The sequence below is a fragment of the Actinoplanes sp. KI2 genome (assembly GCF_025630775.1).
Lineage (GTDB): Bacteria > Actinomycetota > Actinomycetes > Mycobacteriales > Micromonosporaceae > Actinoplanes.
The window spans coordinates 112,591-167,702 of record NZ_JAOSZE010000022.1; the positions used below are offsets into that span (position 1 = coordinate 112,591).

The following is a 55,112-nucleotide window of genomic DNA, read 5'->3' on the forward strand; positions in this document are numbered from 1 at the left end:
AGGCCGCGCACCCGGACGCCGACCGTGTCGGCCGCGGTCGGGTGCTCGCCGACCGCCCGGGTACGCAGGCCCCACCGGGTGTTCTTGAGCCCGAAGTGGATCACCGGGACCAGGATCAGGGCGAGCCAGACCAGCAGGTTGGCGTGGAACAGCACCGGGCCGATGACCGGGATGTCACCGAGGCCGGGGATCTTCCACTCGGGCATCTTCGGCGGCTGGTTGTACTTGAGCGCGTTCGGCTGCATCAGCCGCTCGTAGAGGAAGCCGGTGATGCCGAGCGCGAGCAGGTTGAGCACGATGCCGACCACGACCTGGTCGACCAGGTAGCGGATGGCCAGCACGGCCAGCATCGCGGCGATGATGAGACCGCCGACCATGGCGCTGACCAGGCCGGCCCAGACGCTGGTGGCGAGGGTGCCGACCAGGGCCGCGCCGAACGCGCCCATCAGGAACTGGCCCTCGATCGCCACGTTGACCACGCCGGAGCGCTCGCCGAGCACGCCGGCCAGGGCGCCCAGGATGAGCGGCAGAGCGTACTCGAGGCTGCCGTCCAGGGTGTCGACCAGCGGCATGAACTTGCCGGCCACCTGCCAGCACAGGAACGACAGCACGAAGGACAGGATGCCGAGGCTGAGCAGCAGCGTCTGCCAGCGGCGGGACTTGCCGATCAGCATGACCACGCCGAGTGCCAGGGTGATCAGGCCGAACACGATCGTGCCGACCTGCCCGTTGATCGAGATGGCGGCGCCGCCGGCGTCCGCGCTGATCGTGAACCGGGCGGTCTTCGACTCGGCGAGCGAGCCGAAGACGAACGTCGCGATCAGGCCGATGATCGTGATGCCGGCGCCGAGCCGCCGGTCCCGGTTCCAGAAGGGCTCCGGGGCGTCGACCACGGTCGCGTCTTCCAAGGTTGCCGTCGACACGCGGCTCACCAGCCCTTAGCCATCGAGGTACCGAGCCGTGCGGAGCGAGCGGCGCGGAGGTGGAAGATCGCCTTCACCAGGGCGGGGGCGGCGATGAAGATGACGATCAGTGCCTGGAGCACGGTGACCAGTTGGAGCGAGATGCCCAGGTCGACCTGCATCAGGTTGCCGCCGGCCCGCAGCGCGCCGTACAGGATCGCGGCGAGCAGCGTGCCCCACGGTTTGTTGCGGCCGAGCAGCGCGACCAGCAGGCCGTCGAAGCCGATGGTGCCGGCCACCTGGTCGGTGAGCTTGTCGGCGGTGCCCAGCACCTGAACCGCGCCACCGAGGCCGGCCAGGCCGCCGGCGACGACCATGAGCAGGGTGTACGTCTTGGCCACGCTCATGCCCGCGGTCTTGGCGGCCGGCGGGTTGACGCCCACCGCGCGCAGTTCGAAGCCGAACGACGACCGGTTGATCAGCCAGGCGACCCCGGCCGTGACCAGCACCGCGAGCACGATGCCCAGGTGCACCCGCAGCGGCGCGGGCAGTGCCGGCAGCACGGCCGAGTCGTGGATCGCCTTGCTGATCGCGTCGCTGCGTTTCGGGTCGTGGACGCCCTTCTGCTCGATCAGCCAGCTCAGCAGCAGCGCGGCGGTGTAGTTGAGCATGATCGTCGTGATCACCTCGTGCGCGCCGGTCCGCGCCTTGAGCAGGCCGGGCAGGAAACCCCAGAGCGCGCCGCCGAGCGCGCCGAACAGCAGCGCCACGATCAGGTGGATGCCCGGCGGCAGGCTGAACGCGAAGCCCGCCACCGCGCCGAGGATGCAGCCGATCACCGCCTGGCCCTGGCCGCCGATGTTGAACAGGCCGCCGCGGAAGGCGATCGCCACCGAGAGGCCGGTGAAGACCAGCGGGGTTGCGTAGGTCAGGGTCTCGGAGATCGGCCCGAGTGCGGCCTGCCAGGTCCCGGTGCCGTTGAGCCACGCCTCGACCGCGGCCGGGTCGAAGATCGAGCCCTTGAACAGGTCGGCGTACGCCTGACTGACCAGGTCCCAGCTGGCGTTGAGCGCGTCGCCGGGCCGGGCGGTGAAGTAGGAGAACTTCGCCAGCACCTCGGAGTCCGAGATGACGATCAGCACGGCGCCGATGACCAGGGCCAGGAAGATCGACAGGAATGTGACCGTGAAGGTGTTCGCCGACCAGAGGTTCTTGAGGAAGAGACTCAGGAACGAGTCCTTCTTCTCGGGCGGCGCCGGCTTGGCGGGCGTCTCCGCGACGTCGGTGCTCACTCGGCTCCCTCTTCCTGTGCGGCCCCCGAAGGACCGGGCGACGGCGCAGCTCCGTCGGTGATGCCGGCCATCAGCAAGCCGATCTCCTCGCGCGGCATGTCCGGCGAGACCGTGGCCAGGATCCGGCCGCGGTACATCACCGCGATGCGGTCGGCCAGGCCGACCACCTCGTCGAGCTCGCTGGAGACCACGAGCACCGCGGTTCCGTTGTCCCGCTCGTGAATGATCTGGTTGTGGATGAACTCGATCGAGCCGACGTCCACGCCGCGGGTCGGCTGACTGGCGATCATCAGCCGCAGCGGGCGGGACATCTCCCGGGCCACCACGACCTTCTGCTGGTTGCCGCCGGAGAGCGTGCTGACCGTGTGCTCGGCCGATGAGGTGCGGATGTCGAACTGCTCGACCCGGGCGCGGGCGGAGTCGCTGATCGCCTTGGGGTTGAGCTTGAACGCGTTGCCGAACGGCGGCCGGTCGTACATGTCGAGCACCAGGTTCTCGGCGACCGTGAACTCCTTGACCACGCCGTCCAGGCTGCGGTCCTCGGGGATGTAGCCGACGCCGGACCGCAGGATCTTCTTGGTGCCCATCGCGGCCAGGTCCTCGTTGTCGAGCTCCATCGAGCCGGCCCGGATGGCGCGCAGGCCCATGATCGCCTCGACCAGCTCGGTCTGGCCGTTGCCCTGCACCCCCGCGATGCCCAGCACCTCGCCGGCCCGGACCTCCACGTCGACGCCGTCGACCGCCCGGACGCCGCGGTCGTCGTCGACCACCAGGCCGGAGATCTTGAGCACCTCGCGGCCGGGCTCGGCCGGGGTCTTGCTGACCTCGAGGTTGACGTCCCGGCCGACCATGAGCGCGGCCAGTTCCTCCTCGGAGGTGTCCGGGGTGGCGGTCCCCACCGTGCGGCCACGGCGGATCACCGTGATCCGGTCGGCGATCGCCTTGACCTCGCGCAGCTTGTGCGTGATGAAGACGATCGACTTGCCGGTCTCGGCCAGGCCGCGCATCACCGCGAGCAGCTCGTCGGTCTCCTGCGGGGTGAGCACCGCGGTCGGCTCGTCCAGGATGAGCAGGTCGACGTCGCGGGTCAGGGCCTTGACGATCTCGACCCGCTGCTGCGCGCCGACCGGCAGGTTCTCCACCAGCGCGTCCGGGTCGACCGGCAGGCCGTACTTCCTCGAGGTCTCCAGCACGTCGCGGCGGTTGCGCCGCCGGTCGAGGATGCCCAGCGGGCCGCCGCGCACGTCCTCGGCGCCGAGCGCGATGTTCTCCGCGACGGTGAAGACCGGCACCAGCATGAAGTGCTGGTGGACCATGCCGATGCCGGCCGCGATGGCGTCCCGGGGGCTACGGAAGACCTTGGCCGCGCCGTCCACCAGGATCTCGCCCTCGTCCGGCTGCAACAGGCCGTAGAGCTGGTTCATCAGCGTCGACTTGCCGGCGCCGTTCTCGCCCAGCAGGGCGTGCACCTCGCCGGGCTCGACGGTGATGTCGATGTGGTCGTTGGCCACCAGGTCGCCGAAGCGCTTGGTGATGCCGCGCAGTTCGAGTCTCAGCGGAATCTCCTGCCCTCTTACTCCTGGTGGTGCAACGGGAACCGCCGCGCGGCTGCGAGGGATTCTCGCAGCCGAGCGGCGGCCTGGATGTTACCTACTGCCGACTCACTTGGGGGCGTTCGGCGACTCGACCTTGACCTTGCCCGAGATGATGTCCGCCTTCAGCTTCTCGACCTCGGACTTGAGCCCGGCGTCGACCTTGCTGTCGAACTGGTTGTACGGCGCCAGCTGGACGCCGTTGTTCTCCAGCGTGCCCAGGTAGCCCGGGGTCGCGGCGAGCGGCTGGCCGCTGGCGCCGGTGACGACCGCCTTCTGCACGGCGTCGGTGATGTTCTTGACGACGGTGCTCAGGAAGACGTTGCAGTACTGCGCGGCGCTCTTGCAGCCGTCCTGGTCGACCCAGATGATCGAGACCTTGCCGCCGGAGCCCTGGGCCACCTCGGCCGCGCCGAGGCCGGTGCCGCCGGCGACCGGCAGAATGACGTCAGCGCCCTGGCCGACCTGCGTGTTGGCCAGCGCCTTGCCCTTGGCCGGGTTGGCGAAGTCGTCGGTGAAGCTGCCGGTCTGCTTGGCCTTGTCCCAGCCGAGGACCTTGACGCTCTTGCCCTTGGCCTGGTTGTAGTACGCCACGCCGTCGACGAACCCGTCCATGAAGACGGTGACCGGCGGGATCTTCTTGCCGCCGAAGGTCGCGACGGTGCCCGACTTCGAGTAGCCCGCGGCCAGGTAGCCGGCGAGGAACGCGGCCTGGTCGGTGGCGAACTGCATCGGGTAGACGTTCGGACCGGTGCTGCCCGAGTCGACGATCGCGAACTGCGAGCTCGTGTTCTCGTCCGACACCTTCTTGGTGGCGTCGCCCATGAGGCCGCCGACCGAGAGGATGAAGTTGCACTTCTTGGTGACGAAGCCGCGCAGGTTGGGCTCGTAGTCGGCCTCGGCGGTCGACGCCACGTAGCTCGGGTCGACGTTGGCGGCCTGGGTCTTGGCGGCCTGCATACCGGCCCACGCGGAAGCGTTGAACGACTTGTCGTCGATGCCGCCGGTGTCGGTCACCATGCAGGCCTTATATGCGGCGGCGGCGGCCGTGCTGGCGCCACCGCTGGGGGTCTCGTCCGGGGCCTTGCCACAAGCGGCGGCAGTGAGCGTCAGCCCACCCACCGCGAGAACCGCAAGGATCCGCTTCCCACGTACTGGGCGCAAGACGCCCTCCTTCCCACGCACACCGACACGCGTCGGTGAGTCTTCAAGTTGGGGAGCGTAGCCGCAGGCCAGAATGGTGGCGGAGGTTTGCCCCGGACTGTTGGCGCACCGTTATATGGCCGCAACCGTAGATCACTTTGAACGGCAGTTTAGGTCGATCTGACCAGCAATTTGCCGGTCAATTGCGTAACATGCCGTTAATCTTGCGGCCCGGAAACGCCCGTGACCACGGATTCTTCGGCCGTCCGGCGAGTCGCCAGCCAGGCGCGGACGCCCAGCACGCCGACCGTCGTGCCGATCGCCAGCGACGCCGCGATCAGCACCGCGTGCACGATCAGGAACGAGGTCGGCCGCCCGTCGGCGAACGAGCGGTCGTCCTTGTAGATCGCCAGCCCGAACCGGGGCCAGATCACCCAGGTCCAGACCCCGACCGCCGTCAGGAAGACCGCCCACCGCCGCGAAAGCACCATCCGTCCACTATCTCAATGCGCGCCGGCCAGCTCCGGGGCGGCCTCGACCGGCACCACCTCGGTCCGGCCCGCGATCCGGTCGCGGCCGATCAACACCAGGATCAAACCCCCGATGGCGTACGCGCTGAGCACGGTCACCGCGAGGCGCCCACCGTGCCCGTCGAAGTAGGCCGCCGACCGCAACAGCGTCCCGCCGGCCCCGATCGGCAGCCACTGCCCGACCGCGCCCCACGGCTGGGGCAGCAGTTCGGGAGCCGCGGCGATGCCGGAGAGCGCGTTGCCGACCAGGAACATCACCACCGCCCCGAGCGCCAGACCGGCCCGGCCGGCCAGCGCGGCGAGCCCGGTCATCGCCGCCGAGACGGCCAGCGCGAACAGCCCGAGCGAACCGGCCACGGCGAGGTAGTGGTCGGGCAGGATGCCCAGCCACTCGACCTGCACGGCGGCCCCGGCCAGGCCGGCCAGCGCGCCGAAGGTGACCAGCGCGGCGAGCCGGGCGCCCCGGCGCGGCACCAGGAAGTAGACCAGCACGCCGGCGAGCAGGCTGGTGATGGCCAGCGGCAGGAAGCCGGCCCCGAACCCGGCGCCGAGCGGGTCGTCCGGATCGACCGGAACGACGTCGCGCACAGGCACTGTGCCGCCGCCCGAGCCTGGACTACCGGTCGGCGGGGCCGTCGCGCCGAGGCCGGCCGCGGCCTGGGTGAGCAGCCGCGCCACGGTCGGGCTGGCGGCGGAGGCGACGTGCACCTCGGGCCCGGAGGCGGTGACCACGATCGCCCCGTACACCGCCCGGTCTTTGATCTTGAGGTCGGCGGCCGCCGGATCGGCCACCTGGGTGATCTCGAAGGCCCCCGGGTGCTGGGCCTCGAGCTGAGCGGCCAGCTGCGGCGGACCGGCCACCGCGAGCGGCAGGTCGCGCGGCGCCAGATTGGCGGCGGGCGCGGCGAACAGCGGAATGAGCAGGGCCTGCCCGGCGACCACCGCGATCGCGATGAGCACGCCCAGGGTCAGCGGCTTGGGACGCATCTCGACTCTCCTAAAACGAATGCTCGTTCTTTATGCGCCCAGCATGAACCCACCCACGAGATCGAGTCAAGAACGAGCGTTCGTTTTACAATGAGGGGCGTGCCACGCGTCTCCGAGGAACACCTCACCGCCCGCCGCGAGCAGATCCTGGCCGCCGCCCGGGTCTGCTTCCTGAGCAAGGGCCTGCACACCACGTCCATGCAGGATCTGATCCAGGAGGCCGGCCTGTCGGTGGGCGCGGTCTACCGGTACTTCAAGTCGAAAAACGAGATCATCGCGGCCATCGCGGAAACCGTGGTGGGCGGCGTCCAGCAGCACATCGACGAGGTCGCGGGCCGCCGACTGCCGCTGCTCGACTCGCTGTCGCTGATCCTCGGGTTCGTCGAGGCCGAGTTGGGCCCGGGCGGCATGCTGCCGATCGCGCTGCAGGTCTGGGCAGAGGCCACGCTCGACCCGGCGATCGGCGCGATCGTCAAGGAGCGGTACGAGTCGCTGCGCGCGAGCATGCGGGTGCTGGTCGCGCACGCGGTCGAGAGCGGCGAGCTCCCGCCGGCGACGGACGTCGACGCCACCACCGCGGTCTGCTACGGGTTCCTGCCGGGCTATGCGCTGCAACGCCTGCTCACCGGCGTCCCCGACAAGGAGACCTACCTGATCGGCGTGCGCACGCTGCTCGACCGCCGCTAACCGACCAGCCTCGCGGCGATCCGGGCCCAGCCGGCCCGGACCTCGGCCTCGGTCGGGGCGCGCCCGCGACGTACCCGGCGGGTCTCGTAGTCGTCGTCGCCGGCGCCGGACGGCGCGCCCACCGGCTCGTCCGCCGCGGCCCGGGCCAGTTCGATCTCGTCGCGGATCGCCTCGGCGTCCGGCCGGGGCAGCAGCGGCTCGACCACCGCCATCAGGTCCTCGTCGGCCACCACGGCCTGGGCAAGCGCGAGGGCGTGCGCCCGCTCGTAGGGCCCGCAGACGATCGGCTCCCAGTCCTCCTCGTCGCCCAGCGAGCCGATCGTGATGACCCAGGGGAGGTCGGCCACCGGCGAGTCGGCCGGCAGGTCGAGTGTGAGGAGTGTGCCCACGGGGACATCATTCCGGGCGGCTGTGCCGAATCCAGGTATTTTGTCCCACGGGGGCAGTTTTATCGTCAGCTGACAGGTCGACCACGCGGCCGTGCGGGCTGGTCGCCGCCCAGGCCGCGCCGAACAACAGCAGCTGGTTGAAGACGTAAAGGTAGACGAGCACCCCGACGGCCGAGCCGACCAGGCCGTACGCGGGGTTGCGCTGCACCAGGGCGACGAACGACCTGCCGACGGTGTTGAGCAGCGTGATGCCGATGCCGACCTGCAGCACCGGCGGGATCAGTCGGCGCACCGTCATCCGCAGCCGGGGCACCGCCACCAGCAGGGCGGCCGCGAACACCATGTTGACCGCGACGGTGAGGATCCACTCGACCATGGACTGGACGAACCCGTCGGCGAGCCAGTTGGTCACCTTCTCCAGCCCGTAGACGGCGAGCTGGGAGAGGGCGAGCAGCACCAGGATGCCGATCAGCACGAGCAGGTCGAGCGCCTGCCGTACGCCGATGTAGCCGGGCTGCTCGGGAATCCGCCAGATGAGCCGCTGCGAGGAGCGGATCGCCTCGACCCAGCCGATGCCGGTGAAGGTCAGGCCGATGATGCCGATGATGCCCACGGTCTTGCCGCTGGACAGGATCGCCTGCACGTCAAGAAAGGGCAGGTTCTGGGCGAGGAAGTCGTGCACGACGTCGTAGAGCTCGGTGTTGTTGGTGAGCAGGATGCCGAAGATCGAGTAGCCGATCAGCAGCAGCGCGAAGATCGCGAAGAACCCGTAGTACGCGATCGCCGCGGCCAGCCGTCCGCCCTGCACGTCCCAGTAGCGCAGCAGCGCCCGACTGAAGTGGTCGAAGTACCGGGACCGGACCCGCAACCGCATGATGCGCGCCTCGGTAGCGTCGTACGCGCGATCGATCGGGTTCACGGCCGCACCCTACTGGCCGGCTCCGCTTCGCTCCGCTGGGCGATCGCCCCTTTCAGGTCGATGAGGAGGAAGTCGATTTCCGTCACCGCAAACCCCGCGGCGGCGAAAATCGGCTGCCTCCTCATCGGCGGGGCAATCGCGGGCAGTACCCGATTCACGGGCGCACAGTAACCCGAATCGTCACGCGGGAAACTCAGCCCAGCGGGAAGTCGCGGCGCGGGCGCCAGGGGCCCTCGCCGCCGTGCGAGAACAGCGTGAACGAGGTGACGTCGAACTTCACCGAGAAGCCGGCCAGGTCCTCGAAGACGGCGTCGAGCTGCTCGGCCGGCACGTCCTGGGCGACGGTGACGTGCGGGTGGTAGGGGAACCGGGCGTCCCGGTCGATGTCGTCGGAGCTCGTGATCGCCTCGGCCAGCAGCTCGCACTCGCTGATGCCGACCGCGAGGGTCACGAACACCACCTCGGTGACCGGCCGGAACGTGCCGGTGCCGCGCAGGTGGATGATGAACGGCTGCTGGGCGGCCGCGACCTTCTCCAGGTGGCGCTCGATCGCGGGCAGCGCGGCGGTGGCGACCTCGGTGGGACCGAGCAGCGTGACGTGGGCCGGCGTGTAGGCGGCCTGCGGGTCGCCGGCCTCGGCGCGCCGGGCGGTGAGCCGGGCGCCCCAGGGCTCCGGAATGTCGATCGCGACGCCGATCCGCGTGGTGTCCGCGGCCACGTCGAGTCAGGCCTCGCGGGCCGGACGGAGGAAACCCACGTTCTCGTACGCCGCGGCCAGCGTCACCGCGGAGACCGCGCGAGCCTTCTCGGCGCCGACCGCGAGCACCTTGTCGAGGTAGCCCGGGTCCTCCAGGTAGGCACGGGTGCGCTCCTGAATCGGCTGCACGAAGTCGACGACGATCTCGGCGAGATCCTTCTTCAGGTCGCCGTAGCCCTGGCCCTCGTACATCTCGAGCAGCTCGTCGATGGCCCGGTTGGTCAGCGCGGCATAGATGGTGAGCAGGTTGCTCACGCCGGGCTTGTTCTCCTCGTCGTAGAGGATCTCGCGACCGGTGTCGGTGACCGCGGACCTGATCTTCTTGGCCGAGCGGGCCGGGTCTTCCAGCAGCTCGATGATGCCGTTCGGCGAGGACGCCGACTTGGACATCTTGGCCGTCGGGTCCTGCAGGTCGGTGATCTTGGCAGTGTCCCGCACGATGTGCGCCGACGGGACCGTGAACGTACGCCCGAACCTGGTGTTGAACCGCTGGGCGAGGTCGCGGGTGAGCTCGAGATGCTGCCGCTGGTCCTCGCCCACCGGGACCTGGTCGGCCTGGTAGAGCAGGATGTCGGCGGCCTGCAGGATCGGATAGGTGAACAGGCCGACGGTGGTCGAGTCGGCGGCCTTGGCCGACTTGTCCTTGAACTGGACCATGCGGCCGGCCTCGCCGAAGCCGGTGATGCAGCTGAGCACCCAGCCGAGCTGGGCGTGCTCGGGCACGTGCGACTGGACGAACAGCGTGCAGCGCTCGGGGTCGAGGCCGACGGCGAGCAGCTGGGCAGCCGAGATGCGGGTGCGGTTGCGCAGGGTGGCCGGGTCGTGCCCCATGGTGATCGCGTGCAGATCGACCACGCAGTAGAAGGCGTCGTGGGTGTCCTGCATCGCCACCCAGTTGCGGACCGCGCCCAGATAATTGCCGAGGTGGAACGAGTCGGCGGTCGGCTGGATGCCGGAGAGCACGCGGGGTCGGCGGGCGACGTCGGACATGAGCGCCATTCTGTCAGTCGGGGTTACGCGATGGCCAACGCCCCCACCGCTCGCCACGTGACGGCTGCCCAGCGCGATCACATGAAAGTCTATGTTCATTCTTGTTGACTCGTGATCGATTCCGAGCAAGACTTCTGGAAAGACAGCCTACTGCGCAATTCTTGATAAACGATCTCGAGAGGCCTGAGACCACGTGAAACTGCTCGTCACCGGGGGCGCCGGCTACGTCGGCAGCGTCACCAGCCGTCTTCTGCTGGACGCCGGGCACGAGGTCGTCGTGCTCGACAATCTCGTCACCGGCTTCCGCGAGGCCGTCGCCCCGGATGCCACCTTCGTGGAGAAGGACATCCGCGACGCCGCCGACGTGCTCACCCCGGAGGCCGGGTTCGACGCGGTGCTGCACTTCGCCGGCCTGATCGCGGCCGGCGAGTCGATGGTCAAGCCGGAACTGTACTGGCACGAGAACGTGGTGAAGTCGCTGGCGCTGCTGGACGCGGTGCGCGCCGCCCGGGTGCCACGGCTGATCTTCTCGTCCACGGCGGCGGTCTACGGCAACCCGGTCGAGCTGCCGATCACCGAGTCGGCCGCGAAGGCACCGACCAACACGTACGGCGCGACGAAGCTGACCTTCGACCACGCCATCACCTCGGAGGCGTACGCGCACAAGCTGGCCGCGGTGTCGCTGCGCTACTTCAACGTGGCCGGCGCGTACATCCGCGACGGCTACGAGATCGGCGAGCGGCACGACCCGGAGACTCACCTGATCCCGATCGCGTTGCAGGCGGCGGCGGGCAAGCGGGCCAAGCTCCAGCTGTTCGGCGACGACTACCCGACCGCGGACGGCACCTGCGTACGCGACTACATCCACGTGGAAGACCTGGCTCGCGCGCACCTGCTGGCGCTGGACGCGGCCACCCCGGGCGAGCACCGCATCTACAACCTGGGCAACGGCAACGGCTTCTCGAACAAAGAGGTCGTCGAGGTGGCCCGCGAGGTGACCGGCGCCGAGCTGCCGGCCGAGATCGCGCCGCGCCGCGAGGGCGACCCGGCCACCCTCGTCGCCTCGTCCGCGAAGGCCCGCGCCGAGCTCGGCTGGGTCCCGCAGAAGCCGACGCTGCAGGCCATGATCGGCGACGCTTGGACCTTCTACCGCGCGCACGTGGCATGAACGCCGCTGCCCTGTTCCGCAAGGAGTTCGGCGCCGAACCGGCCGGCCTGTGGGCGGCGCCCGGGCGGGTCAACCTGATCGGCGAGCACACCGACTACAACGAGGGCTTCGTGCTGCCCTTCGCGCTGCCGCAGCGCACGATCGCCGCGGTCGGCCCCGCCCCTACGGGGGAATGGACGGTCTGCTCCACCTTCGAGGGCGAGTGCGTCTCGTTCGGGGCGACCGAGCCCGGCGAGGTGACCGGCTGGGCGGCGTACGTGGCCGGCATCGTCTGGGCGCTGCGGGACGCGGGCTTCGACGTGCCGGGCGCGCGCATCGCGCTCGACTCCGAAGTGCCGGTCGGCTCCGGCCTGTCCTCCTCGGCCGCCCTGGAGTCGTCGGTGCTCACCGCGTTGGTCGAGCTGGGCGGCCTGGACCTGCCGCTGGACCGGCGCCCGGCGCTGGCCCAGCGCGCCGAGAACGTCTACGTCGGCGCGCCCACCGGCATCCTCGACCAGTCCGCGTCGATCCGCTGCCAGGCCGGCCGCGCGCTGTTCCTGGACTGCCGCTCGTACGAGATCAAGCAGATCCCGTTCGATCTGGCCGCCGCCGGCCTGGCGATCCTGGTGATCAACAGCAACGCCCCGCACCAGCACGTCGACGGCGAGTACGGCGCCCGCCGCAAGTCCTGCGAGGAGGCGGCGCACCTGCTGGGCGTGCCCGCCCTGCGCGACGTGCCGCTCGACGGGCTGGCCGACGCGCTGGCCCGGCTGGACGACGAGGTGATGCGCCGCCGGGTGCGGCACATCGTCACCGAGAACCAGCGGGTGCTCGACACGGTCGCGCTGCTCGAGGCGGGCCGGGTCCGCGAGATCGGGCCGCTGCTGACCGCGTCGCACGCGTCCATGCGGGACGACTTCGAGATCACCGTGCCGCAGATCGACGTGGCGGTGGAGGCGGCGCTCGCGGCGGGCGCCTACGGGGCGCGGATGACCGGGGGCGGCTTCGGCGGCTGCGTGCTGGCCCTGATCGACGCGGACCGGGCGGCGGCCGTCACCGAGGCGGTGGCGCACGCGTACGCGAAACCGGGTTTTACCGCCCCCACCTGCTGGATCGCCACCGCGGGCCCGGGTGCGACCAGGCTTTGAAAACCCCCGCCGCGGGTAATCACGCAGCATGACGAGCGAGCGGGAAACCGACCAGCCCAACGAGTTCGGCTTCTCCGGCGGGGCCACCGCGCCCCAGCCGGAGCCGGATCACCGCAAGGCGGAGGACGTCGACGGCGAGAGCATCGCGGTCCCGTCCGGCGACCTGACCGGCGCGATCACGCACGCTATCGAAGACGCCACCGAACACCGCCACGACGAGGACGAATAGGACTGGCGGCGTGGGGATGGCTCCCCACGACCCTCTAGGCGCGCGCTACTCCTACTGGGCCTCGATGATCATGCCGGCGCCGACCGTGCGGTTGGTGCTCTCGTCGACCAGGATGAAGCCGCCGGTGGTGCGGTTGCGGCGGTACTCGTCGGCGAGCAGCGGCACGGTGGTGCGCAGCCGGATCCGGCCGATCTCGTTGAGCTGAAGCTCCCCGGCGTTCTCGTCCCGGTGCAGCGTGTTCACGTCGAGCCGGTACTGCAGGCCGCGGACCACCGTGCGGGCGGTCCGGGTGGTGTGCTTGATGGCGTACTTCCCGCCGATCCGCAGCGGCGCCGTCTCGTCCATCCAGCAGACCATCGCCTCGATGTCCTGCGCCACCGCCGGCGCGTTGTGCGGCCGGCAGATCATGTCGCCGCGGGAGATGTCGATCTCGTCGGCCAACCGGACGGTGACCGACATCGGCGGAAACGCCTCGGCAACCGGGCCGTCGGCGGTGTCGATGCCGGCGATCGTGCTGTGCAGGCCGGACGGCAGGACCATCACCTCGTCGCCGGGCTTGAGCACGCCGGAGGCGACCTGGCCGGCGTAGCCGCGGTAGTCGGTGACCGTGGTGGACTGCGGGCGGATCACGTACTGCACCGGGAAGCGCACGTCGACCAGGTTGCGGTCGGAGGCGATGTGCACGTGCTCGAGGTGGTGCAGCAGCGACGGGCCCTCGTACCAGGGGCTGTTCTCCGAGCGGGAGGCGATGTTGTCGCCGTTGAGCGCGGAGACCGGGATGATCGTCAGGTCGGTGATCTCGAGCTTCGCCGCGAACGAGGTGAACTCGTCGGCGATCCGGTCGTAGACCGCCTTGTCCCAGTCGACCAGGTCCATCTTGTTGACACAGAGCACCAGGTGCGGCACCCGCAGCAGGCTGGTCAGGAAGGCGTGCCGGCGGGACTGCTCGACCAGGCCCTTGCGCGCGTCGACCAGGATCAGCGCCAGGTCGGCGGTGGAGGCGCCGGTGACCATGTTCCGGGTGTACTGAATGTGCCCCGGGGTGTCGGCGATGATGAACTTGCGCCGCGGCGTGGCGAAGTACCGGTACGCGACGTCGATCGTGATGCCCTGCTCGCGCTCGGCGCGCAGGCCGTCGGTGAGCAGCGCGAGGTTGGTGTACTCGTCGCCGCGCGCGGCGCTGACCGCCTCGACCGCGTCGAGCTGGTCCGCGAAGATCGACTTGGTGTCGTAGAGGAGCCGCCCGATCAGCGTGGACTTGCCGTCGTCGACGCTGCCCGCAGTCGCGAACCGCAGCAGGTCCATCCGCTGCGAAGGCGCGGTCTCGGTCTCCAGCACGGCCTGGCTCATCAGAAGTAGCCCTCTCGCTTGCGGTCTTCCATCGCTGCCTCGCTGACCTTGTCGTCGCCCCGGGTGGCGCCGCGCTCGGTGATCCGGGTGGCCGCGACCTCGGCGATCACCTTCTCCACGGTGTCCGCCTCGGAGAGCACCGCGGCGGTCTGCGACGCGTCGCCGACCGTCCGGTAGCGCACGGTCTTGACAGAACTGGTCTCGCCGTCGCGCAGCCGGATGAACTCGTTGATCGCGTAGAACATGCCATCGCGCTCGACGACCTCCCGGTCGTGCGCGTAGTAGATGCTGGGCAGCGGAATCTGCTCGCGGGCGATGTAGTGCCACACGTCCAGCTCGGTCCAGTTGGACAGCGGGAAGACCCGGATCGACTCGCCCGCGTGGTGCCGGCCGTTGTACAGCGCCCACAGCTCGGGCCGCTGGTTCTTCGGGTCCCACTGGCCGAACTCGTCGCGGAAGCTGAACATCCGCTCCTTGGCCCGAGCCTTCTCCTCGTCCCGCCGGGCGCCGCCGAAGAGCGCGTCGAAGCGGTACTTCTCGACCGCGTTGAGCAGCACCGGGGTCTGGATCCGGTTGCGGGTGCCGTCCGGCAGCTCGCGCACCAGACCGGTGTCGATCGCCTCCTGCACGCTGGCGACCACCAGGTTGAGCCCGAGCGCGGCCACCCGGCTGTCCCGGAACTCCAGCACCTCGGCGAAGTTGTGCCCGGTGTCGACGTGCATCACCGGGAACGGGATGCGGGCCGGGGCGAACGCCTTCTCGGCCAGCCGGAGCATCACGATCGAGTCCTTGCCGCCGGAGAAGAGCAGGACCGGGCGCTCGAACTCGGCCATCACCTCGCGCATGACGAAGATGCTCTCGGCTTCGAGAGCATCCAGATGCGAAACGCGGTAGTGCCCTGTCTGGCTCATACGGTTTCCCGACCTTTCCGGGGTTTGCGGCCGTGTTGCACTGCTTGAACCGTCATTGTGACGGAAGGTGGCGCTGCAACGCTGCAAGCAACCGAGGAGCGAGATCCTTACGGCACACCACAAGGTCCGGCAACTTGGGATCGGCCTCGTTGTATTTCAGCGCAGAACCGTCGATTCGGCTAGCGTGCAGACCGGTGGCCAGCGCCACAGCTACCGGCGCGGCGGAGTCCCACTCGTACTGGCCGCCCGCGTGCACGTACGCGTCGGCCTCCCCGCTGATCACCGCGGCGATCTTCACACCGGCCGAGCCCATCGGCACCAGCTCGGCGCCGAGCTCCTCGGCGAGCGCCACCACGAACCCCGGCGGGCGGGTGCGGCTGGCCGCGATCCGCAGCGCCTGCCCGTCGCCGAGCGGCATCGGCGGGTACGCCGGGGGCTGGTCGGTGGCGATCGTCCGGTGCTGGGCCGGCATCGCCACGGCGCCCGCGGCCAGGCGGCCCGGGCTCGACGAGTCCGCGGTCCAGAGCGCCACGTGCACGGCCCAGTCGGTACGGCCCTCCTCGGAGAACTCGCGGGTGCCGTCCAGCGGGTCGACGATCCAGACCCGGCTCGACTCGAGTCGCTCCGGGCGGGCGGCCGGCTCGCCTTCCTCCCAGGCCACGCGGGCGTGGTCGTCCTCCTCGGAGAGGACCGCGTCGGCCGGCCGCCAGCGGGCGAGCTCGGTGCGCAGCAGATCGTGCGCGGCGCGGTCACCGGCGGTCTTGAGGGCCTTCGCGTCCGCGTACCCGACCTCCGCCCGCACCGAGAGCAAAAGGTGGCCGGCCCGCTCGGCCAGCCAGCGGGCGAAGGCCGCGTCGATCACCGGGGGCGTCCCGGCCTCGTCACGCTGGGTCACGAGGCTCGCCGGCGTCGATGTCCGCTCGCTGGTCATGTAGGAGCTCCCTCACTCAATACGCTCCCGACGAGCGCACCACGGCCGTCATCGTCCGTAAAAGGATCACCAGGTCCAAACTGAGGGACCAGTTCTCCACATAGCGCAGGTCCAACCGCACGGCTTCCTCCCACGGCAGGTCCGCTCGTCCGGAAACCTGCCATAAGCCCGTCATGCCGGGTTTCACGGCTAGGCGACGCCGCACGTCGCCGGCGTACGCGGCCACCTCCGACGGCAACGGCGGTCGGGGCCCGACCAGCGACATCTGGCCCAGCAGTACGTTCAGCAGCTGCGGCAGCTCATCCAGCGAGAACCGGCGCAACCACCGGCCGACCCGGGTCACCCGCGGATCGTCACGGATCTTGAAGAGCACCCCGTCCTGCTCGTTGAGATGCCGGAGCTCGGCAAGCCGGGCCTCAGCGTCCAGATACATGCTCCGGAACTTGAAGATACGGAAGTGACTGCCGTCCCGGCCGACCCGTACCTGACGAAAGAGTACCGGCCCGCGCGAGGTCAAGCGCACACACAGTGCGACAGTCAGGAGCAACGGCCCGAAAACGGCTAGCAGGGCCAGCGCGCCGACCCGATCGAACGCCTCCTTGACCAGGCGCGAGCCGCCGTGCAGCCGGGGATGCTCGACGTGCAGCATGGGCAGCCCGTCGACCGGCCGGATCGTGGTCCGTCCGCCCGCGACGTCGACCAGCGCGCTCGCCACTATCAGGTCGACGTCGTCGCGCTCCAGCCGCCAGGCCAGCCGGCGCAACTGGACCCCGTCGAGCTCCGGGCAGCTGAGCACCACCACGGTGTCCGCCTCGGCCAGGTCGACCGCGTTCGCCACGTCGTCGAACGTGCCATAGACCGGCAGCACACCCACCCCGACGCCGTCGTGCCCCGGCGGCAGGCACGCGCCCACCACCTCGAGCCCGTGATATCGCTCCCGGCACAGCTGGCGGGTCATCCCGATCACCGACAGCTCGTGCCCGACGAGCAGCACCCGGCGCAGGTTCTCGCCCTTCGACCGGGCCAGATGCAGCCGCTTGCGCAGCACGAACCGGCACACCACCGAGGTGACGATCGCGGTGGGCACGGCGGCGAGGACATAGCCTCGGGCCAGATCAAGATCGAGCGCGTACGAGACGAGCGCCGCGCCCGCGATCAGCCCGACCCCGCCCCGCAGCACCCGCTGATACTCGTCGGTGCCGACGAACAGGAACCTTCGCTCGTACGCCCGGCAGAACCCGAGCACGGCCAGCAGCAACAACGGCAGCAACCCGGTGAGGAACATGTAGCCCCGGTTGTACGCGGTCACCTCGTCGCCGAACCGCAGCCCGAAGGTCACCCCGCCGGCCGCGCCACCGGCCAGCAGGTCGCAGAGCACCAGGACGCGGACGTACCGGTGCTCCCAGCGCTGCCGCCGGGACATCGCCGCGTGCCGGCCCCGCACCCGCACGAACGGGCGGGCGGGCGAGCGCTCGGCCGCCGTCCGGTTCCGCCGGTCCGACCAGTGCCGGTCGACCGCCCGGTTCCGCTCGCGCTGCCCGGCACCCCGCGCCGCCCGCGGCGGCGCGTTGTCCGGCTTCGGCTTCGGCGGCGCCGGGCTGGGCTTCGGGGGCGGCCCCGGGCTCAGCTTCGGAGACGGCCCTGGGCTCGGCTTCGGCGACGGCCCCGGGCTCAGCTTCGGCGGCGCCGGGCTCAACGGAACCAGGATCTTGCTGTTCCGGGACGAGCGGCCGGCCGGGGCCCCCGGACCGGCCTCCGGCAGAGGGACGGTCGTCTCGGTCAGCAACGAGTCCTCGACGGCCTCCTGCCGCGCCGCCTCCTGCTGCACCCCGAAGACCTCCCCCCGCCTCGCCGGCCCGACACACCCAACGGTGCATACGTGTGACCAACGCACGGACAGCGGCCTCCGTCACGGGACTATCGGACGGACAAAACCCCTCAAATGATCTATCCGTTTCGGCCCGCGAGATCAACCGCCGTGGTATTTGTTCTGCGCCCACTCCACGCCTTCGAGCGCGATCGCCTCGACGACGTCCGCCGCTCGGTCGACGAGAAACTCCAGCTCCTTACGCTCCGCGCCGGAAAAGTCGGACAGCACGTAGTCCGCCGGATCCTGCCGGCCGGGCGGCCGCCCGATCCCGAAACGGACCCGCGCGAACTCCTTGCTCGACAGCGACTTCGACATCGAGCGCAGCCCGTTGTGGCCACCCTCACCGCCGCCTCGCTTCGCACGTACCTGCCCGAACGGCACGTCAAGCTCATCATGCACGGCAATCACGTTCGCCACCGGCACCTTGAAAAACTGGGCCAGCGACACGACCGGCGCACCGGACAGGTTCATGTAGGTCAGCGGCTTCACCAGGACGAGCTTCGGCCCGCCGAAGGTCGTCCGCCCCTCGGCCACGTCGGCGTGCGCGCGCTTCGCGCGGCCGAACTTGGCGCCCATCCGGGACGCCAGCAGGTCGGCCACCATGAAGCCCACGTTGTGCCGGTTACCGGCGTATTCCTTGCCCGGGTTGCCCAGGCCGACCACCAGCCACGGCGACTCGTCGCTCACTGCCCCTCCAGATACACGTCAGGGAAAGCGCCCGGCTCGGACGCTTTCCCTGATCACAGCCATGTACCGCCGGCGGCGGATTTACTCCTCCGACGCACCCTCGGCGGCAGCCTCGTCGCCCTCGCCCTCGGCGGCCGGCTCGGTGCCCTCGAGCTGCTCGGCGGTCTGCGCCTGCGACACGATCGCCAGCACGAACTCGGGGTCGACGGCCAGCTCCACGCCGCTCGGCAGGGTCACGCTGGCGGCGGTCACCTGGGTGCCCGCCTCGAGGCCGTCGATCGAGACCTCGAAGCCGGACGGCAGGTGCATCGCCTCGGCCACCACGGCCAGCGTGGTCGACTCGTGCACGACCAGCGTGTTCCGGGCGGCCTCGCCGGTCAGCGTCACCGGGACGTCGACCTGGACCTTCTCGCCGCGCTTCACGATCAGCAGGTCCACGTGCTCGTACGTGTCCTTGACCGGGTCGCGCTGGATGGCCTTCGGCAGCGCCAGCGTGGTGCCCGACGCGCCGTTGATGTCGATCGTGAAGACCTGGTTGAGCCCGCCGTGCCGGATGGCAGCCGCGAACTCTCGGGCCGGCAGCGCGATGTGCTGCGGCTTCTCGCCGTGGCCGTAAAGCACGGCGGGCACCAAACCGGCCCGGCGCGTGCGGCGGGCACCACCCTTGCCGAACTCGGTGCGGGGCTCGGCGCTGATCTTTACCTCGGACACGGGGAAACTCCTGAAACTCTTCGATCGGGCTGCGTCGTAAGTCGGCGGGCTGCTGGGTCCGGCAGTGGCGATCGGCTTGCGGCCGTTCGTCGGCGCTGCCGGGCAAGGGAAGGCGCGCTGGGCACAGGCCCGGAGCACCGCGTCGATCACGGTGCCTCCGAGCGGCTGCGAACCTCAGCAGACCGCGGGGCACCCTCGCCGTGGCAACCGCTCTATCTTACCCACGACGTTTTGCGGCTGTTCAGCGGGTCGGGCGGATGCAATTGCCGAGCTTGCTGGTCCCGTTTTGGGGAGTCCCGTGCGGCTGGGCTGGCCGGTCCCGATTTGGGGAGTCCCGTGCGGCTGAGCTGGCTGGCTTCGCTTCGCTCCGCGGGCGATCGCCCCTTTGATGCTCGTGAGGAGGCAGGCGATTCCCGGCGCCGCAAACCCCGCGGCGACGGGAATCGACTGCCTCCTCACGAGCGGGGCGATCGCGGGCCGTTCCGTGGTACGGGGCCCTTGGGAAATGATGGTGGCCTCGGCGCGGGTCACGCCGTGGGTGGCGTTGGCGCTGGTCACGCCGTGGGTGGCGTTGGCGCTGGTCACGCCGTGGGTGGCGTTGGCGCGGGTCACGCCGTGGGTGGCGTTGGCGCGGGTCACGCCGTGGGGTGGCGTTGGCGCGGGGGTTGGCGGTGGGTTAGCTCAGGCCGCCGAATAGGGTGGTTACTGAGCCGTCGTCGAAGACTTCGCGGATTGCGCGGGCCAGGAGCGGGGCGATCGACAGCACCGTGATCTTGTCGAGTCGCTTTTCCGGGGGCAGCGGCAGCGTGTTCGTCACCACCAGCTCCGAGATGCGGCTGTTCTTCAGCCGCTCGGTCGCCGGGTCGGACAGCAACGCGTGCGTCGAGGCGACAATCACGTCCGCGGCGCCCTCGTCGAACAGGATGTCCGCGGCCTTCGTGATCGTCCCGCCGGTGTCGATCATGTCGTCGACGATCAGGCACACCCGGCCCTCGACCTCGCCGACCACCCGGTTCGCGACCACCTGGTTGGGCTTCAGCGGGTCCCGGGTCTTGTGGATGAACGCCAGCGGGCAGCCGCCCAGCCGGTCGGTCCACCGCTCCGCCACCCGCACCCGGCCGGAATCCGGCGCCACCACGGTCAGCGGCCGGCCCGCGAACTTCCGCTCCACGTGCTCGGCCAGGATGTCCATCGCGAACAGGTGGTCCACCGGCCCGTCGAAGAAGCCCTGGATCTGCGCCGTGTGCAGGTCCACCGTCAGGATCCGGTTGGCACCCGCCGTCTTCAGCAGGTCGGCCACCAGCCGGGCCGAGATCGGCTCCCGGCCGCGGTGCTTCTTGTCCTGCCGGGCGTACGGGTAGAACGGCAGCACCACGGTGATCCGCTTCGCCGACCCACGCTTCAACGCGTCGATCATGATGAGCGTCTCCATGACCCACCGGTTCACGCCCTCCGTCATCGACTGCACGACGAAGGCGTCCGACCCGCGTACCGAATCCTTGAAACGCACGAAGATCTCGCCGTTCGCGAACTCGTACGAGTCCGACGGCGTCGGCGCCACGCCGAGCACCTGGCCGATCTCCTCCGCCAGCTCCGGGAAGCCCCGGCCGGAGAAAAGCATCAGACTCTTACGGTTCTCCGCGACGATGCTGCCCATCGGCTCGCTGCTCCCGTTGGATCGAGGGGGTGTAGTCACCAGAAGTATCCCCCGAGGCCACCCACATGCCATGCCCTCGAGCGCGCCGGGTGGGATGCCTCACCCCGCCGGTAGCCCCAGCCTTCCCTACGGCACGCCCGGACGCGAGATCATCCGGCTCGGTGGACGCCGCGGTTCGGCCTCGGACGCCTCGTCATTCGGCCTCGGACGCCTCGCCGGCCGCCGCGTCCCGCTCGGCCGCCGCACCCCGCTCGGCCGCCGCCGCACCCCGCTCGGCGGCCGCCGCCGAGGTGGTGCCCGGCCGGCGCCGGGCCGTCCAGCCCTCCACGTTCCGCTGCTTCGCGCGCGACACACCCAGGTTTCCGGCCGGCACGTCGGTCGCAATGGCCGAGCCCGCCGCCACGTACGCCCCCGGCCCGACCTCCACCGGCGCGATCAGCACGGTGTCCGACCCCACGAACGCGGCCTCGCCGATGGTCGTACGGCTCTTTCGCACCCCGTCGTAGTTCGCCACGATGGTGCCGGCGCCGACATTCGCCCGCGCGCCGACCGTGGCGTCGCCCACGTACGACAGGTGCGGCACCTTCGCGCCCTCGCCGAGCTCGGAGTTCTTCGCCTCGACGAACCCGCCGATCTTCGACTTCCGGCCCAGCCTGGTCCCCGGCCGCAGGTACGAGAACGGACCCACCGCCGCCTCCGGCCCGATCTCGGCGCCCACCGCGTGCGCCCTCAGCACCGTCGCGCCGACCCCCACGGACGTGTCGACCAGCGTCGTGTCCGGCCCGATCACCGCGTGCGCCGCCACCGACGAGGCGCCCTTCAGCTGCGTGTTCTGATCGATCACCGCGTCCGGCTCCAGGGTGACCGTGACATCGATCCACGCCGTCGCCGGGTCCAGGATCGACACGCCCGACCGCATCCACGCCGTGTTCACCCGGTCGCGCATCAGCGCCCGCAGGTCGGCCAGCTGCGCCCGGTCGTTCGCGCCCAGGGTCTCGTCGGCATCCGGCGCCACGAACACGCCCACCGGGCTGCCCACCTCGACCAGCAGCGCGAACACGTCGGTCAGGTACTCCTCGCCCTGGTCGTTGTCGGTGGACAGCTTCCCGAGCGCGGCCCGCAGCGCCGCCACGTCGAACGCGTAGATACCGGCGTTGATCTCCCGGATCTCCCGCTCCGCGGCCGACGCGTCCCGCTCCTCCACGATCCGCGCCAGGTCACCGCTCGCGTCCCGCACGATCCGGCCCAGCCCGCTCGGGTCGTCCACCGCCGCCGCCAGCACGGTGGCCGAATGCGCGGCCGACTCATGCGCCGCGATCAGGCCGGCCACCGTCTCCGGTCGCAGCAGCGGCACATCCCCGTTGAGCACCACGACCGTCCCGGTCGCCTCCGGCACCGCCTCCAGGGCGATCCGCACGGCGTGGCCGGTCCCGTTCTGCACCGCCTGCAGCACCGGCACCGCGGCCGGCGCCACCTCGGCCAGGTGCTCGCGCACCTGCTCGGCCTGGTGCCCGACCACGACCACCGTCTGCTCGGCCTCGGCCGCTCCCGCCGCCACCAGCACGTGCCCGAGCAGCGTGCGCCCGAGCAGCGTGTGCAACACCTTGGGGGTGGCGGACTTCATCCGCTTGCCCTCCCCGGCGGCAAGAACGATCACGGTACGACGGGGGGCCTGGCTCACGCGGGACTCCATTGTTCGCTGAGGCACTTTCAACGGCGGTGACGATACAACCGCAGGGCGCATTGCTCCCGGAAGAGGATTCGAACCCCTATAAATGGCACCAAAAGCCACGGTCCTACCATTAGACGATCCGGGACCTAATTCGGACATTTCCCCGTTGGGCCATGACCTTCAATCACATCCTAGCGGTACGCCACTCATCGCCTACCGCGGCAATCCCGCCCATCACTCCCTCCACTTCCCGCCGGAGGCGGCCTGACTTGGGCACGTAGCGAATCCGGCGGCCGCACGTTCCGTCTAACGATGGACGGCTCGAGTGCCTTCCGGGCACGCGGTCGCCGCGACGCCTCGGCCCGCCCGGTGCCGCGCAACCCATCGGTCAGCGTGCTGTTTCCCACCCGCAAATACCTCATGAGCTGCGCCCGGGACACACCCGGACCGACGCGCAAATTTGGTTCGGCGATCCCCTTGGAGTCGGGACATCCTCCGGCTACGGTGGCGTAAGTTACGGTGACGTAGGCGTAAGTAATTGATCTCCTCCGGCGCCGAGCTCCCCCCAGATCGACCAGCCGCCCCCCAAGTTCAGTGAGGTGCCATGACAACCACCGCCGAGGCCGCACCCAACGCCGGTCCCAAGCCGCTCACCGAGGGCCCGCAGGCCCGGGGTGTCCTCATCGCCCTGTACGCGTTCGTGGTCATCCCGTTCCTGGCCGTCCTGGCTGCCGTCCCGGTCGCCTGGGGTGGCTGGCTGTCCTGGACCGACATCGCCATCGGCGCCGTCTTCTACGTGGTGTCCGGCCTGGGCATCACGGTCGGCTTCCACCGGTACTTCACGCACGGCTCGTTCAAGGCGAAGCGCTGGCTGCGGGTCGCCCTGGCGGTGGCCGGCTCACTGGCGATCGAGGGGAACATCATCCAGTGGGTGGCCGACCACCGGCGGCACCACATGTTCAGCGACCAGGAGGGTGACCCGCACTCGCCGTGGCGGTACGGCACGGGTTACTGGGCGCTCACCAAGGGCCTCTGGTTCGCGCACATGGGGTGGATGTTCAGCCGCGAGCTGTCGAACCGGGAGCGGTTCGCGCCGGACCTGCTGGCCGACGAGGACATCGACCGGGTGGACAAGGCCTTCCCGGCGCTCGTGATCTTCTCGACCCTCGGGCCGGCCCTGATCGGTGGCCTGGTGACCTGGTCCTGGCAGGGCGCGCTGACCGCGTTCTTCTGGGCCGGCATCGTGCGGATCGGCCTGCTGCACCACATCACGTGGTCGATCAACTCGGTGTGTCACGTGTACGGCGAGCGCCCCTTCGAGGTGCGCAACGGGGACAAGGCCTCGAACTTCTGGCCGCTCGCGCTGGTGTCGTTCGGGGAGAGCTGGCACAACCTGCACCACGCGGATCCGACCTGCGCCCGGCACGGTGTGCTGCGCGGTCAGATCGACATCTCGGCCCGGGTGATCTGGCTTTTCGAGAAGACGGGCGCGGCCTGGGCGGTCAAGTGGCCGAACCACGAACGGCTCGCCGCGAAGATGACCAAGGCGTGACGGCGGCCACGGGGGAGATGGACAAAGGGCACACCTGGCAGGATGTCCAGGTGACCGATTCCGGCGACAGCAGCGGCGACCAGCCTCGTGTGCGGCGGCAGCGGCCGGCGGCGACCCCTCCCCGGGTCCGCATGTCGGCCGCGCAGCGGCGGGAACAGCTGATCGCGATCGGCCGGCAGCTGTTTGCCGAGCGTGGCTTCGACGCGACCAGCGTCGAGGAGGTCGCGGCCCGGGCGAAGGTGTCGAAGCCGGTGGTGTACGAGCACTTCGGCGGCAAGGAGGGGCTGTACGCGGTCGTCGTCGACCGCGAGGTGCGCTCCCTGCTCGACCGGATCGCCGCGGCGCTGACCGCGGGGCATCCACGGGAGTTGCTGGAGCAGGCGGCGCTGGCCCTGCTCGACTACATCGAGGACGAGCCGCACGGTTTCCGGGTGCTGGTCCGCGAGTCACCGGTGCTGTCCCCGGCGGGAAACTTCTCCAGCGTCATGAACGACGTGGCGCACCAGGTGGAGCACATCCTGGGCGACGAGTTCAAGCGCCGCGGCCTGGACCCGAAGTTCGCGGAGCTGTATTCGCAGGCGCTGGTCGGGATGGTGGCGCTGGTCGGCCAGTGGTGGCGGGAGGCGCGGAAGCCGAAGAAGGAGATGGTGGCCGCCCACCTGGTGAACCTGGCGTGGAACGGCCTGTCCCATCTCGAGCCGAAGCCCACCCTGCTGACCCGCAAGACGCGTTGACGGCCGCAGTCAGCGGCGCCTGAGTCAGCGGGGGTTGTGCGCCGCCGCTGCCTCGGCGTCGGCGGCGTCGCGGCTGCCGACCTTCGCGTACAGGCCGGCGGTGAGCGTGACCAGCCCGAGGACGATGGTCACGATCACGTTGATCATCGAGGCGTGCAGGACGTTGGCGTCGGTCTGGATGAACGCCATCACCAGCACGCTGACGCCGCACAGCCCCCAGCCGAGGACGATCGCGACCCGGTGCAGCAGGTTGCCGCCGAGCAGCACGACGCCGAGCAGCACGAGGCCGACGATCGCGTAGAGCCAGGCGGAGGCGGGGTTGACCCGCAGCCCGAGCGACCAGTCGCCGCCCTCCCGGTAGAAGAACGGGTCACCCCACGTCTTCGCGATGCCGATGATGCCGACCAGCGCGAAGTAGAGGCCGGCGAGGCCCGCCAGGAGGCGGTAGACCTGACGCAGGTGGTGATTGACCGGGTAGTGCGCCATCAGGCCGCGCGCCCCTCCCGGACCTGACGCGGCGCGCCGGCCTCCCCGGCGGGCGCGACCTTGCTGTAGAGGCTCGAGGTGATCAGCGCCAGGCCCACGATGTAGGTGACGACCACCGTGTGGATGTCCTGCCCGAAGATGTTGGCGTCGGTGCGGCTGAACGCGAGGCCGAAGGTGCCGAGGACGAGCAGGCCCCAGCCGAAGTACTTGTTCACGGCGGTGTCGACGTTGCGGCCGATCGCGGTGGCGATGAGCACGATGACGCCGACGGCCAGCATGATGATCGACAGCAGCGTGTTGGTGCCCTGGCCGAGGACGGTCTTGTCGTTGGCGCCGGTGAGCTCCTCGCCGGAGGTCCGGATCAGGCCGACGATCCCGAACACGACCAGGTAGGCGCCGGCGAGGAAGCCGACGACGCGGTACAGCGGCCGCAGCGGGTGGTTGACGGGGTTGTGCGCCATGGTGTCCGTCTCCAAGCTCAGGTGTTGTCCAGGCCGATTCTGGCGTATCCCGCTGAAGCGGCGCAGCCACACCCCCCGGATCAGTTTTCGGGCACAATCTCCGCGAGCTCGAGCCAGGCCTCCTCGACCTGGCCACGCTCCTCCTGGACCGCCTTGAGCTGCGCTTCCAGCTCGACGATCTTGGAGTAGTCGCTGCCGTGCTCGGCCAGCTGCTCATTGATCTTGAGGATTCGCTCCTCGAGCTTGCCCAGCTGCCGCTCCAACCGGGCAAGATCCTTGCGAGCCTGGCGAACCTCACCCGCGGAGAGGCCGGCCGCGCTGGGCGTCACTTGCGCTGGCGACTGCGTTTCCCGTACGCCCGGGGCCAGGCGGGCCGCCGCACGCGTCAGGTACTCGTCCACGCCGCCGGGCAGGTGCACGAGGCGGCCGTCGCCGAACATCCCGTACGCGGTGTCGGTGACCCGCTCGACCAGGTAGCGGTCGTGGCTGGCCACGATCATCGTGCCCGGCCAGGAGTCGAGCAGGTCCTCGAGCGCGGCGAGCGTATCGGTGTCCAGGTCGTTGGTGGGCTCGTCGAGCAGCAGCACGTTCGGCTCGGTCGCCAGCAGGCGCAGCAGTTGCAGCCGGCGCCGCTCGCCGCCGGACAGGTCGCTCACCGGCGTCCAGATCCGCTTGTCGGTGAAGCCGAACACCTCGGCCAGCTGCCCCGCGGACAACTCCCGGTCACCGAGCTTGACCCGCTTGGCGACCTCTTCGACGGCTTCGAGCAGGCGCAGGTCGCCGGGCAGCTCCTTGAGCTCCTGGGAGAGGAACGCGGCCCGCACCGTCGAGCCGGTGACCAGCCGCCCACCGGCCGGCGTGCTGATGCCCGCGAGCAGGCGAAGCAGGGTGGTCTTTCCGGCCCCGTTGGCGCCCAGCACGGCGATCCGGTCGCCCGGCCCGACCTGCCAGGTGAGGCCGTCCAGGATCGGCTTGCTGCCCGCGGTCAGCGTCACGTTCTCGAGGTCGTAGACCTGCTTGCCGAGCCGGGTGACGGCCAGCCGCTGCAGGCTCACCGTGTCGCGGACCGGGGGCACGTCGGCGATCAGCGCGTTGGCCGCGTCGATCCGGAACTGGGGCTTGGAGGTGCGGGCCGGCGGGCCACGGCGCAGCCAGGCGATTTCCTTGCGGAGCAGGTTCTGCCGGCGGGCCTCGATCGCGGCGGCTACCCGCTGCCGTTCGGCGCGGGAGAGGATCCAGGCCGCGTAGCCGCCCTCGTACGCGTACACCTGCTCGTCGACGACCTCCCAGGTCGCGGTGCAGACAGCGTCGAGGAACCAGCGGTCGTGGGTGACCACGCACAGCGCCCCGCGGCGGGTGAGCAGATAGCGGGCGAGCCAGTCGACGCCGGCCACGTCCAGGTGGTTGGTGGGCTCGTCGAGGATGAGCAGATCGCTGTCGCGGACCAGCAGCGCGGCCAGCGCGACCCGGCGGCGCTCGCCACCGGACATCGGCCCGACCGGCGTGTCCAGCCCGAGGTGGCCCATGCCGAGGCCGTCGAGGATGGCCCGCACGCCCGCGTCGCCGGCCCACTCGTGCTCGGCGCCCATGCCCTGCGCGAGCCAGCCGGTGCCGAGCACGACGTCCCGCACGGTCGCTTCGGCGGCGAGGTCGAGCGTCTGCGGCAGAGTGGCGACGCGCAGGTCACGGCGGTGGGTGACGCGCCCGGAGTCGGGTTCCTCGGCCTTGGCGAGCAGCCGCAGCAGGGTCGACTTGCCGGCCCCGTTGAGCCCGACGATGCCGACGCGGGCGTCGTCGTCCAGCCCGAGCGACACGTCGGTGAGCAGCTGACCGGCGGCGCCGTACCCCTTGCTCACCCGGTCCAGGTTGATGATGTTGGCCACGATGGAACTACGTTACCCGCGCCGCCGTCGCCGCCCCGCGCCCGGTCGCGCTCAGGGGGGAGCCACGGCCAAACGACCCGCGCCGCCGACACCGAGCCGGCTGGATTGCGGCTAAGTGACCCGGGCTCCGGGCATGGGGCCGCGGGCGGCCAGCGCCTCGCGGCAGACGCCGGCGGCGTTGATGTCGGCGGCCAACCGCTCGGCGTGCGCAGCGTCGGACGCCAGGAACACGCACGTCGGCCCGGACCCGGAGACCAGGCCGGCCACGGCGCCGGCCGCGCGGCCCGCCTCCAGCACGGCGGTCAGCTCGGGGCGCAGCGCGATGGCGGCCGGCTGCAGGTCGTTGCCGAGAGCCGCGCCGAGCACCGCCGGGTCGCGCTGGCGCAGCGCGGCCATCAGATCGTCGGCGCCGGCCAGCGCCTTGGGCGGGAACGGGCTCTCCCGCAGGCCGTCGAGCTTCGCGTACACCTCGGGGGTGGACAGGCCGCCGTCGGCGAGCGCGACGACCCAGTGCCAGGTGGTGGGCCGGGCCAGGATGGGGCTGACCGCCTCGCCGTGCCCGGTGCCCAGGGCGGTACCGCCGTGCAGCAGGAACGGCACGTCCGACCCGAGGGTCGCGCCCACCTCGGCCAGCTCGTCACGGGACATCCCGGTGCCCCAGAGCAGGTCACAGGCGATCAGCGCGGCGGCCGCGTCGGCGCTGCCCCCGGCCAGCCCGGCGGCGAGCGGGATCGATTTGCGCAGATGCAGCCGGGCGTGCGCCGGCACCCGGGTGCGCGCCGCCAAGGCCCGCGCCGCCCGGATGATCAGGTTGCTCTCGTCGAGCGCGAGCGACCCGGCGCCCTCGCCCTCCATGGTCAGCGCGAGCGTGTCGCCCGGCCGGGCGGTGAGCTCGTCGAACAGGCTGATCGCGTGATAGACGGTGTTCAGCTCGTGAAACCCGTCGGGCCGCAGCGGACCCACCCCGAGATGCAGGTTGATCTTGGCCGGCACCCGCACTCGCACCGGCCCACTGTGCCGGCGCGGCTCGTCGTCGTCCGGCCCCCACGCCTCCGTCACGGAGCAGTCTCCCGAATCGGCACCTCGATGGCGAACGGCTTGCTCAAGCGCTGCACCTCATCGGAATCACCGGCCGGCTCGTAGCCGCCGTCCACCAAGCCGTAGGCGTGCACGTGCCGCATCGGGTCGGGGGTCCACATGACGTGCTGGGTTGACTCGGCGGTCATGTGTCCACCTCCTCGGGCTGTCTGCCGGACGCGCTGAGCTTACCGCCGACGCCCGACGGTTTTGCCGCGGCGGCTATCTCGGCGAACTGGGCCACGGTCAGCGATTCGCCCCGGGCTTGCGGCGCTATCCCGGCCGCCACCAGTACCTTTTCCGCCTGCTGCGGCCCGCCCGCCCAGCCGGCCAGCGCCGCCCGCAACGTCTTGCGCCGCTGGGCGAACGCCGCGTCCACCACCGCGAAGACGTCAGACCGGTCGATGTCCGCCCTGGGTGGGGTGCGCCGGAGGAACGCCACGAGTCCGGAATCCACGTTGGGCACCGGCCAGAACACCGCCGGCGGCACCTTCCCGGCCGGCCGGGCGTCCGCGTACCAGGCGAGCTTCACCGACGGCACCCCGTACACCTTGGAGCCCGGCCCCGCGGTGAGCCGATCGGCGACCTCCTTCTGCACCATCACCAGGCCGCCGCGCAGCGTCGGCAACCCGGCCAGCAGGTGCAGCACCACCGGCACCGCCACGTTGTACGGCAGGTTGGCCACCAGCATGGTCGGCGCCGGGTCGAAATCCGCGGCGCCGACCCGCATCGCGTCGGCCGGGTGCACGGTCAGGTTGGGCGCCGCCACCGTCTCGGGCAGCGCCGCGGCGAGCCTCGGGTCGATCTCCACGGCGTGTACGTGCCGGACCGCGCCGACCAGGCCGAGCGTGAGCGAGCCGAGCCCGGGCCCGACCTCGAGCGCGACGTCGTCGGGGCGCAGACCGGCGGCGGCCACGATGCGGCGGATCGTGTTCGGGTCGTGCAGGAAGTTCTGGCCGAGCTTCTTGGTCGGCGACACGCCGAGGCGGGTCGCGAGCTCCCGGATCTCCGCCGGGCCGAGCAGTGCGTCAGCCATGAGGTCAGAGCCTACGGCCGAGGGCGGGCGGGCCCGGCCGCGACGGGGTAGAAAGCAGGAATGAGCGAGTTGCTCGAGCTGCATGGGGTGATCGAGGCGCCACCGGACCGGGTGGCCGAGGTGCTGCTCGACGTGCGCCCGGGCGGCCGCTCGCCGATCGCGGCCCGCGGCGAGCTGGCCGAGACCGACCCCGGCGACGACTTCGTGGTGACCCGGGACGGCAGCCGGCTGACCGTGTCGGTCGACCGCGCCCGGCGCACGGTCGCCTTACAGGGCGAGTGGTGGTACCGCGGGGTCACCTCGGTCGAGGCCGACCCGCGCGGCAGCCGGGTGGTGCACCGCATCTTCAACGTGGCGCCGAGCCACGGCTGGGCGGTGCGCTTCGTCTCCCGGGGCCCGCTGAACGCGGCGCCGGGGACGTTCGCCGAGCTGATGCGCGGCCTCGGCGAGCTCCTCGGCGCGGCGGCCTGGGTGGAGGACGACTGACGCCGAGGGCCAAAGAGGACTAACGCCACGGCCCGAAGACCCGCTCCCCGTTCGCCGAGATCGCGGCGCACAGGGTGTCCACATCGTCCCCGCGGGTCTCGGCGAGCGCCCGCACGGTCAGCGGGATCAGATAGGACGCGTTCGGCCGCCCGCGGTGCGGCATCGGGGTCAGGTACGGCGCGTCGGTCTCCACCATGATCTGCTCGGCCGGGGTGATCTCGGCGGCCGCCCGCAGCGCACCGGCGCTGGCGAAGGTCACCGTCCCGGCGAAGCTGAGGTGGAAGCCGCGCCGGACGCACTCGGCGGCGAAGTCCGCGTCGCCGGAGAAGCAGTGCATGACCACCGTCTCGGGCGCACCCTCCTCGTCGAGCACCCGCAGCACGTCCCGGTGTGCGTCCCGATCGTGGATGATCAGCGCCTTGCCATGCCGCTTGGCGATCGCGATGTGCGCCCGGAAGCTCTCCTCCTGGGCGTGCCGGCCGTCCTCGCCGGTCCGGAACGTGTCCAATCCGGTCTCCCCGACGCCGCGCACCCGCGGCTGCCCGGCCAGCGCCTCGATCTCGCGCAGCGCTTCGTCGAGATCGGACAGAATCGGCGCCTCGTTCGGGTGAATCGCGACCGCCGCCAGAATCGCCGCATTCCGGGCGGCCAGCTCGGCCCCCCAGCGCGACGAGGCGACGTCCACGCCGACCTGGACCAGCCGATCGATACCGGTCTTGGCGGCCGCGTCGATCAGCGCGTCGATCGGGTCGCCGGAGCCGTCGCCGGGCACCCCGGCCTCCTGAATTGTTAGATCCAGGTGGGTGTGGCTGTCGAATACCGGAACGGACAACGGCTCGGGCGAGGCGGGAAACTCCCCGCGCCGGCGTGCTTGCTTGTCCGTACGGGACCGGGACGGTGTCGGTGGCATGTGAGACATTGTGCACTTACGCCTGGACGCAACCGTTTGTTCACTTGAAATCCACTGTTGTCGCTTAACTTGCGGCCGTGACCTTGACCGGCGAGGACAGCGCGGTCGGCGCTGATCCCCTAGAGCCGCCCCTGTCGGCCCCCCTCCGCCGCGATCTCGGCTGGACCCAGGTCCAGCGGATGAGCCAGTCGGCGGCGTATCGCGACGATGTGGTGTTGCGGCGGATCCGCGCGACCGCGGCGATCCGCCGGGGCACCAGGATGACCAAGGTGCTCTCCCCCGCTCAGGTCGCCGGGCATCTCGGCGGCTGGCTTCCGTACGGGTTCTGCTACCGCGCCTGCGACATCGCGCACCTGCACGACCCGCATGACCTGACGCTGCTCGCCACCGACGGCGCCGCGGAGAGCACGGAAGTCGCCTACGCGCTGCGCTGGCGGGCCGTGGACCCGCTCGACTACGAGGTGCCGGCCGGCCCCACCCAGCCTGGGCTGGCGATGCTGCCCGCCCACTCGCGGGTCGGCGCGATGGTGCTCGGCACCGGGTTCACCCCGAGCACCGAGGACCTCATCCCGGAGTACATCACGGCCGGCTTCGCGGACCTCCCGATCCCGGCGAACGCGCAGCTCGTCGCGTACGTCGAGGGCAGCGAGGAGATCCTGCTCTACACCTACCAGCCGGAGCAGCACGGCTGGCTGCGGCTGGCCGGTCCGCGCTGGCGTCCGCTGCTGGACAACCTCCCCGGCGTCAGCCCCGACCGGGAGTACGTGCCGTGCACGACGCCCGGCTCGGCCAAGCTGGTCGGCCGGATCAAGGACAAGGAGTACGAGGCGGTCGCCGACCCGCCGGACGAGTTCCGCGTCCGCGCGCTCACCCGCGCCGCCCGGTACCCGGTGAGCACTCTCAGCCGCCGAGCCGAGCAGGCGCTATGGCGCAACACGCCGTGCTGGGTGCTGCAGCGCGACGACTCCTGGGCCCGCCTGCGCCTGGTGCGCCCGGACGCCGAGTCGCTCAACGAGACCGGCGCCCGCTGCTACGAACGAGGCGTCTACGAAACCTGGGCCCCCGTAGGCGAACTACAAGACCACCACATAGCCGACATCCCCTACACCCTGTAACCCAGCCCAACACCGGTATCCGCAGGCCGCCCCTCAACCGAGGACGACCCACGATCCCCCCGCTGATAACACCGGTATCTGCAGGGCGCCCCTCGACCGGGCACGGCCCGCGATCGCCCCGCTGATTACACCGGTATCTGCAGGGCGCCCCCGGTCCGGGAACGGCCCGCGATCGCCCCGCTGATTACACCGGTATCTGCAGGGCGCCCCCGGTCCGGGGACGGCCCGCGATCGCCCCGCTGATGACGAGAGGCCGCTTTTCGGCGCCGCGGGGTTTGCGGTGTCGAAAAGCGGCCTCTCGTCATCAGCCTCAAAGGGGCGATCGCCCGCGGAGCGAAGCGGAGCCAGCCAGCTCAGCCGCACGGGACAGTCCCCCCACGCGACTCATCTGCCCGACCGCAACCACCGCAAAGCGCACCCACCCAGCCCACCCCGCACGGGACAGTCGCCCCACGCGACTCATCTGGTCGACCGCAACCACCCGCCCAGCCCGCTAAGCGGAGCCAGCAAGCTCAGCTCTCGAGGCGGGCCAGTTCCTCGTCGACCACCGACGGCTCGAGCTTGCGGAAGACCGGTTTCGGGGCCGCCAGCGGGGTGCCGGCGACCAGCGGGACCGACTCCCACTTCGCGCCCACCGTGTAGTCGCCGGTCAGCACCGGGTAGGACGGGCCGCCGTCGAGGTCGTCGACCTCCTCGATGCGCGGCATCGGCGCGTGCACGCCCGCGCCGCCGAGCAGCTCGAACACCTTCTGCGCGGAGTGCGGCAGGAACGGGGTCAGCAACGTGTTCGCGTCGCTGACCACCTGCAGCGCCACGTGCAGGACGGTGGCCTGGCGGGGCTTGTCCTCGTCGGCCTTCAGCTTCCACGGGGCCTGGTCGGACAGGTATTTGTTTGCCTCGGCGACCACCCGCATCGCCTCGCCGATTGCCGCCTTCTGCCGGTGCCGGCCGATCAGGTCGCCGACCGTGCCGAACCCGGCCTTGGCCACCGCGAGCAACGCCTCGTCCTCGGGCGTGAGCTCGCCGGCCTCGGGGATCGCGCCGAAGTTCTTCGCCGCCATCGAGATCGAGCGGTTGACCAGGTTGCCCCAGCCGGCGACCAGTTCGTCGTTGTTACGCCGGACGAACTCGGCCCAGGTGAAGTCGGTGTCGGTGGACTCGGGGCCGGCCGCGGCGATGAAGTATCGCAGGGCGTCGGCGTCGTAGCGCTCCAGGAAGTCGCGCACGTAGATGACGACCCGCCGGGAGGAGGAGAACTTCTTGCCCTCCATCGTCAGGTATTCGCTGGAGACGACCTCGGTGGGCAGGTTGAGCCGGCCCAGCTCGCCCGGCTCGCCGCCCTTGTCGCCCTCGCCCGAGTAGCCCAGCAGCAGCGCCGGCCAGATCACCGAGTGGAAGACGATGTTGTCCTTGCCCATGAAGTAGTACGACTGAGCGTCCTTGCCCAGCCCGTCGGCCGACCACCACTGCCGCCACGCGTCCGGCTCGCCGGTGCGGCGGGCCCACTCGATCGAGGCGGACAGGTAGCCGATCACCGCGTCGAACCACACGTAGATGCGCTTGTCGGCGCGCTCCCGCCAGCCGTCCAGCGGGATCGGCACGCCCCACTCGAGGTCTCGGGTGATCGCCCGGGGCTGCAGGTCGTCCAGCAGGTTGCGGGAGAACTTGAGCACGTTGGGGCGCCAGTTCTCGCGGCGGTCGAGCCAGGCGCCGATCGCCTCGGCGAACGCGGGGAGGTCGAGGAAGAAGTGCTCGGTCTCGACGAACTCCGGCGTCTCGCCGTTGATCTTGGAACGGGGGTTGATCAGCTGTTCCGGGTCGAGCTGGTTGCCGCAGTTGTCGCACTGGTCGCCGCGGGCGCTCTCGTAGCCGCAGATCGGGCAGGTGCCTTCGATGTAGCGGTCGGGCAGGGTGCGCCCGGTGGACGGCGAGATCGCGCCCAGCGTGGTCCGGCCGACGATGTACCCGTTCCGCTCCAGAACGGTGAACAGCTCCTGCACGGTGGCGTAGTGGTTGCGGGTCGTGGTGCGGGTGAACAGGTCGTAGGACAGGCCCAGACCGTGCAGGTCCTCGACGATGACCCGGTTGTACCGGTCGGCGAGCTCGCGCGGGGTCACCCCGTCGGCGTCGGCCTGCACCTGGATCGGCGTGCCGTGCTCGTCGGTGCCCGAGACCATGAGCACGTCGTGACCGGCCATCCGCATGTACCGGCTGAAAACGTCGGAAGGCACCCCGAAGCCGGAAACATGACCGATGTGGCGCGGGCCGTTGGCATAGGGCCAGGCAACCGCGGCGAGAACGTGACTCATGGTTCCTAAGAGTAATGAGCGGCCCGGGCGGCTCGCGAACGGATTCGTTCTGGCGTCAGCGCGAAATGGCATTTATGGCGACACGCCCTTATTGTGCGTGATCGGCGCCCGGCGGCGTAGTCCAATGGACGGGTGATCGGAGAGACGCCGCAACCCGGGGAGAAACCCTCCAACGAGGGCAACCCCTGGTCGTTCTCCGACCCCAACCCGGGCTGGTGGCGCGGCGAGACCGACCGGGCCGCCACCGACCCGCCCACCGGACGCCAGCGGCGCCCTCGCCGACGTGCCCCGCAGCACCAGGAGGAGGCCGCCGCCGGCGTCACCGGCACCTTGCTGCCGCCCGGCGAGGCCGGGCCGCGACGTTCCGCCGAACAGGCGGAGGCGCACGCCGCGGGCGTCCGCGACACCACGCGCCACCTCGACCCGGACACCGAGCCGCCGGTCGTGGAGCGCCGGCACGACCAGCTGGACGAGCACCGGTACGACCCGCTGCGGCCGCCGGCCCGGAACCGCTCGCGCCGTGCGTCGGCGACCGCGGCCGCGCCGGTCACCGCGAAAAAGCCGCCCGCCGAGACGAAACCCGCGGCCGCCACACCCACGGCAAAGAAGCCGCCCGCCGGGGCGGAGGCCGGGGCCGCGGAACCGGCCACGGCCGAGAGCGCGCGACCGGAAATGCCGCCCGGCGAGGTGGCCGACTGGGCGGTCGAGATCACCGGCGAGCACAAGACCGTCGACGCCGAGGGCAAAGAGCCGGACGTGATGGTGCTGCCCGAGCCGAGCGCCCGCAGCCGGCCCACGGTGCCACTGGAGTCCGCCACGCCGCCGGGCACGGCCTCCGGCGTCACCAAGCAGAACCGTCGGGTGCTGCCCAACGAGCCGCTGCCCCGCGCCACCGGCGACCCGGAGACCGACGCGCGCCTGGAGCGGATGGAGAACTCCCCGTTCTGGCACACCGACCCGGAGCAGCTCCCCGAGCCGGCCGCGGCGGAGGAGCCCACACCCACCGCCACCCGGCGCGGGGCCCGGCAGGCAGCCCCGCACACCCCGATCGGGGCGCTCGCCTCGCTGATTGCGCTCGGCCTGGTCGCCGCGTTCTTCGCCTGGGTCAGCGCGGAACCGTTCTGGCTGGCCGTGGGGCACGGCACCCGCGGCTACGCGACCGTGACGAGCTGCACCGGCTCCGGCCTCACCCAGCACTGCGTGGGCCCGTTCGCCGCCGCCGACGGCTCCTACCTGGTCAGCCGGGTGACGCTGCTCGGGGTGGAGCCCGGTCACCGGGTGCCGGGCGCGGTCGCGGCGGCCCGGATGGTCAGCCCGGACAGCCCGCGCGCCTACCTCGGCAACACCAGCCCGCTGCTGGAGTTGCGCTGGATCCTCGGGTTCCTGATGGTGCTGTTGTGCGGATGGGCCATCGCGAGCGTGACCGGAGCGCGGCGGTTGGAGACCCGGACGGCCCGGCGCGGCGCGGTGCTGGCCAGCCTGGCCGGGCCCGTCTTGCTCCTCGCGGGGTTCTTGATCGCGGCGTTCTGAGCGGCGGGTCGGTGGCGGAACGGCCCCGGGCGGCCCTCACTCGGCCACGCGGGACGGCCCCGACGCGTACAGGGAAATGGTTTTAGGTGGTGTGCACCAGGCTGTAGACCTCGCGCTTCTTGAGGCCGAAGTCGTCGGCCACCTGCTGGATCGCGTCCCGGCGGGAGGCGCCGGCGGCCTCCCGGGCGGCCACCGCGGCGCGCAGCTCGTCGTCGGCCGGACGCGGCGGCGGACCGGCCGGCGCGCCCGCCACCACCAGGGTGATCTCGCCGCGCGGCTCGCCGTCCCGGGCCCAGGCGGCCAGCTCGGCGAGCGAGGCCCGGCGGATCTCCTCGTACGTCTTGGTCAGCTCGCGGCAGACCGCGGCCGCACGATCACCGCCGAAGGCCGACGCAAGATCGCTCAGGGCGCCCGCGATGCGGTGCGGGGCCTCGAAGAACACCAGCGTGCGCGGCTCGGCGGCCAGCTCGCGCAGGCGCGCGCGACGATGCGATCCGGTACGCGGCAGGAAGCCCTCGAACACGAACCGGTCGCTGGGCAGGCCGGAGAGCGCGAGCGCCGTGGTCACCGCGCTCGGGCCGGGCGCGGCCGTCACCGGGAAACCCGCCTCGAGCGCGGCCCGCACCAGCCGGTACCCGGGATCGGAGACGCTCGGCATGCCGCCGTCGGTGACCACCGCGACGGTCGCGCCCTGCTCGAGGGCGGCCACCAGCTCCGGCGTACGCCGCTCGTCGTTGCCCTCGAAATAGGACACCACCCGGCCGGCCACCGTGACGCCCAGATCCCGGGCCAGCCGGGCCAGCCGCCTGGTGTCCTCGGCCGCGACCACGTCCGCCGAGGCCAGTACCTCGCGTAGCCGGGCCGACGCGTCGCCGATGTTGCCCAGCGGCGCACCGGCCAGCACCACTCGGCCCGCGCCCTCTTCGTTGGCTGTCACGGCGAAAGTCCATCACATGCACGCCTTCTCAGCAGTAGGCCCTAGGATCGCGGAGTGACGACGGCGACAGCTGAGACAGAACTCACTCCGGAGCCGCCCGCGGCCGTGGAGCCCACCGGTGTGCGCGGCGTTCCCGAGATCGTTCGGCGCCGCCTGAGCACCCTCGACAACTGGCTCAACCCGCACTCGTGGCTCGTCACGCTCGTCGTGGTGGTGATCGCGGGCATCCTGCGGTTCCAGAACATCGGCCAGCCCAAGGGCTACATCTTCGACGAGGTGTACTACCCGACCGACGCGTGGGACATGATCCACCACGCGGTCGAGTGGGACGAGAAGACCAACGGCCCGGCGTACGTGGTGCATCCGCCGCTGGGCAAATGGCTGATCGCGCTCGGTGAGCTGGTCTGGGGCAACCACGAGACCGGCTGGCGGGTGCCAGCCGCGGTGGCCGGCACCCTGATGATCCTGATCCTGGTCCGGGTCGCCTACCGGCTGTTCCACTCGGTGCTGCTGGCCGGCACGGCCGGTCTGCTGATGGCGCTGGACGGCTTCCAGCTGGTGCTGTCCCGCACGTCGCTGCTCGACATCTTCCTCGGCCTGTTCGTGCTGGCCAGCTTCGCCGCCATCGTGCTCGACCGGGACCACTACCGCCGCCGGCTGCTGCGCGCGCTGGAGGACGGCTACGACCCGGCGAAGACCCCCGCGATACCCCGGATCGTGCCGTGGTGGCTGCTCGTCTCCGGCGTGCTGTTCGGGATGGCCTGCGGGGTCAAGTGGAGCGCGCTGTTCTTCCTGCCGTTCTTCGGCGTGCTGGTCGTGGTGTGGCGCTGGCAGGCCCGGCGCTCGGCGGGCATCCCACAGCCGATCATCGCGGGCATCTTCGGCGACTTCGGCTGGGGCGTGCTCTCCGTCGTCCTGTCGCTGATGACCTACCTGGCCACCTGGACCGGCTGGTTCGTCACCAACACCGGGTACTTCCGGCACTACCGGCAGGCCAACGGGCTCAGCGAGCCCCCGGTCATCGGGGCGCTGCGCAACCTGTGGCACTACCACGTCGAGGCGTTCCACTTCCACAGCCAGCTGACCGAGCGGCACGTCTACCAGTCCTGGCCGTGGCAGTGGCTGCTGCTCGGCCGGCCGGTCGCGTTCTATTGGGGCAACAGCGGCAACTGCGGGGCGCCCAGCTGCGCCCGCGAGATCCTGCTGCTGGGTACGCCGATCCTGTGGTGGTCGTTCCTGCCCGCGCTGGCCACGCTGATCTGGTTCGGCATCGCGCGGCGCGACTGGCGGGCCTGGGCGATCCTGGTGCCGGTGCTGGGCGGCATGCTGCCGTGGTTCTACTACGCGGTGAAGGACGGCCGGACGATGTTCTCGTTCTACCTCCTGCCGGCGCTGCCGTTCCTGATCCTCGCCGTGGTCTACGTGCTCGGGGCGATCATGACGCCGCCGACCGGGGTGGTGGCGGGCAAGGCGAGACCGGACCGGCAGGTGATCGGTACGGTCGTGGTCGGCGCCTACGTGGTGCTGGTGGCGCTCTGCTTCGCCTACTTCCACCCGATCTTCGTGGGGCAGCTCATCACGTACGACAGCTGGTCGTCGCGGATGTGGCTCGGCGGCCGCTGGATTTGAAGGAGCTAGGCGCGGAAACGGCCTGAACGTAAGGGCGCGCCCCGATCGCCTGCCACGGGGGAAGCGGGCGATAGGGGCGCGCAAGAAGAAGCTTAACGACCTCCGATGTCGGACACAACGGGTCGCCTGCCGAACTTTCAAATTTCGATCAAGCCACCTTGCCACATCGGACATTCCGGTTGTATTATCATAAGGTCGACTAATCGGACGACGAATTTGTCTCGCATTAAATGTCGCGCATGCGACATGAAGAATCTCGCCCGAATGGCGTAACCTTCTCCTGCCGCTCATTCTGCCGCAGCTCAGGACGATCATTTTTTCGATGGCACACATCGGTGCCCATCTGGTCAAACGCCGACGGTCATCATTTCGGCTGAATAGCGCTGGCGATCATCCGTCATCCGCCGGAGTGAGTGCCTGCTGCATTGCGGGCCAGCCTTTTTAAGCTCGCTCGGTGACTTCGCTGGAGCCTGAAACCCCGCCATTCATCGACGGCGACATCCCGGTCACCGAGGTGATCTCGGTGGCGCCGGGGGCACCGGTGTTCGTGGACACCACCGGACGCCGCAGCCGGCTGCTGCGCCGACTCGCGTACGGGTTCGGCGCCCTGGTGATGCTCTACGGTGGCCTGATCAGCGTGAGCCTGGTCGGCGGCCCGGTGCCGTCCAGCGCCGTGCTGCCGCTGCCCGGCCTCGAGCCCGCGGGCGACACCGGCGAGAAGCGGCCGGCCCCGCCCAGCCCCGCGCCGGCCCCGACGCCCAGCCTCTCGCCGAAGCCGGTGCTTGTCGTCGACGCGCTGCCGCCGCGCGGGAACACCTCGGCGCCCGGGCTCGAGGCCGCCAAGGTCACGTCGGCGACCGCCCGGCCGGTCACCAAGCCGACCGCGACCAAGAAACCGGCCCCGACCGTCCCGCCGAAGCCGGTCCCCTCCGCAAGCCGGCCGGTGGAGTCGACGACCGCGCCCACCACACCGGCCACCACCACGCCGACCACGACGCCGACGAGTCCGACGTCGCCGCCCACCGGCGGGCAGGGCGGCGGCGAGGGTACGCCGATCGCATCCGCCAAGGCCGCGGCCGCGGCGCCCACCAGCGATCTGCCCGAGGCCAGGCCGGCCGAGGTCGAGGCGTGAGCAGCCGCAAACGCCGCCGGGTGCTGCCACCACCCCGGGTCGCGCTCGCCACCCTGCTGGTGGTGATCTTCGTCAGTGTGCTGGTCGTGCAGGCGTACGTGAACTCGGAGTTCACGAGCGACCACGTCGAGTCCGAGGTCGGCGACCAGGACGGCGTCCCGCTGTCGATCCGGGGCGGCGGGCCGGTCATCAACACCACCGGCGGCCAGCAGAGCAGCAGCCGGATGCCGCCGCGCACCATCGCGCTGACCTTCGACGACGGCCCCGACCCGACCTGGACCCCGAAGGTGCTCCAGGTGCTGGCCGAGAACGACGCGCACGCCACCTTCTTCGTGGTCGGCTCCGAGGTGGCCCGCCACCCGGCGCTCACCCGGGAGATCACCAAGGACGGCAACGAGCTCGGCGTGCACACCTTCACCCACCCGAACATGCAGCGGGTCGCGCCCTGGCGGCGCACCCTCGAGCTGTCCCAGACCCAGGTCGTGATCGCCCGCGCCACCGGCGTGCACACCAACCTGGTCCGGTTCCCGTACTCGTCGAAGGCCGACGCGATCGACGACACGAACTGGAAGCTGGTCAAGGAGGTCGGCGAGCAGGGCTACCTGACCGTGGTCAACGACATGGACAGCGAGGACTGGCAGCGACCCGGCGTACCGCAGATCATCCGGAACGCGAGCCCGCCCGGCGAGACCCCGGCGGTGATCCTGTTCCACGACGCCGGCGGCGATCGCTCGCAGACCGTGGCGGCGCTGCGCACGTTCATCCCGATGATGAAGGCCCGGGGCTACGCCTTCACGACGATCACCGAGGGGCTCAACCAGACGATCGCGGAGCGCAATCAGGTCGCGGGCGCGACGCAGGTGCCGCTGCTGGCCGAGAACCCGCCGGCCCCGCGCAGCGACGTGTGGCGCGGCGCCGCCGTGATCGGCACCGTGCGGCTGGCGGACGGGATGCTCTGGCTCATCGCCGGGCTGTTCCTGGTGGTCGGTTCGCTGACCATCGGGCGTACCGGGTTGTTGTTGCTGCTCGCCAGCCGGCACGTGCGGCAGCGCCGCCGACCCGGCTGGACCTGGGGTCCGGAGGTGACCGACCCGGTCTCGGTGATCGTGCCCGCGTACAACGAGAAGGAGGGCATCGAGGCGGCGGTGCGCTCGCTGGCCGGCGGCGACCATCCCGGCGGGATCGAGGTGGTGGTGGTCGACGACGGCTCCACCGACGGGACGGCCGCCCTGGTCGAGCGGATGGGGCTGCCCAACGTACGGGTGGTGCGGGTGCCCAACGGCGGCAAGTCGAACGCGCTGAACATCGGCATCGCGCTGGCGAGGAACGAGCTGATCGTCACCGTCGACGGCGACACCGTCTTCGAGACCGACTCGATCCGGATGCTGGTGCAGGCGTTCGCCGACCCGTCGGTGGGCGCGGTCGCCGGCAACGTCAAGGTCGGCAACCGGGGAAAGATGGTCGCCGCCTGGCAGCACATCGAGTACGTGGTCGGCTTCAACCTCGACCGCCGCCTGTACGAGGTGCTGAACTGCATGCCGACCGTGCCGGGCGCGATCGGCGCGTTCCGCCGCAAGGCCCTCGCCGACGTCGGCGGGATCAGCGACGAGACGCTGGCCGAGGACACCGACGTGACGATGGCGCTGTGCCGGGCCGGCTGGCGGGTGGTGTACGAGGAGCGCGCCCGGGCGTGGACCGAGGCGCCGGCCACCCTGGAGCAGCTGTACCGGCAGCGCTACCGGTGGAGCTACGGAACGATGCAGGCGATGTGGAAGCACCGCCGCTCGCTGTTCGACCACGGCCCGTCCGGCCGGTTCGGCCGGGTGGGGCTGCCGTTCCTGGCCCTGTTCGGGGTGCTGCTGCCGATGCTCGCCCCGGTCGTCGACATCCTGCTGCTGTACGGCCTGGTGTTCTGGGCGCTGGAGAAGACGCTGATCGCCTGGGGCGGGATGCTGGCACTGCAACTGTTCACCGCGGCGGTGGCGTTCCGCTTCGATCGGGAGTCGCTGCGTCCGCTGTGGCGGCTGCCGCTGCAGCAGTTCGCCTACCGGCAGCTGATGTACCTGGTGCTGATGCAGTCGGCGACAACCGCGCTGACCGGCGGCCGGCTGCGCTGGCACAAGCTGCAGCGGGCCGGGCTGGGGCCGCGTTCCGAGCTGGCCCCGCCGCTCGCCCGGGTCGCCCTGGAGTGGGAGCCGGTGGCGCCGGCCGTGGACACCTGGCCGTCGACGATCGGCCAGGACCGGCCGTCGCTGCACCCGGCGGCCGGACGCGCCACGACGACGCCCGTACCGGTGCAGACGCGGTCCGATCCCGAAGACCTCCCGTCAGCCGGCTCGCCCCCGGGTGGCGGCTCCGGCCCGGTCTACTCCGGGTGACGAGGGGTCCGTACCCGTCCGTCCTGCAGCCGGACGGGTACGGGCTCCTTGGGCAAGCTTTCTAGGCCGCCATCAGGTCGGCGATCTGGGCCGGCGAGGTGGGCTCCGCGAACGGGAAGACCAAGTGCAGCGAGGTGCCGTCGCCGGGCCGGTCGGAGAGCGCGACCGTGGCGTGGTGCGCGTCCAGGATCTTCTTGGCCACGGCCAGGCCGCGGTCCGGGCCGGGGATCTCCGACGGGTTCGCGATCGCACCGTAGAAGAGGTGCGGGAACAGTTCGGGGCGCATGCCGTCGGGCAGGTCCATGTCGTCGAGGCGGACGGCCGGGCCCGACTCGATCTCGGTGCCGACCCGTACCCGGCCGCCGGACGGCGTGTACTTCACGGCCGCGAACAGCAGGTGGGTGAGGACCTGCTCGAGGCGTACCGGATCGGCGATGATCGGCAGCGCCGTGCCGCCGGCCTGGTTGAGGATCCAGATCTGCTTGGTCGCCGCGATCGGCCGCACCGACTCGACTGCCCGCTGGGTGATCCGGGTCAGATCGATCTGCCGCATGTGCAGGCTCTCGCTGCCGATCCCGGCCTCGGCCATCGTGGTCAGATGCTGCACCAGGTCGAGGAAGCCGCGGATGTGCCCGGCGGTGGCCCGGCCGACCAGCTCGGCCATCTCGACGTCGTGGAACCCGGTGCTGCCCAGCTTGTCGAGGTACGCCGAGATCAGCCGCAGCGGCGCCCGCAGGTCCCCGCCGACCAGGCCGGCCAGGTCGTCCTTGCGCCGCTCCAGCTCCTGCAGCCGGGCCGTGGTGTTGGCCAGCGCGATGGCGTGCCGGCGCATCTCCATCTGGGTGGTGACCTGCCGAGCCAGCGCGCGCAGCGCCTGCACCTGCTCGTTGTCGAGATGGCGCGGCCGGTTGTCGAACACGCAGAGCGTGCCGAGCGCGTACCCCTCGGTGGTGATCAGTGGAGCGCCGGCGTAGAACCGGATGCCGCCCTCCATGTCGACCGACGGGTTGTCCGCGAAGCGGGAGTCCGTGGCAGCGTCCGGGACGACGAGCAGATCGCGGCCGAGGATCGCGTGCGCGCTGAAGGATTGGTCGCGCGGGGTTTCGGTGAGGTCGGTGCCGACCCGCGCCTTGAACCACTGCCGATCGGTGTCAACCAGGGTGACCAGGGACATCGGCGCGTCGCACACCTTCGCGGCGAGCGTCGCGATGTCGTCGAAGTCCTGCTCCGGGGCGCTGTCGAGGATGTCGAGCGAGTAGAGGGCAGCGAGACGATCGGTTTCGTTGTCGGGCAGGGGAGCTTTCATGCGTCACCTCCGAAGACTTGGCTTCAGAGATACCACCCGAAAGTAGCATTTTTCGGGTTTCACCCAACAAAAAGGTCTGAGGTCTGTCCTTTTCCGGTGAGTGAGTGCTCGGCGACCGGCCAGCCGAGCAGCGTCCGCAGCTCCTCCGGCCCGGCCAGCTCGTCGGCGCCCAACTCGGCCCGGGCGCTCCGGTAGCCGGCCGCCACGTCCGGGTCGTAGCCGTAGACCTCGGGCCACTGCCGGTGCAGGCGCGGCTCGCCGCCGAAGGTCATGTCGCCGTTCTCCAGCACCATCGGGTCGCCGTAGACCGCGCTCTGGCAGCCGGCCAGCAGGCCGTACCAGATCGCGCTGCACAGCCGGTTGGAGACCACGCGGCGGTGCCGGCGCAGCTCGGCCAGCTGGCGCACCAGGAAATCGCGGTCGTGGTCGCGCCACCAGAAGCCACGGTAGCCGTGGCAGATCACCCGGAAGCCGGCGTCCTCGTACAGCCGGCGGATCGCCCGCACCCGGTGCTCGTTCCAGTACAGGCAGACGGTGATCGGGCCGGACTCGTGCGCCTTGATCTCGTCGATCAGCCGCCGGTGGTCGCCCATCACCTCCTGCCCCTCCCAGCCGTGGAACGGGTAGAAGATCGTGCCCTCGCGCCGCAGGTCGGCCGGTTCCGGCTCCAATTCCAGCAGGTACGCGAACGGGGAGCCGACCACCACGGCGTTGCGCCGCCCCTGCGACCAGGCCCGGCGGCGCACCTGCTCGGACCAGATCAGCAGCGGACTGCCGTCGACGAACGGCACGCCCGGGGCCATGCCGTCACCGATGTTCCACCCGTGCTGCAGGTAGCCCTTGATCCGCGGCGGGTGCAGCGGGTCGGGCAGCTCGCAGTACCGGGCCAGCACGTGGGCGTGCCCGTAGTAGTAGTTCGCGTGATGCATACCCTCACCGACCCCGGTATCCCGTCGGAAAACCGAGCGGTTACGTTCGGTCCCGGCGTTGGATGGTACCGGGTCCGCCCAGGTGGACCACGACGGAACGGAAGCGCGAGCGATGAGGATCAATGAGCGCGGTGGCTACCGCCAGTCCGCGCTGGTGCTCGGCACCGCCCAGCTCGGCGGCGCGTACGGCATCGCCAACCGCACCGGCGTGCCCGGCCCGGCGGCGATCGCCCGGATTCTCGCTACCGCGCGCGAGCTGGGCGTCACCCACCTCGACACGGCCCGCGCGTACGGCGAGAGCGAGCAGCGGATCGGCGCCGTCGAGCACGGCCTCTCGGTGATCACCAAGGTGGCACCCGGCGGCCCGGTGCGCGCCAGCGTCGACGCCAGCCGCGCGGCCCTGCGCCCGGCCGGCCCGCTGACCATCCTGCTGCACCGCGCGGCCGACGCCGAGGACTGCTGGACCGAGCTGCGCCACTGCCTGGAGACCGGCGAGGCGGACCGGATCGGCGTCTCGGTGCAGTCGCCGGACGAGCTGCGCCGGGCGCTGGAGCTGCCCGGCCTCGGCTACGTCCAGCTGCCGTGCAACATCCTCGACCGGCGCTGGCTCGACGTGGACCTGAGCGGACGGCCCGATCTCGTGGTGACGGTGCGCAGCGCGTACCTGCAAGGTCTGCTCGTCGCCGGCACCGCGGTGCCCTGGCCGAACCTGCCCGACCCGGACCGCGACGCGGTGGTCGCGACCCTGGACAAGCTCGCGGCCGACCTCGGCCGCGAGGGCCGCGCCGATCTCTGCCTCGCCTACCTGCTGTCGCTGCCGTGGGTGACCTCGCTGGTGGTGGGCGCGGAGACCGAGGAGCAACTGCGGGCGAACGCGGCGCTGATCGACCGCGAGCCGCTGACCGAGACCGAGCGTGAGCGGGTGCTGGGCACGCTGCCCGAGATGCCGGTGGAGCTGCTCGACCCGAGCCGGTGGTCGAAGTGACCACTCTCGACGAACTCTTCGGCCTGCGCGGCAAGGTCGCGGTGGTCACCGGCGCGACCGGCCGGCTCGGCCCGGTGATGGCCGAGGCGCTGGCCGGCGCCGGGGCCACGGTCTGGCTGGTCGGCCGCGACCAGTCCAAGTTGGACGCGCTCGCGGCGGAGCTCGGCTGTCGCGCCGCCCGCTGCGACGTAACCGTCGACGAGGATGTGGCCGCGCTCGGCGAGACGCTGCGGCGCGACGGCGGCCGGCTCGACGTCCTGGTGCACAACGCCCACGTCGGCCGGGGCGGCTCGCTGCGATCCGCCAAGCCGGCCGACTATCTGGCGGCGGCCGATCTCGCCCTGGCCGCCTTCCAGCGCCTGCTCGACGCGACCCGCGACCTGCTGGTCGCCGCGGCCGCCGACAGCTCCCCCGCGGTGATCGCGGTGGCGTCGATGTACGGCGTGGTCAGCCCCAAGCCACACCTGTACTCGACGCCCGAGGCCGGCAACCCGCCGTACTACGGCGCGGTCAAGGCCGGTCTGATCCAGCTCGCCCGGTACGCCGCGGTCGAGCTCGGCCCCGCCGGGGTACGCGTCAACTGCGTCACCCCCGGCGCCTTCCCGGGCGGCGGCGAGCCGGAACTGCTCTCGCGGCTCGGCCGGCAGACCCCCCTGGGCCGGGTGGGCGATCCGGCGGAGATCGCCACCTCGGTGCTCTATCTGGCCTCGCCGCGCAGCAGCTACGTCACCGGCGCCAACGTCGTCGTCGACGGCGGCTGGACCGCCTGGTAGCGACCCTAGGCGGCCGCGGTCACGTGGCAGGTCATCGACTCGTCGGCGTCCAGCAGCGTGCTCTGCTCGACCGCCTTCGTGTCACCGGCACCGATGTCGCGCACCAGCACGGTGTCCGCGTCGATCAGCTTGCCGTCCTTGTCGTCGTACTCGACCCGGATGGTCGCCGTCTGGGTGCTGGAGCCGTTGTTGTGCACCGAGAGCCCGACGGTGGCGACGCTGCCGCTGGATTGGCACTTGGTCACCTTGACGTCGAAGCCGCTCCCCGACGACGGCCAGAAGAAGTAGGCAAGGAGACCGACCACCGCCAAGGCGGCCGCGGCGATCGCCCATTTGGCGCCCGACCCGGACCGCTGCACCGGCGGCGGCTGATACCGGTTTTCCGAGGTCGACGCGTGATGCGTCGGCTGCCAGCCCTCGCCGGTCGGCAGGGCCTGCTGCGCGGGCGGTTCCCAGCCCGGGCGGGTCGGCAGCTGACGGGACTCGGACGCCCAGCCGGGCTGCTGCCCACCGTAGGAGGGTTGGCCGCCGTACGAGGGTTGGCCGCCGTAGGGCGGTTGCTGCTCGCCGGGGTAGGGCGGTTGCTGCTCGCTCGGGTGGTGCGGTTGCTGCTCGCTGGGGTAGCCCGGCCGTTGACCTCCGGGCGGAGACCACCGATCGGGCGACGGTGGGTAGTCCTGGGGCGGATTCGCGTAAGACATCGAGCATCCTTGCACGATGGGTGTGGGGGCGCTCACAGCCTGGCCTTCAAAACGATCCCCGTCGAGAGTCCGACCACAGACTCATATGATCGTCAAGAGAAACTAGATGATCGTATGAAGTCCACCAGCCCACCCGCCGCGAACCGCATTCGCCGGCAAGCCGGAAGCGGAAGCAGGACTACATCACGAAACCCACCAGTAACACAATCCCGGAGAGCAACCGCAAGCAAACGTATACGTAACCCCACCCGCCACCCGCTCGTTAGACCACGGCATTCAAGCGGACCGTCCCACCCACCAGGCAAGCGCAACCATCAGTCCCAGCGCGCCCACGGTGATGCAGCGCAACCATCAGTCCCAGCGCACCCACGGTGATGCAGCGCAACCATCAGTCCCAGCGCACCCACGGTGATGCAGCGCAACCATCAGTCCCAGCGCACCCACGGTGATGCAGCGCAACCATCAGTCCCAGCGCACCCACGGTGATGCGGGGTCTCCGGGGGCTCGGCCCCCGGAGCAGATATGACGAGGCGACCAGGTTCGCGCTTCCCGCGAACACATGGCCGCCATCGACTCGTGGAGCTGAGGGGATTTGAACCCCTGACCCCCTCGATGCGAACGAGGTGCGCTACCAGTCTGCGCCACAGCCCCTCGACGGGCGCTGCCCGTCGAACGGAGAAAGGCTAACAGGTCATCGGGTCCAGCCGCGAACCGCCCCCCGGCTTCACGCCGTGTGGTGCCGGCCCCCGGCCTCGTACGCCCGCCCGCGCAATCCACCCGCCCGCCGATAGGAGACCGAGGCCGCAGCCGGCAGCTCCGACGGGTCCCGGTCCAACCCCATCGCCGCCCGCCGCACCGCCTCCCGCTGGGCCGCCAGCCGCCGCTGCGCCTCGCGCCGGGCCGCGGCCCGGCGCGCCTGCTCGCGCCGTACCTCGGCCTGCCGCGCGGCCAGCCACGCGGCCTCCCGGGCCTCGATCCGCCGGCGCCGGCGATCCGCCAGCGCCCGGTTGCGCAGATGCACCAGGTACAGCAGCAGCAGCGTCCCGGTGACCGCGAACCCGATCCAGAATCCCGGTCCCACGGTCAGCACGCCAATCAGCTCGATCACGTTGAGCAGCAGCAGCGCCGCGAACACCCGGCGGCGGCGCACCACGGCCGGTGTGTGCCGCCGGGGCGGGACGCGGCGGGCCGGCCGTTTGCCGGTGACCAGGCGGAGCCGGCGCTGCGGCGACTGATCACCGGAGGCTGAGGACGGGGCCGGGACCGTAACCGTGACCGTCCGCCCGGGGTTGATCGGTCGGCGTCCGGGCACGGTGCGGCGACGGCGGCGGCGCTGCAGCACCCGCGCCGTCGACGACGCCCGCTCCGCGGCCAGCCGCTCGGTGGCGTCGTACCGGCGCACGAGCGCCGGTGCGAGGGCGAGCAGTCCGGCCGCGGCGAGGACGGCGAGGAGCACCGAGGTCGGCACCCTCACCCCTCCCGTCAGCTATGCGCGGTCCTACCGGTAAACAAGGCGGACCGCAAGACCCAATCTCCCCGAGGCTACGGGCGCGAGCTGCGGAAATGGGCGCGCCGCGCCGGGCGCGTCACGCTCGGAAGATCATGGCGTCAAGCGCGTACGCGACGCCAGCGGGCCAGCAGACCGCCCTCGGCGGCCACCTCCTCGCTGGTCAGGGCGTATCCAAGATGGTCGCGCCAGCCGCCGTCGATGTGCATGTACCGCTGGTGGTACGCCTCCTCGCGGAAGCCGAGCTTCTCCACCACGCGGCGGGACGGGCGGTTCTCCGGGCGGATGTTGACCTCGATCCGGTGCAGCCCGCCGGGGCCGAAGGCGTGGTCGACGGCGAGCGCCAGCGCCGTCGGGATCACCCCGCGGCCGGCGACCCGGGCGTCCACCCAGTAGCCCGCGTACGCCGAGCTGAACGCCCGCCGCACGATGTTTCCCAGGTTGATGTGCCCGACGAGCCGGCCCTCGAGGCAGACCGCGAACGGCATGCTCTCGCCGCGCCGGGCCGAGCGCTTCATGTCCTGGTAGACGTAGGCGTAGGCGCGGGTCGAGTTCATCTCGGCCCACGGACCGGGCGGCGACGACTCCCACGGCGCGAGCCATTTCTGATTGGCGATGCGCACCTCGGACCAGGCGCGCGCGTCGCCCCGCTTGTAGGGCCGCAGCAGCACCGGGCCGTCAGCCAGGACGGCGGGCCATCCCGGCGTGGACCCCAGCATCATCGCCTCCGGTCGAGGAGTAACACGTCTACGGTCGAGCCGGCGGCCGCCGTGGTGACCCGCTCGCCGAGCACCAGCAGGCCGTTGGCCTCGGCCAGGCCGGAGAGAGTGTACGGCCCACCGGCGAGCGGCTGCACCGTGTAGCCGCCACCGCGCCGCTCGGCCACGTGAGCGGGGCGGAACTCGCGCAGCCCGCCGGGGGACGAGACGGTCTCCAGCAGGTGGGCCTTGACGCTGGGGCGGAACACCGGCTCGGCCCCGGCCAGCAGCTGGATGACCGGGCGGCCCAGCACCTCGAAGCCGATCAGCGCGGAGCCGGGCTCGCCGGGCAGGCAGACGACCGGCACCTCTTCGCCGCCGACGGTGCCGAAGCCCAGGGTCGCGCCCGGGGAGAGCGCCACGCCGGTGAACTCGACCGCGCCCCGGCCCGGATCGCGGCGGGACAGCACCCGGCGCAGCATGTCGCCGGGCCCGGTGCCGGTGCCGCCGGTCGTGATGATCAGGTCGGCCCGCAGCGTCTGGTCCTCCAGCAGGCCGCGCAGGCCCTCCGGGTCGTCGTCGCAGATCCCGATCCGGTACGCGAGGGCGCCCGCCTCGACCGCGGCCGCGGTGAGCGCGTGCGAGTTCGCGTCGACGACCTGCCCGGGCTGGCTGGGCCGGCCCACGTCGACCAGTTCGTCGCCGGTCGCCACCACCACGACCCGGGGGCTGGGCCGCACGATCACGTGCCCGATGCCGGATGCAGCAAAGGTCGCCACCATGGCCGGGGTCACGTAGGTGCCGGCCGCGGCGAGCAGCTGACCGGCGGCCAGCTCCTCGCCCGTACGCCGGACCCCGGACCCGCGCTTGGGCGCGTGCAGGATCTCGACGGCCGCCATGCCCTGGTCGGTCCAGTGCACCGGGACGACCACGTCGGCGCCGATCGGCAGCGGCGCGCCGGCCGCCACCGAGAAGCAGGTGCCCGGGGTGAGCCGCACCGGCCGCCAGCTGGCCGCGCCGAGGTCACCGACGACGTTGAGCCGGATCGGCCGCGGCCCGCCCTCGAACTTGCCGAAGGACGGGTGCGAGCCGACCCGGCCGGCCGCCGCGAGGTCCTCCCATCGGGCCGCGTATCCGTCGATCGCGGCCTGGTCGAAGGCGGGGTACGGGTGCGGGGCGAGCACGTCCCCGGCGAGCACGTTGCCGTGCGCCTGGGTGAGGTCGAGGTCGAGCGGAGGCAGCGCGCGGAGCCTGCGCAGCACGCTGCCCAGGTATTCGGCGAGAGGCATCAGCTCGTTGGCGGCCGCCTCGGCATCGGCCGTGGCCGTCATCCCTTCGCACCGCCGGCGACGAACTCGGCCAGCCAGCCGCGGAACTCCTCGCCGAGGTCGGGCCGCTGGCTGGCGAGCATGACCACGGCCTGCAGGTAGCCGAGCGGCATTCCGGTGTCGTACCGGTAGCCGCGGTAGACGATGCCGTGCACCGGTACGCCGTCGGCGAGCAGCTGGGCCATCGCGTCGGTCAGCTGGATCTCGCCGCCGCTGCCCGGCTTGGTGTTCTCGATGGCCTCGAAGATCGCGGCCGGCAGGATGTACCGGCCGAGCACGGCCAGGTTGCTCGGCGCCTCCTCCGGGGACGGCTTCTCGACCAGGCCGGTCACCTCGACGATGTCCTCGCCGAGGGTGGAGGGCGCCACCGAGGCGATGCCGTAGCGGGAGGTCTCCTCCGGCTTGACCTCCATGAAGGCGAGCACGATGCCGCCGGTGCGGGCCTGCAGGTCGAGCATCGCCGGCAGCAGCGGCTTGTCCTCCTCGACGAACTCGTCGCCGAGCAGCACCGCGAACGGGTTCTCGCCGACGTGCGAGGCGGCGACGCCGACCGCGTGGCCGAGGCCGAGCGGCTCACCCTGGCGGCAGGTGTAGATGTCGGCGAGCTCACTGGTGCGGCGCACGGCGGCGAGACGCTCGAGGTCGCCCTTCTCCTCGAGCCGCTGCTCGACATCGGGCCGGCGGTCGAAGTGGTCCACCATGGAGGTCTTGCCGCGCCCGGTCACCAGCAGCACGTCGGTGATCCCGGCGGCGGCGGCCTCTTCGACGATGTACTGCAGGACGGGCCGGTCGACGACCGGCAGCAGCTCCTTGGGCACCGCCTTGGTGGCCGGTAGGAATCGGGTGGCAAGGCCGGCCGCGGGAATGACGGCCTTGACCGCCCGGCGGCCGGTCGTGTGCGCGTTCGGGGTCATCGAGGTCACCGCACCTTCGCTCAGATCGTGCCCGGACATTCCGCGAGACTATCGGCCGCGCGCCTGACGCGGCGGCTGTGGCCCTCCACCGGACCCCGTACCAGAGTCAAAATTCGCTTTCCGTACGCGGTCCGCGGTGTCCGCGAGACGATAGGTGTCCCGCCCGGCGCTCTTGGCCGCGTACAGCGCGTCGTCGGCGGCCTGGAGCACCTCCTGGGCCGTCTTGCCGTGCTCGGGAAAGACCGCCACCCCGATCGACACGGTCACCGGTATGACGCCGCCCACATCGATCGACACCGGGCGATCCCGGACGGCCGCTCCGAGCCGCTCGGCGACGATCACCCCGCCGTACGCGTCGGTCTCCGGCAGCAGCACCACGAATTCCTCCCCGCCCTGGCGGAAGGCCACGTCCACCTCACGCAGCCCGATCCGGATCCGCCGGGCGAACTCGCCCAGCACCGCGTCCCCGGCGGCGTGCCCGTACGTGTCGTTGACCTCCTTGAAGTGGTCCAGGTCGAGCACCAGCACGGCCAGCATGCGGCCGAACCGGCTGGCCCGTTCCACCTCCCGGCGCACCGACTCGCGAAGACAACGGTAGTTCCACAGGCCGGTGAGCGGGTCGGTGAGCGACAACCGCTGCGCCTCCTCGTGCATCCGCACGTTGTGCACGGCCACCCCGGCCTGCCCGGCGAAGGTCCGCAGCGTGTGCAGATCCGCGTCGTCGAAGTCTTCGCCGCCGACCCGGTCATAGAGGGCGAGCACGCCGAGCGTCGCCGGCCCGCCTTCACCCGGCCGGAGCGGATCGTCAGCGTCCAGTCCTACGGACGGCGCGGAGAACCCGTGCCCTCGGGGGGCCTGGATCGGCACCGCGAGATAGGTGCGGCAGGGCGGCTCGGCCTCGGCGATCGTGCCGTGCCCGCGCCGGGGCTCGCCGCCGGCCGCCACCTCGCCGAGCACGCCCGAGCCGACCGGCAGCCGCAGCGCGCCGAGCTCGGCCTCGGGCACGTCCCAGGCACCGGTCAGGCCGATCGCGGTGTGTGCCACCAGGTGCCCGCCGACCGGGTCGAGCAGCAGCACCAGGCCGGCCCGGGCGCCGGTCGCGGCCAGTGCGGTGCGCAGGATCACCTGCAGGATCCGGTCGACGTCGTGGGTGCTGGACAGCGTCTCGCCGAGGATCGCCAGGTGACCGCGGAGCTGGTCGCGGCTGGCGGTGAGCGCCCGCACGTACGCCTTGAGCTCGCGAGTCATCCGGTTGAAGGTGGCGGCCAGCCGGCCCAGCTCGTCGGGGCGCACGATCGGCACCCGGGTGTCCAGGTCGCCGCCGGCCACCTGATCGGCGGCCCAGGCCAGATCGCCCAGCGGCCGGGTGGTCGAGTGCGCCAGCCAGCGCGCCACGAGAATGGCGGCAGTCCCCGCGGCCAGCACGACGGTGACCAGGACGGCGTACAGGAAATGCGGTTTGGGGTGCGGGACGGTGACGGTGAGTCGCAGCGGCTCGCCCGGCCCCGCGCTCAGCTCGCGTCCGTTCGGCCCGGCTTGACCGCCGAGGGTGACGTGCGCGCCGCTGACCGCTCCGAGCCGCTCGAGGAAGGCGGCGTCGACCGTCTGCGTCGCGGTGATCGCGTACGTGTCGACCACGGTGCTGGCGGCGATCGCGCCGGCCGGGCCGTCGGTGGGCGCCGCGCAGTCCTGCCAGTTGTCGCCGGCGCCGGCCGGTTTGGATCGGCTGCCGGCCCCGATCGGCGTCGCCGGGACGATCCGGATGTCGGTGGCCAGGCCGCGGGCGACGAGCTGGCCGGCGACCGCGGACCGCTCGCCGGCGGGCACCACGGCGACGGCGTCCGCGGCGCCCTGCAGCTGGCGGCAGATGGCCGAGATACCGGTCCGCACGGTCGACGCGGCATGATCGAGCCGGTCGGCCGCCCGGTTCCGGCTCACCGTGGCGACGGTCAGGGCGACAAAGATGGACCCGAGCAGGACCGGACCGAGTACGACCACCAGGAACGCGGCGGTCAGCCGGCCACGTAGCGTCACGCATCCTCCCGGGAGTGGCCCTATTTGGAGCGATGCTGACATAGTGTGCGCCGTTTGCCGCTTTTTGGAAGGGGGTGTTGCATGTCCGATTTAACCGGGGACGAAGAAGGATCACACGCAGCCAAGACCGCGCTGCGCAGTCGCCTGATTACCGCACGACGGGCGCTTACTCCGCGCGATCGGTCACTCCTCGCCGAACAACTTCAAGATCAAATTCTTGCTTTCGTACGTCGTGAGCACCCCGCCACGATCGCCGCCTACGTCCCGGTCGGCTCCGAGCCCGGCGGCCCCGATCTGCCCTCGGTCCTGGGCGAGCACGCCCGGGTCCTGCTACCGGTCCTGCTCCCGGACAACGACCTGGACTGGGCCGTCTTCACCGGGTCGGTGGCGCCCGGCCCCCGCGGCCTGCAGGAGCCCACCGGGCCGCGGCTCGGCGTCGCCGCGCTGACCTCGGCCGATCTGGTGCTGGTGCCGGCGCTGGCGGTCGACCGGTCGGGGAATCGGATGGGGCGCGGCGGTGGTTCCTATGACCGAGCGCTCGCCCGGCTCTCCGGTTCCCGCCCGCTGATCCTCGCCCTCCTGCACGAGGGCGAGCTCGTCGAGGCGGTCCCGGCCGAGCCGCACGACCGCCCGGTGCACGGTGTGATCACACCTCGTGGTGGCTTGACTCTCAACCGCGCAGCCGAGTGGACGAAATGACCTCCGATGGCGCAACATTGGCACTCGGAGTTGGCGAGTGCCAGCAGCCGACAGATCCGGAGGAGCCGTGCCCACCTACCAGTACGCCTGCACCGAGTGCGGTCACCAGCTCGAGGCGGTCCAGTCGTTCTCCGACGCGGCGCTCGTCGAGTGCCCGAACTGCCAGGGCAAGCTGCGCAAGGTCTTCAACTCGGTCGGCATCGTCTTCAAGGGCACCGGCTTCTACCGCAACGACTCCCGCTCGGGCGGCGTGAGCGCGGAGAAGGCGAACGGCTCGGACACCAAGTCGGACGCCAAGAAGGCGGACTCCACGTCGTCGACGTCCTCGTCGACGTCGTCCTCGACCTCGTCGTCCTCGTCGACGTCCAGCTCGTCGTCCTCGACCCCGGCCGCCGCCGCTTCCTGATCACTCTGGCGGCCGCGGGTTTGTGATCGTTCCCGCGGCTTTGTGATCGTTCCGGCGGCCGTGGCTTGGTGATCGCTCTGGCCGCCGCGGCCTCGTGCTGCCGCGGGCGATCTTGATCCGGCTCGGCCGAGCCGATCACCAGTGCGGCGGGCGGTCCTCCCAGAGTCGCTCGTCGTTGGTGTCGCCGCGCTCGCCCCAGCCCCGCTCGGTGTCGTCCCGGGTCTGGTCGGGCAGCACCGCCGCCTCCTCCGACTCGAAGTCCACCTCGCGTTCGGCGTCGTTGTCGCGCTCAGGCTCATCCAGGATGTCCACGGCTACGAGGGTAAGCCGCGCCGCTGCGCCCGTCTTCCCCCTTCGGCTGTACCGTCGGTGAACGTGAGCTCCCCCACCGGCTTCCCGGACGACGCCTACTGGCAGCGACCCGATCCGGCCGCCAGCCCGCCCGCCACCCCGCCGGTCACTCCACCCACCCCGGGCGATGACTACCAGGGGCCGCCGCGCACCGACCCGGCCGCGGCCGGCTGGCGGCCACAGACGATCTCCCAGCCCCCGCCGCCACGCGCGCTGCCGCCGCAGGACATGGACGCGCTCGACGACGCCGAGGGCTCGGCTCGCACCGTCACGTACGGCGTCGGGCTGGTCGCCGGGGCGATCGCGCTGATCCTGATCTGCCTGC

At 71.1% G+C, this 55,112-nt stretch carries 55 protein-coding genes and 2 tRNA genes (1 of these 57 running past the window's edge); 18 read left to right on the plus strand and 39 right to left on the minus strand.

The genetic code is table 11. The features are described from left to right. The 6 genes from ODJ79_RS23705 to ODJ79_RS23730 all read right to left on the minus strand — a co-directional run. Positions 1 to 923, minus strand: the 5' portion of a protein-coding gene (locus ODJ79_RS23705; protein ID WP_263025745.1) for an ABC transporter permease. The gene continues 346 nt to the left of window position 1, outside the view; 923 of the gene's 1,269 nt are visible here — the first part of the coding sequence; the start codon lies at positions 921 to 923; its stop codon lies beyond the left edge, outside the window. Positions 924 to 928: 5 nt separating this feature from the next. Next, a complete protein-coding gene (locus ODJ79_RS23710; RefSeq protein ID WP_263025746.1) occupies positions 929 to 2,194 on the minus strand; it encodes an ABC transporter permease in 1,266 nt (421 codons plus the stop codon). After that, positions 2,191 to 3,705: an ABC transporter ATP-binding protein gene (locus ODJ79_RS23715; protein ID WP_317620694.1), complete on the minus strand. Its 1,515-nt coding sequence runs from the start codon at positions 3,703 to 3,705 to the stop codon at positions 2,191 to 2,193. Before ODJ79_RS23715 ends, ODJ79_RS23710 begins: the two co-directional genes overlap by 4 nt. A 150-nt stretch (positions 3,706 to 3,855) precedes the next feature. After that, positions 3,856 to 4,950, minus strand: coding sequence for a BMP family protein (locus ODJ79_RS23720; protein ID WP_263025747.1), 1,095 nt, complete (start codon positions 4,948 to 4,950; stop codon positions 3,856 to 3,858). Positions 4,951 to 5,147: 197 nt separating this feature from the next. Next, a complete protein-coding gene (locus ODJ79_RS23725) occupies positions 5,148 to 5,420 on the minus strand; it encodes an SCO4848 family membrane protein (RefSeq protein ID WP_263025748.1) in 273 nt (90 codons plus the stop codon). A 12-nt stretch (positions 5,421 to 5,432) separates the two neighbouring features. Further along, the gene (locus ODJ79_RS23730; RefSeq protein ID WP_263025749.1) at positions 5,433 to 6,446 is read right to left on the minus strand and encodes a hypothetical protein; all 1,014 of its coding nucleotides are present in this window, start codon (positions 6,444 to 6,446) and stop codon (positions 5,433 to 5,435) included. Positions 6,447 to 6,545: 99 nt separating this feature from the next. Here ODJ79_RS23730 and ODJ79_RS23735 point away from each other — a divergent pair, with 99 nt between their 5' ends. Continuing rightward, the gene (locus ODJ79_RS23735; protein ID WP_263025750.1) at positions 6,546 to 7,133 is read left to right on the plus strand and encodes a TetR/AcrR family transcriptional regulator; all 588 of its coding nucleotides are present in this window, start codon (positions 6,546 to 6,548) and stop codon (positions 7,131 to 7,133) included. On the opposite strand, the gene ODJ79_RS23740 is transcribed toward ODJ79_RS23735, so the two are convergent. Genes ODJ79_RS23740 through trpS form a run of 5 tightly spaced genes read right to left on the minus strand, consistent with a single transcriptional unit; the run spans position 7,130 to position 10,188 of the window. Further along, positions 7,130 to 7,522, minus strand: a complete 393-nt coding sequence (locus ODJ79_RS23740; RefSeq protein WP_263025751.1) for a hypothetical protein — start codon at positions 7,520 to 7,522, stop codon at positions 7,130 to 7,132. The genes ODJ79_RS23735 and ODJ79_RS23740 overlap by 4 nt on opposite strands. A gap of 7 nt (positions 7,523 to 7,529) precedes the next feature. Then, the gene (locus tag ODJ79_RS23745) at positions 7,530 to 8,441 is read right to left on the minus strand and encodes a YihY/virulence factor BrkB family protein (RefSeq protein ID WP_263025752.1); all 912 of its coding nucleotides are present in this window, start codon (positions 8,439 to 8,441) and stop codon (positions 7,530 to 7,532) included. Then, on the minus strand, positions 8,438 to 8,599 hold the full coding sequence (locus ODJ79_RS23750; protein ID WP_263025753.1) for a hypothetical protein: 162 nt from the start codon (positions 8,597 to 8,599) through the stop codon (positions 8,438 to 8,440). The genes ODJ79_RS23745 and ODJ79_RS23750 overlap by 4 nt, the downstream gene beginning before the upstream one ends. A gap of 35 nt (positions 8,600 to 8,634) precedes the next feature. Beyond that, positions 8,635 to 9,159: a 2'-5' RNA ligase family protein gene (locus ODJ79_RS23755; protein ID WP_263025754.1), complete on the minus strand. Its 525-nt coding sequence runs from the start codon at positions 9,157 to 9,159 to the stop codon at positions 8,635 to 8,637. Between the two features lie 6 nt (positions 9,160 to 9,165). Next, positions 9,166 to 10,188: a tryptophan--tRNA ligase gene (gene trpS, locus ODJ79_RS23760; RefSeq protein WP_263025755.1), complete on the minus strand. Its 1,023-nt coding sequence runs from the start codon at positions 10,186 to 10,188 to the stop codon at positions 9,166 to 9,168. Positions 10,189 to 10,381: 193 nt separating this feature from the next. On the opposite strand from trpS, the gene galE reads away from it, so the two are divergent. From galE to ODJ79_RS23775, 3 genes are read left to right on the plus strand one after another with little or no spacing between them, the layout of a single operon-like run. After that, on the plus strand, positions 10,382 to 11,356 hold the full coding sequence (gene galE / locus ODJ79_RS23765; RefSeq protein WP_263025756.1) for a UDP-glucose 4-epimerase GalE: 975 nt from the start codon (positions 10,382 to 10,384) through the stop codon (positions 11,354 to 11,356). After that, complete coding sequence (gene galK, locus ODJ79_RS23770) at positions 11,353 to 12,483, plus strand: galactokinase (protein WP_263025757.1); 1,131 nt, start codon at positions 11,353 to 11,355, stop codon at positions 12,481 to 12,483. The genes galE and galK overlap by 4 nt, the downstream gene beginning before the upstream one ends. 28 nt (positions 12,484 to 12,511) lie before the next feature. Continuing rightward, positions 12,512 to 12,712, plus strand: coding sequence for a hypothetical protein (locus ODJ79_RS23775; protein WP_263025758.1), 201 nt, complete (start codon positions 12,512 to 12,514; stop codon positions 12,710 to 12,712). Positions 12,713 to 12,763: 51 nt separating this feature from the next. Here ODJ79_RS23775 and ODJ79_RS23780 read toward each other — a convergent pair whose 3' ends face one another. The 6 genes from ODJ79_RS23780 to ODJ79_RS23805 all read right to left on the minus strand — a co-directional run bounded on the left by ODJ79_RS23780 (position 12,764) and on the right by ODJ79_RS23805 (position 19,172). Next, positions 12,764 to 14,062, minus strand: a complete 1,299-nt coding sequence (locus ODJ79_RS23780) for a sulfate adenylyltransferase subunit 1 (protein ID WP_263025759.1) — start codon at positions 14,060 to 14,062, stop codon at positions 12,764 to 12,766. After that, the gene (gene cysD, locus ODJ79_RS23785) at positions 14,062 to 14,973 is read right to left on the minus strand and encodes a sulfate adenylyltransferase subunit CysD (protein ID WP_263025760.1); all 912 of its coding nucleotides are present in this window, start codon (positions 14,971 to 14,973) and stop codon (positions 14,062 to 14,064) included. The genes ODJ79_RS23780 and cysD overlap by 1 nt, the downstream gene beginning before the upstream one ends. A gap of 52 nt (positions 14,974 to 15,025) precedes the next feature. Continuing rightward, on the minus strand, positions 15,026 to 15,904 hold the full coding sequence (locus ODJ79_RS23790) for a 3'(2'),5'-bisphosphate nucleotidase CysQ (RefSeq protein ID WP_263025761.1): 879 nt from the start codon (positions 15,902 to 15,904) through the stop codon (positions 15,026 to 15,028). Between the two features lie 16 nt (positions 15,905 to 15,920). Further along, the gene (locus ODJ79_RS23795) at positions 15,921 to 17,732 is read right to left on the minus strand and encodes a sugar transferase (protein ID WP_263025762.1); all 1,812 of its coding nucleotides are present in this window, start codon (positions 17,730 to 17,732) and stop codon (positions 15,921 to 15,923) included. A gap of 141 nt (positions 17,733 to 17,873) precedes the next feature. Continuing rightward, entirely contained in the window at positions 17,874 to 18,461 is a 588-nt protein-coding gene (pth, locus tag ODJ79_RS23800; protein ID WP_263025763.1) for an aminoacyl-tRNA hydrolase, read from the minus strand. Positions 18,462 to 18,542: 81 nt separating this feature from the next. Beyond that, entirely contained in the window at positions 18,543 to 19,172 is a 630-nt protein-coding gene (locus ODJ79_RS23805) for a 50S ribosomal protein L25/general stress protein Ctc (protein ID WP_263025764.1), read from the minus strand. Between the two features lie 505 nt (positions 19,173 to 19,677). Here ODJ79_RS23805 and ODJ79_RS23810 point away from each other — a divergent pair. Further along, positions 19,678 to 19,869, plus strand: coding sequence for a hypothetical protein (locus ODJ79_RS23810; protein WP_263025765.1), 192 nt, complete (start codon positions 19,678 to 19,680; stop codon positions 19,867 to 19,869). On the opposite strand, the gene ODJ79_RS23815 is transcribed toward ODJ79_RS23810, so the two are convergent. The 3 genes from ODJ79_RS23815 to ODJ79_RS23825 form a co-directional block, all read right to left on the minus strand. Next, positions 19,849 to 20,829, minus strand: a complete 981-nt coding sequence (locus tag ODJ79_RS23815) for a ribose-phosphate diphosphokinase (protein WP_263025766.1) — start codon at positions 20,827 to 20,829, stop codon at positions 19,849 to 19,851. The genes ODJ79_RS23810 and ODJ79_RS23815 overlap by 21 nt on opposite strands. Before the next feature lie 193 nt (positions 20,830 to 21,022). Further along, positions 21,023 to 22,510, minus strand: coding sequence for a bifunctional UDP-N-acetylglucosamine diphosphorylase/glucosamine-1-phosphate N-acetyltransferase GlmU (gene glmU / locus ODJ79_RS23820; protein ID WP_263025767.1), 1,488 nt, complete (start codon positions 22,508 to 22,510; stop codon positions 21,023 to 21,025). Positions 22,511 to 22,575: 65 nt separating this feature from the next. Next, a tRNA-Gln gene (locus ODJ79_RS23825) sits at positions 22,576 to 22,646 on the minus strand. Between the two features lie 459 nt (positions 22,647 to 23,105). Between ODJ79_RS23825 and ODJ79_RS23830 the strand changes: the two genes are divergently transcribed. Together ODJ79_RS23830 and ODJ79_RS23835 are read left to right on the plus strand one after the other, a co-directional pair. After that, positions 23,106 to 24,053 (plus strand): acyl-CoA desaturase, encoded by a 948-nt coding sequence (locus ODJ79_RS23830; RefSeq protein WP_263025768.1) that lies wholly within the window; start codon positions 23,106 to 23,108, stop codon positions 24,051 to 24,053. Positions 24,054 to 24,184: 131 nt separating this feature from the next. Continuing rightward, a complete protein-coding gene (locus tag ODJ79_RS23835) occupies positions 24,185 to 24,787 on the plus strand; it encodes a TetR/AcrR family transcriptional regulator (protein WP_263025803.1) in 603 nt (200 codons plus the stop codon). A gap of 24 nt (positions 24,788 to 24,811) precedes the next feature. Here the strand turns inward: ODJ79_RS23835 and ODJ79_RS23840 are convergent, their stop codons facing one another. From ODJ79_RS23840 to rsmA, 6 genes are all read right to left on the minus strand, one after another. Further along, a complete protein-coding gene (locus tag ODJ79_RS23840) occupies positions 24,812 to 25,273 on the minus strand; it encodes a DUF4383 domain-containing protein (protein WP_263025769.1) in 462 nt (153 codons plus the stop codon). Continuing rightward, positions 25,273 to 25,734, minus strand: coding sequence for a DUF4383 domain-containing protein (locus ODJ79_RS23845; protein ID WP_263025770.1), 462 nt, complete (start codon positions 25,732 to 25,734; stop codon positions 25,273 to 25,275). Before ODJ79_RS23845 ends, ODJ79_RS23840 begins: the two co-directional genes overlap by 1 nt. Positions 25,735 to 25,814: 80 nt before the next feature. Continuing rightward, positions 25,815 to 27,617, minus strand: a complete 1,803-nt coding sequence (locus tag ODJ79_RS23850) for an ABC-F family ATP-binding cassette domain-containing protein (protein ID WP_263025771.1) — start codon at positions 27,615 to 27,617, stop codon at positions 25,815 to 25,817. A gap of 111 nt (positions 27,618 to 27,728) precedes the next feature. Further along, positions 27,729 to 28,676, minus strand: coding sequence for a 4-(cytidine 5'-diphospho)-2-C-methyl-D-erythritol kinase (locus tag ODJ79_RS23855; RefSeq protein WP_263025772.1), 948 nt, complete (start codon positions 28,674 to 28,676; stop codon positions 27,729 to 27,731). Further along, a complete protein-coding gene (locus ODJ79_RS23860; protein WP_263025773.1) occupies positions 28,673 to 28,843 on the minus strand; it encodes a hypothetical protein in 171 nt (56 codons plus the stop codon). Before ODJ79_RS23860 ends, ODJ79_RS23855 begins: the two co-directional genes overlap by 4 nt. Then, positions 28,840 to 29,730: a 16S rRNA (adenine(1518)-N(6)/adenine(1519)-N(6))-dimethyltransferase RsmA gene (gene rsmA / locus ODJ79_RS23865; protein ID WP_263025774.1), complete on the minus strand. Its 891-nt coding sequence runs from the start codon at positions 29,728 to 29,730 to the stop codon at positions 28,840 to 28,842. Before rsmA ends, ODJ79_RS23860 begins: the two co-directional genes overlap by 4 nt. Positions 29,731 to 29,790: 60 nt before the next feature. Between rsmA and ODJ79_RS23870 the strand changes: the two genes are divergently transcribed. Further along, positions 29,791 to 30,216: a hypothetical protein gene (locus tag ODJ79_RS23870; RefSeq protein WP_263025775.1), complete on the plus strand. Its 426-nt coding sequence runs from the start codon at positions 29,791 to 29,793 to the stop codon at positions 30,214 to 30,216. Between the two features lie 19 nt (positions 30,217 to 30,235). On the opposite strand, the gene ODJ79_RS23875 is transcribed toward ODJ79_RS23870, so the two are convergent. Continuing rightward, a complete protein-coding gene (locus tag ODJ79_RS23875; protein WP_263025776.1) occupies positions 30,236 to 31,135 on the minus strand; it encodes a TatD family hydrolase in 900 nt (299 codons plus the stop codon). 68 nt (positions 31,136 to 31,203) lie between these two features. Here ODJ79_RS23875 and ODJ79_RS23880 point away from each other — a divergent pair, with 68 nt between their 5' ends. Beyond that, entirely contained in the window at positions 31,204 to 32,241 is a 1,038-nt protein-coding gene (locus ODJ79_RS23880; RefSeq protein ID WP_263025777.1) for a hypothetical protein, read from the plus strand. Between the two features lie 512 nt (positions 32,242 to 32,753). On the opposite strand, the gene metG is transcribed toward ODJ79_RS23880, so the two are convergent. After that, positions 32,754 to 34,550 (minus strand): methionine--tRNA ligase, encoded by a 1,797-nt coding sequence (metG, locus tag ODJ79_RS23885; protein WP_263025778.1) that lies wholly within the window; start codon positions 34,548 to 34,550, stop codon positions 32,754 to 32,756. 132 nt (positions 34,551 to 34,682) lie between these two features. On the opposite strand from metG, the gene ODJ79_RS23890 reads away from it, so the two are divergent. Further along, positions 34,683 to 36,080, plus strand: coding sequence for a hypothetical protein (locus ODJ79_RS23890; RefSeq protein ID WP_263025779.1), 1,398 nt, complete (start codon positions 34,683 to 34,685; stop codon positions 36,078 to 36,080). An 82-nt stretch (positions 36,081 to 36,162) separates the two neighbouring features. Here ODJ79_RS23890 and rsmI read toward each other — a convergent pair whose 3' ends face one another. Then, positions 36,163 to 37,017, minus strand: coding sequence for a 16S rRNA (cytidine(1402)-2'-O)-methyltransferase (rsmI, locus tag ODJ79_RS23895; RefSeq protein WP_263025780.1), 855 nt, complete (start codon positions 37,015 to 37,017; stop codon positions 36,163 to 36,165). 54 nt (positions 37,018 to 37,071) lie between these two features. Between rsmI and ODJ79_RS23900 the strand changes: the two genes are divergently transcribed. The 3 genes from ODJ79_RS23900 (at position 37,072) to ODJ79_RS23910 (ending at position 42,156) form a co-directional block, all read left to right on the plus strand. Then, a complete protein-coding gene (locus ODJ79_RS23900; RefSeq protein ID WP_263025781.1) occupies positions 37,072 to 38,646 on the plus strand; it encodes a dolichyl-phosphate-mannose--protein mannosyltransferase in 1,575 nt (524 codons plus the stop codon). A 454-nt stretch (positions 38,647 to 39,100) separates the two neighbouring features. Further along, positions 39,101 to 39,778, plus strand: a complete 678-nt coding sequence (locus tag ODJ79_RS23905) for a hypothetical protein (RefSeq protein WP_263025782.1) — start codon at positions 39,101 to 39,103, stop codon at positions 39,776 to 39,778. Beyond that, positions 39,775 to 42,156, plus strand: a complete 2,382-nt coding sequence (locus ODJ79_RS23910; RefSeq protein ID WP_263025783.1) for a bifunctional polysaccharide deacetylase/glycosyltransferase family 2 protein — start codon at positions 39,775 to 39,777, stop codon at positions 42,154 to 42,156. The genes ODJ79_RS23905 and ODJ79_RS23910 overlap by 4 nt, the downstream gene beginning before the upstream one ends. 61 nt (positions 42,157 to 42,217) lie before the next feature. Here the strand turns inward: ODJ79_RS23910 and ODJ79_RS23915 are convergent, their stop codons facing one another. Then, positions 42,218 to 43,462, minus strand: a complete 1,245-nt coding sequence (locus ODJ79_RS23915) for a GAF domain-containing sensor histidine kinase (RefSeq protein WP_263025784.1) — start codon at positions 43,460 to 43,462, stop codon at positions 42,218 to 42,220. A gap of 59 nt (positions 43,463 to 43,521) precedes the next feature. Continuing rightward, entirely contained in the window at positions 43,522 to 44,391 is an 870-nt protein-coding gene (locus ODJ79_RS23920) for a hypothetical protein (protein WP_263025785.1), read from the minus strand. Positions 44,392 to 44,503: 112 nt separating this feature from the next. On the opposite strand from ODJ79_RS23920, the gene ODJ79_RS23925 reads away from it, so the two are divergent. Together ODJ79_RS23925 and ODJ79_RS23930 are read left to right on the plus strand one after the other, a co-directional pair. Continuing rightward, positions 44,504 to 45,376 (plus strand): aldo/keto reductase, encoded by an 873-nt coding sequence (locus ODJ79_RS23925; RefSeq protein WP_263025786.1) that lies wholly within the window; start codon positions 44,504 to 44,506, stop codon positions 45,374 to 45,376. Further along, positions 45,373 to 46,149: an SDR family NAD(P)-dependent oxidoreductase gene (locus tag ODJ79_RS23930; protein ID WP_263025787.1), complete on the plus strand. Its 777-nt coding sequence runs from the start codon at positions 45,373 to 45,375 to the stop codon at positions 46,147 to 46,149. The genes ODJ79_RS23925 and ODJ79_RS23930 overlap by 4 nt, the downstream gene beginning before the upstream one ends. Before the next feature lie 5 nt (positions 46,150 to 46,154). Here ODJ79_RS23930 and ODJ79_RS23935 read toward each other — a convergent pair whose 3' ends face one another. The 7 genes from ODJ79_RS23935 to ODJ79_RS23965 form a co-directional block, all read right to left on the minus strand. Then, positions 46,155 to 46,850, minus strand: a complete 696-nt coding sequence (locus ODJ79_RS23935) for an FxLYD domain-containing protein (protein WP_263025788.1) — start codon at positions 46,848 to 46,850, stop codon at positions 46,155 to 46,157. A 577-nt stretch (positions 46,851 to 47,427) separates the two neighbouring features. Next, positions 47,428 to 47,501 (minus strand) — tRNA-Ala (locus tag ODJ79_RS23940). A 73-nt stretch (positions 47,502 to 47,574) separates the two neighbouring features. Next, positions 47,575 to 48,318, minus strand: a complete 744-nt coding sequence (locus tag ODJ79_RS23945; RefSeq protein ID WP_263025789.1) for a hypothetical protein — start codon at positions 48,316 to 48,318, stop codon at positions 47,575 to 47,577. 140 nt (positions 48,319 to 48,458) lie between these two features. Next, positions 48,459 to 49,079, minus strand: a complete 621-nt coding sequence (locus ODJ79_RS23950; protein ID WP_263025790.1) for a GNAT family N-acetyltransferase — start codon at positions 49,077 to 49,079, stop codon at positions 48,459 to 48,461. Continuing rightward, positions 49,076 to 50,386 carry a gephyrin-like molybdotransferase Glp gene (gene glp / locus ODJ79_RS23955; RefSeq protein WP_263025791.1) on the minus strand — a complete coding sequence of 437 codons (1,311 nt, stop codon included), beginning with the start codon at positions 50,384 to 50,386 and terminating at the stop codon, positions 49,076 to 49,078. Before glp ends, ODJ79_RS23950 begins: the two co-directional genes overlap by 4 nt. Continuing rightward, positions 50,383 to 51,297 carry a UTP--glucose-1-phosphate uridylyltransferase gene (locus ODJ79_RS23960; protein ID WP_263025804.1) on the minus strand — a complete coding sequence of 305 codons (915 nt, stop codon included), beginning with the start codon at positions 51,295 to 51,297 and terminating at the stop codon, positions 50,383 to 50,385. Before ODJ79_RS23960 ends, glp begins: the two co-directional genes overlap by 4 nt. A 48-nt stretch (positions 51,298 to 51,345) precedes the next feature. Further along, the gene (locus ODJ79_RS23965; RefSeq protein ID WP_263025792.1) at positions 51,346 to 53,331 is read right to left on the minus strand and encodes a sensor domain-containing diguanylate cyclase; all 1,986 of its coding nucleotides are present in this window, start codon (positions 53,329 to 53,331) and stop codon (positions 51,346 to 51,348) included. 81 nt (positions 53,332 to 53,412) lie between these two features. Between ODJ79_RS23965 and ODJ79_RS23970 the strand changes: the two genes are divergently transcribed. Both ODJ79_RS23970 and ODJ79_RS23975 read left to right on the plus strand, forming a co-directional pair. Then, entirely contained in the window at positions 53,413 to 54,030 is a 618-nt protein-coding gene (locus ODJ79_RS23970) for a 5-formyltetrahydrofolate cyclo-ligase (protein WP_263025793.1), read from the plus strand. 67 nt (positions 54,031 to 54,097) lie between these two features. Next, complete coding sequence (locus tag ODJ79_RS23975; RefSeq protein ID WP_263025794.1) at positions 54,098 to 54,436, plus strand: FmdB family zinc ribbon protein; 339 nt, start codon at positions 54,098 to 54,100, stop codon at positions 54,434 to 54,436. A gap of 135 nt (positions 54,437 to 54,571) precedes the next feature. Here the strand turns inward: ODJ79_RS23975 and ODJ79_RS23980 are convergent, their stop codons facing one another. After that, the gene (locus ODJ79_RS23980; protein ID WP_263025795.1) at positions 54,572 to 54,748 is read right to left on the minus strand and encodes a hypothetical protein; all 177 of its coding nucleotides are present in this window, start codon (positions 54,746 to 54,748) and stop codon (positions 54,572 to 54,574) included. Positions 54,749 to 54,811: 63 nt separating this feature from the next. Between ODJ79_RS23980 and ODJ79_RS23985 the strand changes: the two genes are divergently transcribed. Continuing rightward, a partial coding sequence (locus ODJ79_RS23985; RefSeq protein ID WP_263025796.1) for a translation initiation factor 2 occupies positions 54,812 to 55,112 on the plus strand: 301 nt, incomplete at its 3' end.

Coding starts and splice junctions, on each gene's coding strand:
- ODJ79_RS23810 (WP_263025765.1), top strand. CDS start 19,678: ATGATGGTGGCCTCGGCGCGGGTCACGCCGTGGGTGGCGTTGGCGCTG.
- ODJ79_RS23935 (WP_263025788.1), bottom strand. CDS start 46,850: ATGTCTTACGCGAATCCGCCCCAGGACTACCCACCGTCGCCCGATCGG.
- ODJ79_RS23860 (WP_263025773.1), bottom strand. CDS start 28,843: ATGACCGCCGAGTCAACCCAGCACGTCATGTGGACCCCCGACCCGATG.
- ODJ79_RS23835 (WP_263025803.1), top strand. CDS start 24,185: ATGTCGGCCGCGCAGCGGCGGGAACAGCTGATCGCGATCGGCCGGCAG.
- ODJ79_RS23725 (WP_263025748.1), bottom strand. CDS start 5,420: ATGGTGCTTTCGCGGCGGTGGGCGGTCTTCCTGACGGCGGTCGGGGTC.
- ODJ79_RS23730 (WP_263025749.1), bottom strand. CDS start 6,446: ATGCGTCCCAAGCCGCTGACCCTGGGCGTGCTCATCGCGATCGCGGTG.
- trpS (WP_263025755.1), bottom strand. CDS start 10,188: ATGTCCGACGTCGCCCGCCGACCCCGCGTGCTCTCCGGCATCCAGCCG.
- cysD (WP_263025760.1), bottom strand. CDS start 14,973: ATGAGCCAGACAGGGCACTACCGCGTTTCGCATCTGGATGCTCTCGAA.
- ODJ79_RS23775 (WP_263025758.1), top strand. CDS start 12,512: ATGACGAGCGAGCGGGAAACCGACCAGCCCAACGAGTTCGGCTTCTCC.
- ODJ79_RS23830 (WP_263025768.1), top strand. CDS start 23,106: ATGACAACCACCGCCGAGGCCGCACCCAACGCCGGTCCCAAGCCGCTC.
- metG (WP_263025778.1), bottom strand. CDS start 34,550: ATGAGTCACGTTCTCGCCGCGGTTGCCTGGCCCTATGCCAACGGCCCG.
- glp (WP_263025791.1), bottom strand. CDS start 50,386: ATGACGGCCACGGCCGATGCCGAGGCGGCCGCCAACGAGCTGATGCCT.
- ODJ79_RS23875 (WP_263025776.1), bottom strand. CDS start 31,135: ATGTCTCACATGCCACCGACACCGTCCCGGTCCCGTACGGACAAGCAA.
- ODJ79_RS23790 (WP_263025761.1), bottom strand. CDS start 15,904: ATGACCAGCGAGCGGACATCGACGCCGGCGAGCCTCGTGACCCAGCGT.
- ODJ79_RS23960 (WP_263025804.1), bottom strand. CDS start 51,297: ATGACCCCGAACGCGCACACGACCGGCCGCCGGGCGGTCAAGGCCGTC.
- ODJ79_RS23840 (WP_263025769.1), bottom strand. CDS start 25,273: ATGGCGCACTACCCGGTCAATCACCACCTGCGTCAGGTCTACCGCCTC.
- galK (WP_263025757.1), top strand. CDS start 11,353: ATGAACGCCGCTGCCCTGTTCCGCAAGGAGTTCGGCGCCGAACCGGCC.
- ODJ79_RS23925 (WP_263025786.1), top strand. CDS start 44,504: ATGAGGATCAATGAGCGCGGTGGCTACCGCCAGTCCGCGCTGGTGCTC.
- rsmA (WP_263025774.1), bottom strand. CDS start 29,730: ATGGCTGACGCACTGCTCGGCCCGGCGGAGATCCGGGAGCTCGCGACC.
- ODJ79_RS23780 (WP_263025759.1), bottom strand. CDS start 14,062: ATGAGCCAGGCCGTGCTGGAGACCGAGACCGCGCCTTCGCAGCGGATG.
- ODJ79_RS23970 (WP_263025793.1), top strand. CDS start 53,413: ATGTCCGATTTAACCGGGGACGAAGAAGGATCACACGCAGCCAAGACC.
- ODJ79_RS23815 (WP_263025766.1), bottom strand. CDS start 20,829: ATGGGCAGCATCGTCGCGGAGAACCGTAAGAGTCTGATGCTTTTCTCC.
- ODJ79_RS23870 (WP_263025775.1), top strand. CDS start 29,791: ATGAGCGAGTTGCTCGAGCTGCATGGGGTGATCGAGGCGCCACCGGAC.
- ODJ79_RS23845 (WP_263025770.1), bottom strand. CDS start 25,734: ATGGCGCACAACCCCGTCAACCACCCGCTGCGGCCGCTGTACCGCGTC.
- ODJ79_RS23950 (WP_263025790.1), bottom strand. CDS start 49,079: ATGATGCTGGGGTCCACGCCGGGATGGCCCGCCGTCCTGGCTGACGGC.
- ODJ79_RS23915 (WP_263025784.1), bottom strand. CDS start 43,462: ATGAAAGCTCCCCTGCCCGACAACGAAACCGATCGTCTCGCTGCCCTC.
- ODJ79_RS23920 (WP_263025785.1), bottom strand. CDS start 44,391: ATGCATCACGCGAACTACTACTACGGGCACGCCCACGTGCTGGCCCGG.